The following is a 50550-nucleotide window of genomic DNA, read 5'->3' on the forward strand; positions in this document are numbered from 1 at the left end:
CATCAGGAAGGGTCTCTAGCATGTGGAGGAGCGTCTCACTCGACCCAGGAGTGAGACGCTTGGTCTGCTTTTCATTGTCCATACGGGTGGTACCTCTCCCTTTCACGTACCCCCATCCCTGAGAACGAAGATGCATTCCTGCTCGAATCGAAAGCACTTCTCGTGAAATGATGTGATATCTGTGAGAAACAAGCCAGCTGGACTGGACTTCAGTACCAGGTCTCGCTCGAAGGAACACGAGCATGAGCAACCACGAGAGACGCTCAAGAAGCCTCGCAGAACGCTCAAGCAGCAGAGCATCCTCGAAATGTGAGGAACCATTGCTGAGAATGCTGCGCCTTTAGCTTCTTCTCTTAGAGAAAACCGTTCTTGCGAGCGTCAGTGGTGGCTTTGGGTTGTTGGTCGTCGTTCCGTTCTTTCTCACGGGCCTGGGTATGACGAACAAGGAAGACGCGAGAAACATCCAGGGCGACTCTTACTGTCGAGTTCCAGCCAGGTGCGCGTGATGTCCCCAATGGACAAGATGTCAATAAAAGAAGTTCCATGGGGAGCGGATTTCCCAGGCAATGAATCGTCGCTTCCCACGATTGACGCCGATTTTCTCGCGTTTCGCCTCAAAAGGGGGTCTTGGTCACGTTCGGTGGAACGGCAGTGATAAAAAGCAATGATGTGAGATGGATCGGCTTCTTTTGAGCTTTTCCTCTTTGTCTCCCGAGATCTGTTGAGGTTTTCCACCGAACGCGACCAGGACCCTCAAAAGCTGCCCACATTTCACACTATTTACCAACACGATCTCCATGGTTCTCTCCGCTTTGCCGCCTCGATTACGCCAGCAGTCCCCCGTCGATTGTGATCGTTGTACCGGTAATGTATGATGCCGCAGGGCTAGCGAGAAAGACGATGGCAGCAGCAATCTCGTCGGGCCGGCCATAGCGGCCAAGGGCGATGGTTGGCAGCAGACTGGCTGAGAACGGGCTCTGGGCCGGGTTCATGTCGGTGTCAATGGCACCCGGCTGCACCACATTGACCGTAATCCCTCGGGCTCCCAGATCCCGCGCCCAGCCCCTGGTATACCCCGCGATGGCCGCCTTGGTGGCACTATAGTCCGCCAGGCCCGTGGTTCCCACCCGGGAGGCGAACCAGGAGCCCACCGAGATGATGCGTCCTCCCTCCCCCATGACCCGCGCCGCTGCCCGCACCGCCGTTGCCACGCCTGCCAGGTTGACCGCCATCAAGCGAGCGAAGCGAGCTTCATCTCGCTCGGGATCATGCACTTCCCCCATGACCAGGACCCCGGCGTTATTGACCAGAATATCCAGGTGGCCGAAGCGCTCGACGACCTGTTCAATCAATCCCGTCACCTGCACTGGATCAGCCTGATCTGCTTGAAAAGCCCTGGCGCGCACGCCTTTCTCCTGGAGTTCCTGAGTAATACCCTCTGCTTTCGCCGCCGAGGCAGAATCTCTATAGCTCACGGCAATATCGGCGCCTTCTTCGGCAAGCGCTCGTGCCGTGGCAGCCCCAATCCCCCGCGATCCCCCCGTAACCAGGGCCACCTTTCCCGTCAATGTCTGTGTCATGTGTGATTGCTCCTTTTTTGTAAGTTCACGCACGCTGCTTCGCACGAGCGTGAACCACTCAGGCGATTTTGAAAAGCACTTTGCCCCCGCGTTGCCCATGGGCCAGTGCTTGTTTGTACTCGGAAAGAGCATAGGCTCCGGCGACAGGCACCTGCAGCTTCCTCTCGGCGATCAGCCGAACACCCGTCTTGATGGCTTCCTGAAACTGGGGGGAGTGGTGAACCGCCGGGTGATCAATCCACAAACCTCGAACAGTCAGATCGCGAAAGACGGTATCGACCGGGCTCACAAACGTGGGCTGACCCGTGATCGAGGAATAGACCACCACCGTTCCTCCAGGGGCGACGCTCCCAGCCACCGAGAGCGCCGCCTCTCCACCGACGCCCTCCAATCCCAGAGCGATATTCGCGTGGCCAGTCGCTTCGACGACTCGGGCAGCGACCCCTGCTCCATCCAACAGGACCACATTGCTTCCCGCCGCACGCAGGTCCTCGATCAGTTCGGGCCTTCGCACCAGGCTCACAGTACGCAGACCACGCTCCCTGGCCACGGCAATCACCGCGCGTCCCACGCCCGAATTGCCAGCATTTTGGATGATCCACTCCCCAGAGGAAAGCGAGACGAATTCGCTCAGCAGCAGCGCGGCGGTCGAGGGATTAATACTGGCCATGGCCAACTGTTGTGGATCAGCGTGGAGTGGCAAGGCGAAGAGATCTGTTGCTGGGACAACGAGCCGTTCGCGAAAGGCGGGGCTCGGATGGGGTGCGAGCACTCGATCTCCCAGGTTCAGGTGGTGGACGCCCTCTCCCACCTCCAGGACACGCGCTACTCCTTCGCTGCCCGCGCCGGCAGGTAACGCGGGGAGCACCCCATACCACCCTCTGGCTCGCAACAGATCGACCGGATTCAGCGGGGCGTACTCCATGCCAATCAGCACCTCATGAGCCTTTGGGGGCGCTGGATCAGGCAGGGTGACCAGTTCCATCACCTCGGCTGGTTCACCAAAAGTCGAGAATTGCAGTGCGTACATGCTTGTTCTCCTTGTTCGTCTGGCCGTCCACACACGGGACAGCCCTAGACCCCACGAAGAGGATTCCTCCCTCTCAGGGCCTCTAAATAGGGGTATATGCCCCTTTTGACAAAAGAAAAAACGGAACGATTCACCAGCGCTTGGCTGGATGATTCCCAGTGTTGCTCAGGAAGAAGAATCCGTGAGTGCTCTGATCCGCAGGGCGCACGCACCTGTTTTCAGCTTTGAAACGTGGATACTTCCAGTGAGAGACATGCTCATTGCTTTTCAAATAGGGGCATATGCCCCTATTTGAACAAAAAATTATGCCAACTCCTCCAGTGTTTCGACGTTTTTCAGCTCAGCCAGAAGATTCTGCATGCGTTGCGCCCCAAACCGAGCCATCATCTGCTCTTGCGCCTGAACCCAATAGGGGTGCGTCTCGGTCAGTACCTGCTGTCCCCGTTCAGTCAGCCGTACCACGCGAGTGCGCCGGTCGCTGCCTGGTTCAACGAGGACCAGTCCCTGCTCCTCAAGCGGTTTCAAGGCGCGGGCAAGCGCACTGCGATCCATAGCTAACTGTTCAGCCAGAAGCATCACCGTTTCCGGTTCAGAGAGCGCGATGACCACCAGGACCGTATACTGCGTCATCCGCAATCCGCTGGGCTGTAAGAACGTATCGTAGACCTGGGTGATAACCCGTGCGGCTTTGCGCACGTGCGAGCACGCACAGGCATCAGCGAACGCTCGCAAGGCCGCTCTATCGAGTTGCGGTGTTTCTTCTTCCATAGTTAGGAGTATATGCCCCTAATTGGGAAATGTCAAGCCCTCTCCTGGAAAGGAAACAGGGAAGCTTTAGCTCATCTGCTGCTCTCGCTCCCTCGCCACGAATGGGCATGGTTGCGATACACGAAGAAGCTGCCTCTGGCTTTCTCATGAGGAGAGACGTTTTCAAGAGCATTGCTCCCAAACTCAAAGCAAAGGCTGGAGACCAGGAGGGTCGTGCTCCTGTGGCCAGGGAGAAGCTTTCTCTTCTTTGGCCCCCTCACCCTTGCACAGAGTCAAGGCTGTATTGCCCACGGATTGCGCAACGAGCTAGCGGATAGCTAGCGGATAGCGAACGCCTGTCCCAAAATGGTCTCCTTGAAGGAAAAGAAGTACCCTTTTTCCTTCAAGGAGACCGCCATGACAAGTATCGCCGATTCTTCTGTTCAAATCCACACATCGTCCGAGTTGGCTCCCTGTCCACCTCCCTGGTTTGGAGAAGTCGTGCTGCTGGTCACACATCTCAAGAAGCAAGGAGTGCTCAGCAAACTCTGCGAGCAGGTGCGTTTTGCCCGGCGACGCTTCGGACGGTATGAAGTCATTGACTTTCTTGCGGTGCTCTTCGGCTATGCCATCAGTGGAGAGCGGACTTTGGAGGAGTTCTACGAGAGCCTCCAGCCTTTTGCCGCCCCGTTCATGGCCTTGTTTGACCGGGACCAGTTGCCCTCCCGTTCAGCGCTCTCACGTTTTTTAGCGGCATTGACGGAGGAACCGGTCGAGACCCTGCGCACGCTCTTTCTCGATGATGGCCTCTGAGTATTAATGGATACTGTTGCTAAATTCGTTTGCCAGGCTGAAACGAACAGAATGCCATGCTCAGGTTGAGCACCAAGAAACAATTTAGCAACAGTATATTCTGAAAAACCTAAAAAAGCTCTGGTATTCGCGTTTCATGCGGAGTGGTGCGCCGCGTCAGCGGCGCATGACGTTTCATTAATGGAACGAAAACGGGTTCTGACGCAAAGTTGGTGGTAAGCTCTTCAAAACCAAGGTGGATATTGCGCAGATTTCCCTGATCGGGAAGAGAAACCAGCACAACCTTGTTATTGAGAGTGATATGGATTTTTTATTACCCCCCTGCTCTGGCTTGAAGCTGATCTCCATGGAAATCACTGGCAAGCAACTCGTTGTCCTGGTTACCAGCTCGAATCCAATGACTCGCTGCCCCTTGTGTCAGACGGCTTCACGGCAGGTTCATTGTTATTACACCCGCGTCATCACCGATCTGTGTTGGGCCCGAAAACGCACGCTAAGGAATTTGCCTCTTCCACTAGCTCTGTGATGTATCATTTTCGCGAAGTCTGCGTTTGTTGATGTAGGTGTTGAGCGAGTGATGGTTTGGATAGTTGAGGATTTTGGCGATCTTGCGCACGGAAAGTCCAAGATTCAGCAGTTCCTTGATCCGTGGGAAATCGGCATCAAATTTGCTTTTCTGAATTGTTCCCTTCGGCTTACCAAGAGTGGTTCCCTGGCTCTTCTTGGCGGCCAGGGCTTCCCTGGTCCTCATACTGATCAAGTCACGTTCCAGCTCAGCTAATAGAGAGAAGTAGTAAATGCCCCGAAGAGTGAGCGGCTTTTGCCCAAAAGAGCAAGCTTTTGCCCTCAAGGGTGAGCACAGGTGGTACCCCATCCAGGCATGCGGCTCCTGATCTCGTCTCTTTCATTGATCACTTGTAAATGAGCCTCCTCCTGAATGCGATGAAGCACTACCGTTTGCCTTTTTTGGAAAGCAATGACTCTTGACTTCAAGCACTTTAAGTTTTGTATACTGTTCCTATGAAAAAGAAGACCTTAAAAACGACTGGCAGTGAAACATTCACTATCAATGAGATAGCAATTGCCACTGGTCTGCCAGAATCCACTCTTCGCTATTATGAGAAGGTTGGGCTTATCTCGCCCATTCCACGGGGCGAGATAAGTGGCCATCGCATCTATCCCGCAAGCAGTCTCGTGATTATTGATGGTCTCGCCTGCTTGCGAGCAAGCGGTCTCAGCCTTGAGGAGATGCGTCTGGCATTAGCGTTCTGGTCCCAGGGGGATGAGACAATCTCCGCTCAAAAGTCCCTTTTTCAAAAACATGTCGAGCGCATTGATCACGAACTGGAAATGCTCAACACAAGACGAGCCTATTTGAGTGCGAAGGTAGCTTGTCTTGAGGCCAAAGAGCGTGGTGATCAGGAAGCGGCTCAACGATTTCAAGAGCAATATGAGGCTGTTGCAACCACATTAAAGGAACAACATAGATGAGCAAAACATGGCTGATTACCGGAACTTCAAAAGGATTTGGTCGTGCCTGGGCGGAGGCGGCCCTTTTGCGGGGGGATCGCGTCGCGGCCACTGCAAGAAATCTCAGCGATATTGAGGATTTGGTCGAGCAATATGGTGAGCAGATTTTTCCCATCCAATTAGATGTGACGAGTTCCCAGGACTGTTTTCAAGCTGTGAACGCTGCTTTTGAATACTTCTCTGCCCTCGATGTCATTGTGAACAATGCTGGCTATGGATTAGATGGTGCTGTAGAAGAGATTAGCGAGCAAGAAGCGCGGGCTATTATGGATACCAACTTCTTTGGAGCATTGTGGATAACGCAAGCAGCCCTTCCACATCTCCGGAAACAAGGGCACGGACACATTCTCCAAGTCGCTTCTTTGGGAGGGCAGGTCGGGTTTCCAGGAGCGAGTTTATATTGTGCGAGCAAATGGGCATTGGAAGGCATGTCTGAGGCGCTGAGTAAAGAAGTCAGGCCGTTCGGCATCCATGTCACCATCATTGAACCGGGGGGCTTTGATACAGAATGGTCGAAAGGATCAATGCACCACGCCAGAGAACTCCCTGCCTATCATCAAGAGCGAGAACAGCGACCAGTGACAAGTGAAAGTGTGACTGCGGGTGATCCACGAGCATCCGCCAAAGCTCTTTTCGCTGTTGTAGAGAGCGAGACTCCTCCCCTTCGTCTTCTGCTGGGAACGTTTGCCGCAACGATGATGCCAAAGGTCTATGCAGAGCGATTACAGGAATGGAAAGCATGGGAAGAGATTTCTCTGCAAGCTGAAGGCAAGTAACCTCTTCGGCTCCAAGCTCACAAACCAACAGAGCGCCTGTGGCAACGTCTGTCTGTCAGAGAAGCAAAGTGACGGTGGAGACCCCCATCCGTTGTTTTGTGAGCTTGCGCTGATATCTTTATTCCCTGCTTTCAAGACATCTCTCCGGGAGCGGAAAAGGGTATCGTTTGACGGAAAGCGGCCCATGTACAAACGATCAACGAAGGAGACGAGATCAGGAGCGGCATGCCTGGATGGGGTACCACCTGTGCTCACCTTTGAGGGCAAAAGCTTGCTCTTTTGGGCAAAAGCCGCTCACTCTTCGGGGCATTTACTAGCTCCCACTTGTTGGCAAAAAACGCGACCGCCGCAGTAAATCTTTCGTCGCGCGAACTCCTCAGGAGTTGTCTCCATCTCACTCATCTGTACCTTTTCCTTCGCATCGAAAAACCACGGCTCGGACAACGTATACTGCTCATTAAAGACCTAGGCAGGTTAAGGAATGTGCTTTGTCAGGTGCCGATTCCAGTCACGCCTTGGGAAAACGGCTGGAGCTGGGCTGTTGGAAGCGGTGCGCTTATACCGCTTCGCTTACCATCTGGCGTGGCCTCCAGGGTCACGCCAGCATTGGTTTTGCATGTGTAATTGTCTGTTCTGGTCCTAAGAACTGATCTCTTCTGGCTAGCGACCACGCCCGTAGCCATAGCCACGCCCGTAGCCATAGCCACGCCCGTAGCCATAGCCACGCCCGTAGCCATAGCCACGCCCATAGCCATAGCCACGCCCATAGCCGTAGCCACCCGGGCCGCCCCGTGTAGAGGTTACATGAGTTTGTGCTTTCGTGGGGGTAAGGCTTGTTGCGGAGGCGTTAGCTGTCGTTCCCATGACTAAGGCAACGGCGACGATCGCGCTGAGCATGACCAGACATAGGGTTTTCCGTATGGTAGAAAGTTGCATGTCTTTTTTCTCCTTAGTGCCTGAGCCTCGATTGCTCCTGTCATGTATATCGTTTGACGATGCTACTACAAACGCTACTAAGAAATACTGCAAAAGTGTAGTTTTTGTATACTACTTGTACTACTTATACTCTATCAAGCAAACTCATCGAGATGAATAGACTTTACTAACCAAAATAAAGTCAGTACAGCTTTTAGTACAGCCACACTCACCAACTTACACAAGAGATTACCAACACCCGCAAACAAAATACCAAGATTTTAAGCACTAGGAGGATAACTGGTAGAATCCCACTAACCGGTGGCTGAGCACAACGCTCCCTTGCGTAGCCGAACGAGAGGCCGAAGGCGAGCAGGCTCGGCTACGGAAAGCGGCTCACTTGCCTGTTTTTTTCGCCGCCCTCGTCTCTTCGGCTCAACCCATGGCGGGGGAGCGATTTTGTAGTGCAAAAGTTCGCTCATCGTCCAGATATGGTCCGTGAGCCCCGCCGCCATCGCAGGCGTACAGGCTCTGCCCTCATGCGCCGATTTTTGAGAGTTCGTGATGCGGCCAGCACAAATTGTAGGTCGTGCCCAGCAGGTACATTCCCGTCTCTAAGGGACGCAGACGGCGAGCGCTCTGGCGGCACTTGCGCGTCAAGGCGGCCAGCCGCTGGCGCATCGTGGCATTCAAGCGTTCAATGAACGCCGTGTTGAGCACATTGCCGCCTTTCGACTGCTGGAGGAGCCGCTCCGCTTCCTCTTGCGACCCGTAGGACATCGTGCGCGTGACCTCAACCACCCGTTTCTTCTGCGTTCGCTTGATGACCGTTCCAATGTGCAGCTCCGGCCACACGCACAAGCGAGCTCGCCCTCGTCCTCGTTTGTCTTTGACCTTTTCACGGAAGGCTCGCTTGATACTGCCTGGATAGGCCGCCCAGCCATCGGTCAAGACCAGCAGCGCTTTCAAGGGCTCTGCACAGCGTCGAGCCTGCTGGAGAAGTCGATCAGCAAGGGTTCGATCACGGGTGAGTGAGACGGTCCCAGCCAGCCACAGGCGGGTCTTGACCATCATCGCTAGCCCCATCCATGCCACCATTTTAGAGCCTTTGACCCGAATCTCATCTGCTTGCACATGCTGCAAGTCCAACTGGCCGGTTTCGATGACATCTTGATGTACCAATTGGCAATGGGCTCCGGCTCGGTCTCGCCAACTTGCCACAGTGCGTTCATCCAGACGAAAGGCATGAACAATAGCTTGAATTGGACAGCCGTACGCCAGCAGCGTCACCACGATCACAATGAGCTCGGTTGGCTTGCGCAGCCCCTCCAGCATGGTTCCTCTGCGAGCACTAAACGTCTTGCGACAGCAAGTACAACGGTAACGCTCTCGCTTGCGATCATGAATGACGATGTTACCTGCCCCGATTTGCCCTCTTGCGCAACACGTCGAATTGGGGCAGAATTGTTTCGACGGCTCCATTGAGGGAAATATGATCTTTTGCATATCCATATCTTGTCAATGGAGCCTGATGTTTGCAAGTCCCTCCCACTTTCACCAGTTAATGATATTGTTGGCGAATGAGCAGAAGCTACGCAACAGCTACTTGCTTGACAGAAGCGAGCAGCTCTGCAAAACGAGAGGTTGGCGTGGTTGCCAGCTTCGCTTCTGCAATCCAATGACAAGCCCGAAGCATGTTGATGGAGGTCGCTGTTAGAAACGCCTGGAGATTGAGCTTTTTCATGCCAATGTATCGGGATCTGCGTATCTCACAGGTACGTACACTTTGAGCAACGGTTCCTTCAATGCCTGCTCGCGCTGCATACAACGCCCGGAATTCAGCGGTTTCCTGACGTTTTCGAGCCTGCTGAAGTGCCACATAGCTGGCTTCATCTGGTCGCAAAATGAGCACTTTGGCTGCGGTTGACGAGCACTTCTCATGAAGTGTGCAAACCCGACAAAGGGGAAGGGGAAACCGGATACGCAGACTTGGCTTTCCATGTCGATCAGGGATATGTCCCCAATCTCGGCTTGTCTGCCCAGCCGGACACAGGACCTGTTTGGCCTTCCAATCAATGTGGAAGTGGCTATGATCAAAACGCCCAGCTTCTTTTGAGGCCCAACTGGTATCAGGAAGAACCGGCCCAACCAGATCAACCTGGTGGCGATGCTGACTCGTGGCAAGCAGTTCGGCGTCCACATAGCCTTTATCGACCAGGTGCTGGCTGGGGAGAAGTTGCTTGCCAGCCAAGCGTTCATGAAGATTTTCCATGACGTCTCCATCTGGGAGCGTGGATGCTGTCGTGGTGACTTCGAGCACAAAATGAGGCTGATCAGCGTCACATCCTTCGGTAAAATGCACTTTGTAGCCAACCCATCCTGTCTGCTTCTTCTTGCTGTATCGCGCCTCCACATCATATGGCGATTGGATCAAGAGCGCTGCTGGGGGAAGCTCCTGATCTTTTCTCCAAGGCGTTCCCTGCTCACTCGCGTGATACTGCTGGATCCAAATCCTTCGCAGAATCTCTACGGCTGGGAGTTCTTGTAACCAGGCATGGGTTGTGCTGCCCCAGATGCTCTCCAGGAGCCTTCGGCCGTCAGCTCCAATCTGCTCTGCGAGCTCTTGACGCGCTTTCTCGTCCTTTGGTAAACGAAAGTCGCTAAAGCGTGATCTATATCGTTTTTCCCATTCAGGTTGAACACGCTCAAGAAGCCAATCGGGAGCTACTTCTGCCAGGATATTGAGGACATGGCGCATGGCTTCTCCAACACCTTCAAGACGGTTCACAGCTCGAATAGCTGCCAGAACATGCGTTGAATCCGTGCGTTGTTTGCCTCGTGCTTTGATCCAGCCTCGTTCTCGGAATTGAGATAACATGAGATCAAAAAGACGGCGCTCAGCTTGATTAGCCAGGAGACGACCACGAAATTCACTCAACACGGAAAAATCAAATCCTGGATCCTTGATTTCCAAGCGGAAGCGCGTATTTCCAATCAATGCGCGTTTTCACTGCATCCGCTGCTTGCCGATCCGTTAACCCCTCTGCGTATTGCATCACCATCGCCAAAGCGAGCCGCCAAGGGGATTCCGCTGGTTGTCCTTTTGCTGGAAACAGGTCCAGGAAATCTTCATCCTGAAAAAACGTTCCTAATGCATCTCGCATATGAATACATGTATTTCCCTTGGGCAAAATGGCGCGTGCTATCTGTACGGTTTCTTCTGGGACTGGCGGGATCGCTTGTGGATGTAGTGACATGAGTTCTCTCCTGAATGCTTGTCTTTTTTGTGCTCCTTTAGTATCTCATATTTTGCTCCATATCAATTCGCCAACAATATCTTAATGGAGTCCTACCGGTGGTAAAAGATGCAAGGAAATTTTATATGTCGGAGTATGCTTGTTTTACATCAAAAATATAGGAATACAGCGAAAAGTTAGTGTCGAGATACGGAAAATTAATTCTACGAACAACACACTCGGCTTATGTTAGTTTGGATGGAATATGGCAGAACGGTCCCACAGGTACCTTCGACTACTGGTTGGGTCTGGGCGGTCCCCCCGCAGGGCTAGGAGAGATTGCAGTGGGCAGAAAACGCAATAACTGCTTTGAAGTCTACGCAGTTGACCGAGTTGATGGTTTTGCCTGGCACACCACCCAAGTCAACCAATCTGATTCGAGCAGCGGTTTCGGCGAGTGGTTGACTGGCATGGGCATTCAAGGACTAGGGCAAATAGCAATAGGCTCGAATAGCGATGGTCTGCTTGGGGTCTTTGCAATACAACGGAAATAGTTTATCAAGGTTTCTGACCACTTGCTCTGCGATGCAAGTCTGCGAGGCGGAGCATGACGTGTGCGGTGAGCAGAGCGTCTGTTGCGGCGCTGTGGAGGTGACCGCCCTGTGGGAGCGAGATGCCCAGGCATTGGCAGGCTGTGTGCAGGGATTGAGAGCGGTAGTCAGCGAAGCCACGTGGCTCGCCATGGACGACGGCGTACCAGTTCATGACGCATTGTCCCTGCCAGATTTCCGGGGGACGGAGGGCGAAGGCGCGAGCGGAATGGCGCAGCATGGCATAGTCAAAGTCAGCGTGATACATGACGGTTTTGCGGCCAGCAATGTGGGTGAGGATGTCGGGCCAGATTTCGGGGTAGGTAGGGCACTGTTCCAGATCGGCATCGGTGATGCCGTGGATGGCCGTTGCTTCTGGTGTCACAGGAACGGTAGGTCTGATACGCCAGGAGTGGGGGATGAGATCCGGGCCGCACACGCCAACCTCTATGACCTGGTCTTTCATTCCCAACCCAGTGGTCTCTACATCGAGGGCGCACCATTTGTGTGCCTCGACGATGGTGGCCACCCGCCAGAGAACATGGGAGCGATCAGCCGCAGGCATGCGTCTACGTTCTCTTCCCATTTCTTTCCCTTTCTGCTGGAGTTTCAGGTGTATTGTACCAGAATGTGGTATGTACCGCCAGGCAGAGGAACACGGGGCATCGCGGCAAAAGCGGAAGAGAGAGGAGGAGAGAGCTGGGCGCAATGATGGCGTGACCATCATTTCCATTGTTGGGATGTGAGGAGGAGCGTTGCCGAGGTGAGTGGGATGTTCTTTGGGCTGTGTAGCATGTAGAAGGCGTACGATATCGCATTGATTTGCCTATAGTCGTATCTGAGGAGGTCGGCGCGAGGCTCCTCTTGTTCCTGGGAAGGGTGATCTAGCGGGACGCGTGGGTGTGCTATGTGGGGTGAAAGGGCGTGCGGAGGTGAGTGCTGCCAGCTTTCCCTTTCGTGTGACTGAGAGCTCGATCTGGCCTGTTCTCTCGTCGTGCTTTGGGTGTTTGTGGGGGAGAAGTGCAGGAGTTGCTTGATTGGTCTTGGAAGGATATACACGTATATTGGAGTGGTATATACTCTGGATTATTCCCCACACGTATTTGGGGTGATATCCATAATCCATGGTTTAGTCGAAAGAGCGAGTCGGTTGCGACCGCTCTTTTTGTGTGGGGAGCCAGGCGTCGATGGTGCCCTTCCTCGTGAAATGTTGCCAGGAACACTGGTAACAGGTTATCAGTGAGAGTGACCTGAAGAGGAGGAGCAGCAGCCGTAGGTATGCAAGAGGGTGAGAGCTCCCAAGAGGGAGACCTGTTTGCTGCGCCTGGTGGTTCCCTGCGGCGGCGTATCTTGCCTATAGCCATAGTGGGGAAAAGTGGCAACTGGTTGCCGATGGGAACCCTGCCTATAGTCTCTTGGATAAGAATGGCGCAGGAGGATGGTGTGGAAACCGGGTTTCCAGCGCACGAGAGGGGAGGCGCCAGGAGGAGTGTGTGTGGTGATGTGGGTGGTGAATGGTTGGTCGTAGTGGAGGGTGTGTCTATGTGAGTAAAGGCATGCGATATCGTATAGATTTCTGTGGAATGGGGCAGGTAGTGGTGATGCTGGTGCGGCACTGGTTGCACTGGTAGGAGGGAGATGAGGATCATGGAGATTATTGATGGTGAGGAGCACTATAGCAAAGATGAACTGTTCGCGGAGGTTTGCCGGCGAGGGCTGGCGATCTCCATGCGCAAAAAGATAGAGGTGGTCTCAGCGTCAGCGAGGATCGCCATCAATGCATCCACAGGTAGCGGTTTCTTGATTTCGCGCATGAGTCTGAGGCTGGTGGTCTGCTCCTGGTCATCGGCCGTCGCGTTGAGCCGGTCCAGCAAAAACTGGGCCTCCACCAGGTCCAAATAGTCATGCCTGCGCAGATCTTCCAGGGCCTCCATGCCAAGCGTCTCAAAGCTGGGCGGGACAACCAGTATCTTTTGCGTGTTCTGGATGGGGTTATTTAGATGCGATTGCCCTGCCATCAGCCGTTTCACGTTTGTATCGACACAATGGATGCGATACAATACGTTGTCTGTTATTTTTTCGAGAGAGAAAGAGGAAGAGATTGGGTATGCCAGGCGAGTTTCAAGAGGGGCAAGGGATCGTGTCCTCGATTCAGGAAGAAGTGGCAGAAGTGCGGCGTTCGCTCGGTGACGATCTGCCTGCCAGAGCACTGTTCGAACGCTACAGGCCAGAGCGAGGATGGTTTTTGCGTCCCGATTCCGCCGAAGATATTCATGGCATCGATCACGAAGCACGTGTGCTGATCTGGCAAGAACTGTTGGCACGCCTGCTGATCAAAGATGGCGCAGCGCTTGATCAAGAAGCCTTGCGCTGGGCAGCCGCAACGCACGATACGCAGCGTGTTTCTGACGGCATCGATTTTCCCCATGGGCAGCGAGCAGCCGCCTGGGTTGAGCGACACCTTCTTCATCGCATCCCTGTAGGTTCGCTTGATACCGTCCTGTATCTGAACACCTGGCATGTGCCTTTAGATGATCAGGCACCAGAGATGACGCCCGAACTGGCCGTGTTTAAGGATGCCGACGCCTTGGACCGTGTGCGCATCGACGACTTTAACGCGCGTTATCTGCGCTGCCGTTACTCACATACGCTTTTACAATACCTGGCGCAGGAGCTTTTTGACCGGAGCGAGGCCAAACGCTGGGGCGAGGGATACGCCGCTTTTGATTGCGTGTGTGTGGCGGCAGTGGAAATGGGACTGATTCACCCGGATTGACCCCAGCCTCCATACAAATTGATACGAGTGATGAGGTTAAAAAGTCCATCTAGTACACGGTGGCTTAAATATACTCACGATTGAGAAACAGTGTGAAAAGCCTTCTAGTACACCATCCAAGGACGGACAAACCTCAGAGCGCCTTCATGTCCTGCATCGTGGAGGCAAACTGACACGAAATGGGGCATATGCCCCATGTGCTCCTCTCCTCTTATGGAGTAGATTATCTCTAGACACATCGATGATCCCTGAAGAGAGAATGTTCACTTGTGCAAAACGTTCCTGGAGGACGATGCTATACCTACTTATCCTTCCGCTGTGAAGAAAACCACCGGACGCTGGCTCTGGTTTATAGGAGGGATGACCTTTCTGATTGCATTCCTCTTGTCTTGCTTCATACTGCTGCGTTCCTCATTGGCGCTGGCATTCCTGCTAGGCAAACTGTAGGTAGAGCATGCCTGCTTTGGCTCTAGACCTTGATTCAGCGTTTTATTCATATTAATGAGGAACGCAGCACTAGGCCAGGCCCAGCAGCAGCATCCAAGACAGGACCGAGAACCTCAGGGAAAACACACTCCCACCTGACCCCCACCAACATCTATGTCCTCGCCACCTCCTTCAGACGCAGCACTCCTGAATGACTCCCATCCAGCAACACTAACGGCGACACCTCCTGTTTCACCTCCAGTCGCACACTCCTTACCCGCACCATCCACCCAAAGCGCTCTCCCACCCTCTGATCCTTCTGCTTCAGCAACAACTCCTCCATCCAACGCCACATCCTCACACACCGAGGACAATAACGTTCCCACCATATCAAGCGCAAACACCTCTGCAACCACGCTCCCTGCCGTCTCCTGGCTGTATCGCTGCTGCTGCTCTCCATATCCTTTCACTGCCTCTAACTGGAGATGCCGCACCCACCACCAGCGCTGATCGGAGCGGAAGAGAGGCGGATGCTGAGTCTCGCAAGAGTGGGGTGAGCATGCCTGTCGAGGGCGTCGCAACACTGGAGGAGGAAGCATATCGGCTGCAGCTGGAGGAACGTCGTATCGAGGGATTGCGAACCGAACTTGACCTCCAGCGGCAATCACTGGCCAATGCTCAGGGGATTGCGTGTCAGGTACTTCAGTGGATCTATCCTGATCTTGACGAGGAGCTGGTGCTGGCCATGGCACAGCAGATCCCACTCAAGGGGAAGGAGCAGGAGCAAAGACGTCTGCGGCGAGTGATTGAGGCGAGTGCTCGGTCACGTGATGGCGCAGCGGAGCTTCCTGCCGAGAATATTGTGCCGTTGTTTCGGGGGAGAGGAGCAGGGGGAGCGTGAATGCTCCTGGAGGGATAGACCGGGCGCATTGGCGTGATATATACTCCTGCTATTACCCGCGAACAAGAGGGATGGAATCCATGGTTTCGTCGAAAGAGCGAGTCCTTGCGACCCGCTCTTTTTTTCGCAGGTTGCGACGCCGACGAGAATGCTCCAGGCGTGTTTCGTGGGAAAAGGAAAAGAGCAGGTGGGAGAGCAGCATCAGCTGAGTGTGGTGGGCGGTGTGAGCCAGGCGTAGAGAGAGGGATATCTGCGGTGGTGACCGGCGGCTCTAAGACCTTTGCCTGCGGTGTGCTGCCTGGCGGAAGGCATTGGTCATGGTCTCTAGCTGGGATGGAGGTTCTTGTTGACGTGAGATGACCAGGTCGCGAAGGTCGGCGGCGATCTGCAGTTGTGAGACTGGCGCAGCTGGGGTGACATGGTGTGCATGCACAGAGCATGCGCCTGGCCGAGGAGAAGAAGCGGGTGGATGCCGGCGCTATCCTCATTGTGGGGAGAACTCTCACTGTGCGGATTGCTGCTTGCTTCCCGAAACACGCATGTCGCTCTCCGTTTTCACACAGAGTGTTTCCATATTCTGGTTGCCGCGTGATTGGAGAAGAGGGAGCGCTGGATGATGGGGATGGGCAGGTGTGTATGTGCCTCGCGACCAGCGTGAGGGGAGCAGAATGCTGGCGCGAATACATTTCGGAGAAAATTGGAAGAGTTTGACCTGGAGGAGAGAGGGGGAGATAGGGTAGGCTTCTTTCAAGAAGATCGCGGGAGCCGCGGTCGAGAGTTGAAAGGAGCCTTGTTCATGGAGATGAAGCGAAAACGTGTTGATCGATATGTGTTGGGGCTGCTGCAGGCGGTGGCGGCCTAGTTGGTGGTGATGCTGGTGCGGCACTGGTTGCACTGGTAGGAGGGAGATGAGGATGAAGAGTATTGATGGTGAGGAGTGCTATAGCAGAGAGGAATTGTTCGCGGAGGTTCGCCGGCGAGGGCTGGTGATTTACGACAGTCTCTTTGAGGAGTGGCAGAAGTGTGGTGTGATGGCGGTGAGCCGTCGGAAAGGGCGAGGGAGGAAGAAAGGAGTTGCCGGGTGGTGGTCGCGGCAGCAGGTGGAATTGTTATGTACGCTTTGTCGCATGAAGCGGGAGCAGAAGCTGACGTCAGTGGCGCCGCAATGCAATATTCCCGTTTGGGTTTGGATGTACTGGGGAGAGGGCTATGGGGTGAGTTTGGAGCAGGTGAAGCGTGCGATGCAGGCGTGGGCCGAGCGTCGATATCCTGCTCGCGCGAAGGAGGCCAGGGCGGGAGCACGCCAACTGGTGCGGCTGGTCGCCAATGACGAGTGCTCTGGGACGCAGCGCCGTGTCGAGGAGTATCGGGCGTTTCGTGGGAAGTCGGAGAGGGAAGGCTCTGGGCAGAGAGATGAAGGGGACTTCCATTGAGGAGCGCTCTCATGTGCCTGGCGATCCCCAGTGTGCGAGGTGGTTCCTTTTTCTCCTTCTGCTGCTGCTGGCAGCCAATCAGAGGAAATGTCTGCAAGAGATGGCCTGCTATGCGTTTGCCCCTTTTTCTGCTCGCGAGGGCGTGTGAAGGCCATCTCTGGTCATGATGTAGGGGCCCAGGGATGGCCGTTGCCAGTTGATAGCGTTGCTATATGTATGGTACCTGCGAGCCCACCTCATATCTTGAGGGAGGTCTCACGATCGTGCGTTGCTCACATTGTGGAGAGAGGCTCTTGGATGTCAGGATCGGAAAAGACGTCGAGGAGGCCGCTGAGCATGGAGAGCATGTCATCAATCCACTCGCCATGCCCAGCAGATCGCACGGCGAGCAGGAGCGGAGGGAGGATTGCTCCCCAGTTCAGGAACAATGTCTGCTGCATTTCAGCGGTGACGAGCGCATTACGCCGGGGAAAGCACGCCGCCAACTGGCGCAGGAGTTGGCAGCAGATGAGATAGTCCTCACGTGCTTGCGCCCACTCCTGGGTTGTGGCGTGAAGAAGGGTCTCGCGGTATCGAGGAAGGGTAAAGATCTCACGAAGTGAGAGCAGCCATGGGAGCGGATCCTCGGAGCTTGTCTGAGGATCTGCCTTGGCCTGCGCGATCGTGGAGAGTCTTTGAAGTGTAGCGCGCACGCCTTCAGATACTACCTCATCTGGCTCGTAGTCAGGGACAGCGAGCAGAGAGAAAAGGAACTCGTTGAAATCTGTCCACGCGTCAATGCCTACCTGGCGAATCACCTTGTCAGGCCGCGGGGAAAATCTCCATTTGGGCTCGACGTATTGCTTGAGCACTGTGCTCAGGTGCCAGAGCGCGTCCTCTGGGTCTTGTGCTCCACCGGTAAAACTTTGGAGTGTTGTGTCGATGGCATGGAGCCAGTGGTGCAAGAGAGGTTCAAAGGGAACCTCATAGCTACCAAGCCAGAGCGCGAGAAAGCGCCGGTGGCGCCCATTTCCACGTTCAATCACATCATACAAGAACATGGCGTGCTCGATACTCTCCGGCCCCCAGACGTAGACAGGGCTCTTTGAGCCTGGATGAGAGATGCGCCTGGGCGAAGGAAGCATTTTTTCACTGATGAGTTGTGTGATTCTGCGTTTGGTAAAGTTGGGGCGTCCGGATTGCTCCAGGATGGAGAGGAGCCTCTCTTCTGTGATTTCTGTTTGTGGATCAACGTTCTCTTTTGGCATGGCTTGCCCTCCACTTGCTATAGCGCTCTATGAGCGTGAGAATGGCTACGATTGCACCGGGAAGTGCGCAAGACCCTGGAATTATGAGAATCCACACAAACGCTGTCAGTATGCAATGACAAATACCTTTCCCTGTTCTCAGTTCTGAGAGAACCGGAACAGCAATGTCGCTTGTATCTGTCGATGATCCTCCCGAGCATCGAGTGGTTGTTCTTCTCCTAGGACGAGGTTCTTGCTCGTTTTTCACCCCACTTTTTGGTTAGAACCCAAAACTATGGTGTACATTGTGTCCCTTTTTTCGTCCATCGGTGTTTATATAGCGTCTACGAAGATCGATCTTCATTCCAGGTGGATGATAAAAACACATGTAGATGGAAAACGAATTTATGAAAAAATTTCTAGCGCCTCCAGCGGTCTCCGATGATACTGACATGGAGGTTGTGTGGATAGAGGCGGCTCAGGCGAATCCTTCGGCCTTTGAGCCCCTCTATCTGCGGTATCGGGAACGCATGTATTACTACTTACGTACGCGAGTGCAAAGTGCAGAAGACGCGGCTGATCTGACTCATCAGGTCTTTCTCCAAGCGCTCCAGGCCTTGCCCAGGTATCGGTATCGCGGCGTTCCTTTCTCCGTCTGGCTGTTTCGTATTGCCCATCATACTGCGGTGAATGTTTCCAGTCGCCGTTTTTCCACGGTTCCCTGGGATGCTTTTGCGGAAGCCGTCGTATGCAAACCCGAGCAGGATCCAGAATCCTATGTCCTGCGTCAAGAAACCTTCACGCATGTAAGAAACCTGCTCCAGACCTTACCTGCCCACAAGCGTGAGTTGTTGGCCCTGCGCTTTGCCGCGGATCTGACCGTCCCTGAAATTGCCGCTATTATTGGCAAGCGTCCAGATACCATCAAAAAGCAACTTGCGCGCCTGTTACAATCCCTCAAGGAGGCTTGTCATGAAACCGAGTAATGCACAGTATGCAGACCTTTTTGATAATCATGCCGATGAGCAGCTCATTGAGCAAGCAACACGTTTGCAAGATCTCTATACCGCAGAGGAACTGCCCTCTTCGCTGAGTTGGGGGCGCTTCTCCCTGCAAGCGAGGCACCTCTCAGCCTCTTCTCGGGTGGAACATCGATCCCTTTCTCATTGGTTTCGGCCAGCATTTCCCTCCGGCGTATGGGTTTGGGCGTGATGGGTCTTGTCCTGGTGCTCCTGTTAAGTGCTTTTACGCTGTATTCTACCCATGCCCTCGACGCTCTCATGAGCGACCTCTTTACTGGAAGCTCCTCCACGCAGAAACTCTTAGAGGACAACCAGTTTACCAAGGTCAATCAAACGCAAACGATTGGCGGCTATCGTGTCACGGTAGAGAAAGTCTATGCCGATGCCAATCGGGTCCTTATTGGCGTCATTGCCACCTTGCCTGGGGCACATACTGCGCAAGAGTGGCAAGAACCTGCGCTGATGATGAACGATCACAATGAGCTGACGATCAAAAATGGGGGAAAACTTGCCGCCATCGGTGACGCAAGTGCCTATGATACCAGTGATCCTCATCATGGCAAAGAAGGTCATGTCTTCTCGTTTGATGCAGCAACGATCCAGGGGGCTCCCAAGAGTTTACCATTGGTGCTACGCCTGGGAGTCGATTGCCCATCGAGTGAGTGTCTCCATACCGTGACCTTCTCCTTTACCGTTCCTTTTCATGCGGGTCGTGTGCTTACTCCCCATCAGACGGTACGTGTTCAGGGGATCGCCCTCACGCTTGAGAAGGTCGTGGTGACGCCATCAGAAACCCGCCTCTATATTCGTGGACTGACGCCTCCCACTCCCCCCTCTGCGCCAGGGGCACTTCCAGCACAGTATACCGATTGGTCCTATGCTCTCAAACTGACCGTGGGTGGTCAAACCTACTCTGGCTATCGGTACCCTGGAAGTCCGAACATCTTTTTTTCAAGCCTCTATCCAGGAGCTGATCCCACATTACAAGATGGGGGCGGAGGCGAGGTGCCCATTTTCTTGAATCAGGACCCGAACATCGTAGGCATTTCGCTCTTCCAGCCGCTCTTTGAGAAGCATGGAAGCTGGACGCTGACAGTGACGAAAGAGGTGCAACATTTTCACCTCGAGAAAGATGCACATGGAACATCGAGTTATATAACGGATGGCTCGAAGCCCTCACCAGATCCATCTCTTGCTCCCTGGATGTTCACGTTTACACTGCCTTAGTCGTTCTGATCGCGAGCAGAGGAGCCTCTCTTGGTTTCATCAGAGAGGCAAAAAGGAGGGCAAGCCAATCTTCAGAAAGGAGGAGGCTTGCTTTCCTCCCTTCGTATAGAGGCATCTCTCTGCTGTGAGCAAACACCTACTACGAAGAATACAAGATGGTGTGCTCCACTGCATAGAAGGAGATTTTCGGAGAGGAGCAACGCTCATAAGGAGATCACCGAACGCTTCCTCTGGGAAACGCGAGGCAACCGACTCCTCAGAAGAGTGATAGGGATTGCGCTTGCAACGAGCCTTCCAGGGATATCAGGTACGATGTCACAAGGACGAGCCGCAAGGAGCAGGTTCGTGTGGTAGACCTGGGTGATGGGAATGAACGTGTAGACACTGATACCAACAATAGTTCTGTGGATGTTCCTTGCCAAGGAGGTTATCCATTTGGTGGAGATGCCACCAGTCACAGGATGCATACGTGTGGTCGATTGCGGGTATCAGGTTGCGCCATAACCTCTGTTGCTCAGTGAAAATAGCTTGGCCTCGATGGGTGAGTTTCAGGAAGAGGTCTCACCAGACTTCTCCCTGAAACTCGTTCGTTCGTGCCTAAAATTGGGGGAAAAGAGCCAGTAAGGTTTGAGGCGATTGCTATGGCAAGCTCGAGTACGGCTCAAGGGTGTCTTAGAGGATCCTGGCCTCCCATTGAAGGGTCAAGTTTCCATGCCGAATTTTGTGCGAGTGTTTGACCAACGAGGTTTTTGATTGCCTGCCAGCTTCCAACATAACTTTTTATGTGCTTATTGATGTGTCTGGCGTAGGCATAATAATAGTAAAAGCCAGTAAATCCTTTTTGTTTTGTCTTCAGGAAACGTTTAATTCCAGAATCAGGTCTCATGTTCTTCTTATTATGCATGGTGTGTTTGCGACGCACGATATTTCAAAAATGAGCCAGATCCAGAAAAGTGCAACTTCGGCGGTGCATCAGCTCGTTGCTTTCCCGCGCGTGTCACAGCTCGTTTTGGCAGCCGTGTGGGGCAGTGGCGGTAGCCCCGGTGCCCAGGTTGTCGGAGCGTCCGGCGGCCAGCCGGGACCATTGGGAGATGGGGCGTCCACTTATACGGAAGGAGTTGGGTTCGCTGGTGTTTTCTCCCCATCGTTGCGGCCAGCCAGCAGGCGAGTTCTCCCAGGTCTCCTGCCGACCATACACTGTCATGTCTAACAGTCCAAACGACGGTGCCATCACTTCATTGCCGCGGCCAGTGGTCCAGTAGGTCTCGAAGACCTGGTCACCGTCTCGGAGATAGCTGACCAGGATGCCGAAGTGCCGGCCTGCGATCAGCGGGTCCACGGAGTCCTGCGGCACCGAGTACCAGGGCATGGTCCAGCCCATGAAATCGCGATAGCGCGAGCTCTCCTCGTACGGTCCCTCACAGAACGTGGCGTAGGTGACGTCGCGAGAATGGAGATAGGACAGCTCGCTGATGTGGGTGGTGGAGAAGGTGCAGCCCTCGCACTGGCCTTCGGCAGGTTGACCGAAGTGCCACATGTGAAAGTAGGCGATCAGAAGCGATCGCGCCTCAAAGACCTCCAGCAGCGGGACCGGTCCGTGCACGCCGACAAGCTGGATGGAGGGGTCTACTTCCACCATCGGCAGCCGTCGGCGAGCTGCCGCAATTGCATCCCCGGCACGGGTGTGTGCCTTTTCCCGTACCCGCAGCGTGTTCAGTTCGGCCTGCCAAGTGGCTCGGTCTACCACTGTAGGCCGGGCAGAAGTGTCAAGGTTTCTGGCGAAATTGTGCTGATCAGGTGTCTTCATAGGTATCTCCTTCTTGCTTCTCCCTGCTTCGCATTCAGGATGCCTTCTGATGAGCAGAGATGCAACGACCATTTGTAAGTAGACCTATTCTACCAGCAGAGGAAGAAAAAACCTCTCCAATCTTGCTCAAGTCCTCGGTCTGCTGTCGAACGCCTGACCTGGGAGTGCGGGATACTCTGTGGACAGAAGTGGTGAAGAAGATGCTCAAAATCGACCCAGCCTGTTGAAAAAGTCCAGATAATCTCATCATTTTACCCTTGGGGCACACAATTCGAGCATAAATGGTAGCGATATCGTAGAATATGCTCATCCATTAGAGGCTTTTTTCAACAAGCTGTGGTCGAATTTGAGATAGTGAGCTTATCTTTTTCCTCAAATCGAAAAAGCAGCATGGATGCGCTCCAAGTAGAACTGAAGAAAACCGTCCACATCGACATCAACAGCCGCCAAGACATTGAAGGGAGCGGGCAGTGGTCGACTAGGGTTCTCGAAAGAGGCGACGGTCTCACCGAAGGTAAGCTTCCCTGTCAGTTCAATCTCCACGAATGCTCTTTGCCACGTGAGTAGATTGGGACGTACTACGGAAGCTAAGCAGAGGGGATCATGCATGTGGAAGACTTCTTGCTGGTTCGTCTGACCGTCGCAGTAAAAGTCCACCATGCGCTTGATGCAAGCAGTGATCGCGCTGCCATTCTTCATCAGTTCGTGTGCCTGGCGGCGTTTGAGCAGCGCCCGTTCAGTCACGTCCAGCGGGACCAAGCGAAGCGGCCAGTGAGCATGCAGCACGATCTGAGCGGCATGGGCATCCGCGAAGATATTTAACTCGGCGGCAGGGTTGACGTTGCCCGGCACACGTAATGCGCCCCCCATGATGACCACTTCACGTACCGCCTGCGCCAGCTTCGGCTCCTGGCGCACGGCCAGCGCAATGTTGGTCAATGGTCCCAATGCCACGAGCGTCACTTCGCCGGGAGCGGCCATCACCTTCTCAATAATCATTGTCACAGCATCGTGTTGTACTGGGCGCTGCCGTGGCTCCGGCAAGAAGATATTTCCCAGGCCATCGTCTCCATAGACCCCATTCGCATCAACGCGCCGCTGACCAACAAGCGGATCAGCACATCCACGTGCGACCGGAATATCCGTTCGTTTAAGCAACTCCAATAGCGCGAGCGCGTTGCGTGTCGTCTGCTCTACCGAGACATTCCCGCTTACCGTCGTAATTGCCTCTAGCTTGATCTCCTGCGAGGCCAGAGCCAGGAAGAGCGCCAGAGCATCATCTATCCCCGGATCAGTATCGAGAAGTATACGTACCATCATGTTTCTCCTTGTTCCAGTTATGAAGTATAGTCACGTTTTAACATAAAGATCGACAGAAGTATGCTGAGTACGGCAAAAGCGATTGCGCCAGAAAAGGCCCATTGAAAGCCTGCGACGAGCTCCACCGACGATGGTTGAGGATGTCCTGTCAGGACCGAACTACGCAGGTTCGCAAGCAAGACAAGCAAGGCAAGGCCAAGCGCCGTCCCGATCTGAGAGGCCATACTGACGAGGCTGGAGGCCAAACCTCGCTCGCTCACTGGAAGCTGCGAGGTGCCAATCGCCATGACAGCCACCTGCGCCATTCCCAGGCCAGCGCCCAACAAGACCAATCCAGGCAGTAGCCACAAGATGTCGTTGCCTGAAACAGACATGCGGGTGAACAGAAGCGCCCCCGCCGCAACCATCAGCAGACTGATCGCGGTCACCTTCTTTGCTCCGAGCCACCTGATGATCCTTGCGCAGAGAAATGATCCACAAAGGAGCGCCAGATTGGTTGGTAAGAAGCTGAGTCCTGTGAGGAACGATGAACTCCCTCGCACCTGCTGCATGTACAGAGTGAAGAAAAAGAGCGGCGTATTGGTCGCGGCGGAATACATCAGGGTGACCAGGCTCGCGCCAGCGATCTGAGGGCGCAAGAGAAAGCGCAGTGGGACGAGCGGATGCGCAAGGCGCCGTTCGAGAAAGCAGAAGAGCAGTAGGACAACGAGTGAACAGCCAGCAAGGAGCGCAGGCGAAGAGAGCCAGCGACCGTCTGGATGGGCCATCTGCGTCAAGGCAGCGATGAGCAAAACGATCCCCCCTGTCGAGAGCAGAGCGCCCAGAATATCCACTCGCGCCGAGGAAGAAGGCCGTTCGCGCACATCTGGCAACGCTTTGAGCGCGATGAGGAGCATCACGACAGCGAACGGAACATTCAGAAAAAAGATCCAGGGCCAGCCAAAGGAATCAGCCAGGAGCGTGCCCAGAATCGTTCCCGCCATACCGCCAATTGGACCAGCAGCGCTCCAGATTCCCAGAGCGCGGTGTCGTTGTGCGTCCTGGGGAAACGTATCAATGAGAAGGGCAAGGGCGGCAGGAATGACAATCGCGCAGCTAATCCCCTGTATGATCCGACCCACAATGAGCAAGAGCGATGACGTGGCAAAGCCGGAAGCAAGCAAGCCAGGCACACAGAGCAGCAAACCTAGGAGAAACAGACGCCGACGACCAAACAGGTCCGCAAGACGACCAGCAACCAGTAATCCGCCGCCAAAGGCGAGCGTGTACGCATTGGTGACCCATTGCAAGTTCTCGGAAGAGAAATGCAGGCCATTCTGAATCGCGGGGAGCACAAGTGTCACGCTCTGAAAGAGAAAGACATTGATAAATTGCGCGACACATAACAGCGCCAGGATGAACCAGGAGCGCGCGCTGGCCAGAGGAACAATACGGTCGTTTGCCTGCGGCGTGATGGGCCGATTCGCTATTGTCATCTGATAGACCTCCTTGCTATCGGTAACGCCACCTGCTATAACTATATTGACGGTGGCACAAAGAGAACACGTTCTGCTACCAGCAAAAGTAACATTGCTGGTGGCAATCGAGGAGGACACGATGGATGCACGTCAAAGTCTACGAGAGGCGATGAGACGGATGCCGCCCCTCATCGGAGAGAGGCTGTGTCTGGATTTTATCAATACGAGGGAGCCGCGCGGCGATCCACACCTCTCGGAGCAGCAACGCGCCACCCAGCGCGATTATCTCAACAGCTATACGGATTTTATCGCCTGGAGCGTTTGCGCCTCGATCATGACAGAGGAGAAAGCGTGGCAGGTGCTCAGGCGGGCGTCGGGAGCAGTGGAGACCCTCAAGCAGGTCATCGAGCTACGCGAGAGGCTCTATGAGCTGTTCTGGTGCATCGCCTCTTCTCGGACGGTAGAGGCGCAGGCATTAGAATGGCTTCATCGTTCCTACCTGGAGGTGCTTGCCCATGCCAGCCTCCGTGAGCGGGCAGGGTGTTACGTATGGCAATGGAACGTTGAAGAGGAGCATCTGACCTCGCCCACCTGGTCGATTGTCCAATCAGCGCTCGAACTACTCACAGAAGGCGACCTCACGCGCCTCAAAATCTGTCCGGGGACGCCTGGCGCCTGGATGGCGTGCGGCTGGTTGTTCTATGACGAGAGCAAGAATAGAAGTCGTCACTGGTGTAGCATGACCGATTGTGGCAGCAGGGCCAAAGCGGATCGACAAACCGAGCGCAGGCGGATAAAGCGTCGGCAACAGCAGCCATAATATTCCTCTCTTGTGCGTCAGCGTGCTCTGGATAAGTGGTGCGTATCCTGCTGGTTATTGAGCAGCAGTGGCAGCTCGAGACTCCCGAGTTCCTGCGCGTGTTCATCAGTTGGTTGGGGGAAACGGCGATCATAGTCGCGTAATTTGAAGCGGCACCAGGTTTGAGTTTTGTGATTTGTCATTCATATTGTCCAATTTTGACGGCATATCGTTCAATGGCAAGCCGGACACATTATGGTTCAAAACCGTATAGTGGTCCATCAGCCTGAGAAGCTACATCAAACAGTGGAGCTAATAGCCTGCTCTAACGATGAAGCACCCCAGACGGCAAGCCCCGCCTGCTTTTCGACACTCAGAATGCACTTTGAACGATAATCTGTCCAGTTTGAACCATATCCTGTCCGTGTGATCCCAGCTTGTGAGACCTGAATGGGCCTGTGTGCCACTGATGAACCAGAGGACAGGTTATGGTTCAAAATCTGGACCACTGGATAGGATATCCTTCAAAAGCCGAACAATTACAAGTTTTCGTGATGCCCGCAACTGGCTTCTGAGGCCGGACACTGGACAGGATATGGTTCAACGATTTGGACAATATCAGTGACAAATCACAAGTTTTCTGCCTCAGCTCCTCATTGTTTTGGGCCTCAAAGAAATTGTGAGGTTCACCCAGCTCTGGTCCCAGCCGAGAGAGATTCCCTCCTGCCAACAACCGTTCAACTTGCTCCAGCATCTGGAAGTGCTGGAGCAGGATCTGGCCAGCAAAGGCTGGGTAGCCATCCTGGCTGAGGTAGATAAAATGGATGGATGTCCCCTCGTCAAAAGCTATGCATGCCGGTGTGCTCATGTCTCAAGCTCCTTTTCCTGTTAAGCCGGATGACGTGTTGCTTCGGTGTCCAAGGGGGTGATTGCCCCTCTCAATAATATATTGCTATATCGTATAGATTTGCAAGGATGAGGAGATTTCGAGTGGGAGAGGATACCAGCCGATCCCCTGGATGTTGCTTTCCACTTGCTCCGACTTCTCGCGCTCCTTGTTGACGCGTTTCATGTGCGTTTGTCAGTTATCACGTAAACGGTAAGCAGTGATAAGGATAAAGACAGCATTGAGAATCACCCCAACCACGCAGGCAGCTATCTGCCCATCAACCACCAGGCGCACAGCTCCAGCAGTGGTAGCGATCACTTGCGTGATCAAGATCGCGCCTGCCAGCTCTGCGAGATCATAGGCTGGGCCAGTGTGGTTGGGCCGGACAAGGAACTGGATTTGCATATTTTAGGGGATGTAGCCGTGGAAGATGAAGGAGCCTGGCGCTGGGTCTGCCCAACACCGGGCTCTCTTCTCCTTTTGTCCACGCACACGCTGGCCGAGGAGCATTCGCTTAAGAACTGTTGATCCAGGACCAGGTCTGGCGCTCCTGGTGTTCTGGCGCGCTGGATTCGCAGATAGAGTGATTCCCAGTCCAGGTCCAGACACGCTGGTGACAAACCAAACAGGGGCGATTGGGTGAGGGTAGGTTGCTCCCTCGGGGAGGAAGATGTGTGCTGAAGATTGTGCCTTGCTTGGAGTGGCTGATGGTGTGGCCGATGGGAGAAAGGCCTCCTGTTCCATGATCAAGATACAATCCTTCTTCTTAGAAATTGGCGCGAGGGGATGCCATAACTGTCCAGAAGTGGTGTGCCGGAAGGTGGGTTTGCGCTGGTTTTGGAGCACAAGAAACGCGCGGGCAGGTTGAGGCTTGCTCGCGCGTTTCTTCTTGTGTATGTATGGAAAGCATTCTCTCCTGGCTAGCTGGCGGTCACGCTAAATGGGCGGGCCCACGCGAGTCCGCCATGCGTGCAGTTCGCATCCTGGCACCAGAAAACTTCTACAGTTCCTTGAAAAGTGATGTCATAGGGAGAAAAACTCTCCGAGAAATATCCATACCCATAGGCATTTTCATTGATATACTTGGACATGGCTGTATCTTTCATTTCGCCATTGACATACCAGCGGGTTTGGACATAGCCAGTGTTGCCTTGTGCCCATTTGTAGGACAGATAGACCGTCTGGCCGCTCTGGAACTTCGATTGCAGCGTGACCGGTCGTTGCTGACTATCAATCTCATTTGCCAGTTGCGCGGTAGGAATCACCTGCTGCGCGGCCTCGGAGAAGGTCGCCCCCGAAGGTGATTCGCTTTCGGTATAGGGTGGATATGGGGTAGGAGTGAGTTGCACTGCGTATGCTGTTGCGGTGGCATCGTCTGCTGTTGCGGTGGCATCGTCTGCTGTCGCCGTGGCGTCCTGATTCATAGTTGCCGTTTTGTTGTTCTGGACAGCAATAGAGATTCCGCTAAAGCCACATGTGAGAACGAGCAGCACGGCGAGTATGATAATTGCCGCGATGGCGCCTCCCGATTGTTTCCGCGGCTGCGCCACGACTGGTGCCATGATTGGCTGTCCATATGGAACCTGCGGAGGCGGAGCGTACGGCGGCTGGCCGTATGCGTTTGATGATGGGGGTGGTGTGCCTGCATTTCCATAGGGATTATAGGCGGCACCTCTATTATACGGGTTGCTCGCGGGTGTGGGCGGTGGTGGCGTTAACGAGGCATTCGGAGCAGAAGCCTGTACGGTCGGTGGGAGCGCGTTGTACTGCGGCGACGAGCCTGCGGCAAGCACCGTCGGGGGGACGCTCTTTGTGGTGCGTGCCGCACCACAGCGCACACAGTGGGATTGATCCGGAGGATTAGCGGCCTGGCAATGAGGGCAGATGTTCGTGGATTCTTGTGACACTTTTGATCCCCTCTAAATTGAAAAGCATAAATACGAATACTGCATCGAACAATCAAACGAGCAGATAAGAGTATATCCCTTGCGGGCATCCGCGAAAAATGAACTACTTCATAATTTGAAAAGTGGTCAGTCATCGACTACTGTCAAAACTGGCTCTTCACTATGAGACGAGAAGAGAGGTCAGTGAGCCTCGAAAGAGGAGCCACGTATGAAAAAAGTCCCAAAATGTTACATGCTTTCTTGGTGCCTATGGACAGGCATAGACAGGCATAAGAGAGGAGGCCTTCTCTTAAAAACTGTTGACCCAGGACCAGGTCTCACGCTCCTATCGCCGCTTCGTCAAGCAGTATCCAGATCTACTTGAGTGGTTCCAAGCACCCCTCCCGGAACGGATTGGTCGTCTGCTGGGAGAGGATGCTGAGCAGATCCGTTTTCCTGTCTCCTACTACGCAAGACCGTACTTGATGTTCTTAGGTGTATATGGATACGCGCTTTTTGATTGGGACTGGCTTCTGACCGTGCCTCAGTTAGACATTGGTCCGTTGCTGGCCTACGAGAATCTCGATTTGGGGGTGGGCAAGCTCGTAGAGAGTACCGTTCGGCTCGGATACACGTGGGAGCCTCAACAAATCGAAAGATCTTTCAACTGGTCAGTCTGGCGCATGTTCATGCATAGCCGCGTTCACCATGTCGATGAGATCACCGATGATCATGTGGCGGAACTCTTCCAGACCATTCACTCCCTTGAACAACGAGTGGATGTCACCCTGTTTTTTGGCTCGATCATGCAAAATCAAAAGATCGTCGTCCAGCGACGGCGTTCCCTCTATCGGCTGCACATGGTGCTTTACCATCGCGGACAAGTCGCCACCTATCCCAACATGGCCAGGAAGGTAGAAGCACGCCCAGTGCTCAATCCGATATTGGAGCAGGTTGTCACGCGCTATCTCGCAGAGCGTCGTCAAACAGCCCGGCCCGGGACAGTGAAGAATTTCGAGGTGACGCTTCGCAAGCTCGTGACCTGGCTCTCAGAAGTCCACCCAGAAATTCATGTCTAGGCCCAGGTCACGCGTGACCACATGTTGGAATTTGCGGAGGTGCTGGGTGACATGCACAATCTCAAAACGGAACAGCCGCTCTCGCTAATCTACAAGCAGAAAGTGCTCGGCAGGCTGGTGGTCTTCTTCCAGGACCTTGCTTCCTCTGGATGGGAACAAGTGCCAGAGAGACCGTTGCTCGGACATGGGGATCTGCCTCAACTCCCGATTCGCGTTCCTCGATATATCCCAGAACCAGAACTAGAACGCCTCATGTCAGCCATTCGGTCCCTTGAGTGCCCCTTTCAGCGCGCAGCTCTTCTGATCGCGCGTTGGAGTGGAGCCAGGCGCAACGAAATTCGTGACCTTTCCCTCGACTGTTTGGATACCTATCCCGACGGGACTCCCAGATTGCGCATCCCTATTGGCAAAATAAACAAAGAACGTTTAGTTCCGCTCAATGAGGAGGCTGCTGCGGCTATCAAGGTGCTCCAGCAGCTTCATCGAGGAAGGCGGGGACTCCCCGATGAAAGAATTGGGATTGTCACTCCCTATCTGTTCATGCATCGCGGCGGTCGGTTTTCTGCCAGGTATCTCCTTGATGATGCCCTTGAGAAAGCCTGCGAGCAGGCAGGACTAGTGGCAGCAGACGGGAAACCCACGGTGTGGCCACACCGCTTTCGGCACACACTAGCAACCCAGCTCGCCAGGCGTGGGGCGAGATTTCAAACTATTCAAAAAATACTTGGCCACGAGGGCCCAGAGATGTCGATCGTCTACATCGGTCTTACTGATGAGGAGGTAAGGCAGGATTACCAGGCGGTACTCGGTGCTGGAGCAGTTCTTGCCGGGCCAGGCGCGCACCGAGTCCGCTCTGGTGAATTAATGGAGTCAGAGATTCGTTGGCTGCAGGAAAATTTCTTCAAGACTGAGCTTGAGTTAGGGCGTTGCCTTCGCCTTCCCCAAGAAGGGCCGTGTGAATGCGACCTCTATTTGACCTGCGCCAAATTCGTGACTTCTCCTGAGTATGCCCCTCGTCTGCGCCGTCGCTGTCGAATTGAGCAGGAATTGGCAGAAGATGCTCGCACACACGGGTGGCAGCGAGAAGTGGAGCGTCATCAATGCGCGATTCAGCGTTTGGAGCAGATCCTTGTCGAGTTAGGAGAGGCAGTTGACGGACCAGAGGCGAGTGATTAGAATGGGCAAGAAGGCCGAAAGCGTGGACAGGCCGTTGCTTCGGCCTCCCACGCGCGTGTTTCAAAAGGAGATCCGTTTATGTCTGAGCCAAAAATGAAACCCTCTCTCTCATACAGCCTCAACTTGTTTGCAGACTATCACCAGTTTTATCTACAAGATGAGCAGGCCGAAACGGATACTCCTGATGAGTGGGGAGAACAATTAACGACGCGCATGATTGCCGTCGATCCAGGAATTGTTGGCATTGGCACGGCGCGCAACATGACCGTTCCTGTCCGCGTTGATCTGCTCGCGACTCGACCAGATGATGATTTCGACGTGTGGGATCATGTCGCGGAAGCGAGCCTGGAAGTCCCTTCCGGTCAGATTATGATTGCAGGATGTATGGATTACTTTCCTGATGCCAAACGTCTTCCCGTGTCGCCAGGATGTTATCGTGTCCGTGTCTATTATGGTGGATTGAACACGCTGAGTGAAGATGGGTTGGATGGAGAGGACCACTACCAAGTAGTTCTCTGGCCTGAAAAGTACCGATCTGTCGAGATCTTGAAAAAACAGCCATCCCTTTGATCATTATGTAACAGGCGAGTGTCCACATAACTAGAGAACTTTTCGCGGATGCTGCTCGCCTCTCTCATTTCGGAAAAGCAGGACACCGCAGCCTATCTGCGGGTGCTCGCCATCGCCTTACGCAACTATGGTGCTCCAGAAGCCATTGTCACCGATAGAGGGGGCATTTTCTATTCACTACGTGCAATGGCTATCTATGAAGCTCTGGACATCCGCAAAGACAGAATTGACCCAAGGCAATCCTGGCAAAATTACGTGCGCCGCGTCGGTGGCTATTGGAATTCCTGCGCAATGCAGGAGAGGTCGAGAGCGAAATGACCTCTAGGATAATGACTTACTTGGAAGGGAAACCTGAAGAGGAAAACAGCATGTCATTAAAGTGGAGAAAGGTTGAAGGTATGTAAATCTTGGCTCTGCAAATCCTGTGTGTATGGTGAGTGAATAACGAACCTAAGTTCTTGGTGGTGATATGCCACACCCGTCATAGCATACCTGAAATGACGACACTGGAATACGCATGTGATGTAATTAGTGCGAAACCGCTCTCTCCAGTGAACCGCAAGCAATGAGCTTGGTGTGAATAACACAGAACATGGCACCTAACCACACTCAACGTTCCATAGACGCAAACGTGGGACGGCCTACAGGCGGCGACGCCCAGGGCTGCGGACCCCCCATAGTAGTCAGAGACGGTAACGCCGTTCACAAGGCGAAGGGGCAACCTACGAAAGTAGGCCAGAGCGCTCCCTTGATAAAAGAGCGCAGGGGAGGTATCGTGCAGTTTCACCAAACAGAGGTATGCGTAATGCAGGACGCCAACGTTTACCTGGAACTGGTTCGTGAGCGAGGCAAAAAGGGGTTGCCTCTTGAGCGGGTCTACAGACAACTCTTCAACAGAAATCTTTATCTCAAAGCCTATGGCAAAATCTATCGCAATGCGGGCGTTCTCACCAAAGGCGTCAATGAGGACACCATTGATGGAATGTCGCTGGAGAAAATTGATGCGATCATTGAAGCGCTGCGACATGAACGCTACCGATGGAAACCAGCGCGCCGAACCTACATCCCCAAAAAGGATGGAAAACAACGCCCACTGGGTTTGCCGGTGTGGTCGGATAAACTGCTTGGAGAAGTGGTCAGAATGATCCTCTCCGCTTACTTCGAGCCGACATTTAGCGACCACTCACACGGTTTCCGAGAAGAACGTGGATGCCATACAGCACTGAGAGAGATTTACTACGGATGGAGTGGAACCACCTGGTTCATAGAGGGCGACATTTCAGGTTGCTTTAATAACCTCGACCATGAATTGCTCATCTCAGCGCTGAGTGAACATATCCATGATGGACGGTTCATCAACCTCATCCGACAACTGCTCAAAGCTGGCTACCTGGAGGAGTGGAAATTTCACCGGACACTCAGTGGTGTTCCGCAGGGTTCCGTTGTCAGCCCGGTGCTTTCCAATATCCTACTGGACAAGCTGGACAAGTTTGTAGAAACAGTCCTCATCCCAGAATATACCAGAGGAGAGAAAAGAAAACGGAACAAGACGTACCAACACCTGATGGGACAAACTGAGAAGCATTACCGGAAAGGAGAAAAAGGTCAAGCCGCCATGTACCGCAAACAGGCGCAAAAGCTCCCATCAGTGGATACGCACGATCCCGATTTTCGCCGCCTGAGATACTGTCGCTACGCCGACGATTGGCTCATCGGCTTTATCGGTCCCAAATCAAAAGCGGAAGAAATCAAGCATCAACTCGAAATCTTCCTGCGCGACGAGCTCCACTTGGAACTCTCCAAAGCAAAGACGCTCATCACGCACGCAAGAAGCCAAGCAGCACGCTTCCTGGGGTACGATATTACCACCATCCAGAAAAATGCCAAGCGCATAAAGAACGTCGCACGTGGAACCAAAGGCAGAAGTGTCAATGGACGGATTGGATTACGCGTACCGCCAGAGGTGCTCAAGGAGAAATGTGACCGATACAAAAAGAACCAAAAGGTCATGCATCGACCTGAATTGGAAAACGATAGCGACTTTACGATCATGGGCCTCTATCAACTAGAGTACCGAGGAATTGTCGAATATTACCGCCTGGCCTACAATCTGCACACCCTCGACCTGTTGAGATGGGTCATGGAAGTGTCGCTCACAAAGACGTTAGCACACAAACACAAAACATCAGTGCAGAAAATGTGCGATAAGTACAAGGCCGAATGGGAAGAAAACGGCACGACCCATCGAGGACTTCGCGTGGTCATTCCACGTGAAGGAAAGAAACCCCTGATAGCGACCTGGGGCGGCATCTCACTGCAATGGGATGTCAAAGCAATCCTAAATGATCAACCGCCACACCAAACGATGGGGCGCTCTGAATTGGAGAAGAGGCTTCTGGCCCAGGTATGCGAACAATGCGGCGCAACGAGCCAGACCATCCCCATCGAAGTACACCACATTCGGGCACTCAAGGACCTGGAGAAATATCCAGGCCGTGAGAAACCCAGATGGGTGCAAATCATGGCGGCCAGACGCCGCAAGACGTTGATCCTATGCCGAACGTGTCACCAGGACGTCCAATATGGACGCCCAATGAGACGACAGCAACCAAGCTCATGAAGGGAATACACCAACGATACTGGAAAGCCGGATGCTAGGAAACCAGCACGTCCGGTTTGGGGGAGGGGAGTCGAAAAAGTACCACAGTAATGAGGCAACTCGTCGGCTTCCTATCCTACATTGAGTCTCATTTATACGTTATTTGGAATTTGAGCGAGAGGGAAAATTGCCAAATAATGTGTATTATGTGGACTTGGGACGACCAAGGGAAGCGCCAATTCCACATAATCGGGATAATGAGGAGAATCGCGGATTATTATTTAAACAAAGCAACAAGTTGGGATGAGATCCGATCAGCACATCGCAAATTCGTGCGCGACTACAATATGCAGAGCCACTTTGCACATCGAGAGCGCCGCGATAACCACCATAGCCCTCGGGATGTGCTCCGAGGGGTTCTCGCACGTACTGTTCCTGAGCCGATCTTAGCTCGTATTTTCTTCTCGACACAATTTACCCGCTATCTTGATCGGTCAGGATATATCCGCTTTCGCAACTGGCGCTTTTATGCTGAGTTGGGTCTAGCAAGAAAACCCGTGACTGTTCAGATCTACACTTCTACCTTGAAAGTAGAATATCAGGATCAGGAGCTAGCCTTTTACACCGTAGAGTGGCACGAGGACAACAAACATATTCAAGAAGTCAAGAATCCCCGTCTCATTGAGACTGGTTACCGCTCGCCACAACTCACCCTCTGGACGCTTGGCCCTGATGAGTGGCTGCTCTTCCTGAAGGCTCCTGCGTATTCTGCACGAGAAAAGCAGAAGAAGCAGCCGTTTATTCAACTCCCTCTTCCAGAACTCGGCATGGACCCACCACATGTTGGGATGCTCCAGGGATGACAGAGATACTTTCCGTTTGCATGGAAAAGCCCGCGAGAACTCTCCAGGGGAGGGCGCATGACGGCAGCTAGATACCAAGGACGTGGCGTACACAAAAAGAAGAAGGAGTCTACTCATGTCGCAACACTTTTCTGCATTTCCAGAGCGTTTCCTTGCTGCTTTGCAGGTTGTTGAACGCCTGCAATTCCATGACAGATATCTTGGGGCATTCATTTTCGGCTCGCTTGCGCGTTGGGAAGCTACAGAACGGAGTGATTGTGATGTCCAAGTGATTGTCAATGAAGATAATCCTTGCACCAACATCAATCATCCCGTTATCGAGGGAGTCAAACTGGACCTGACGTTCCTTTCGCTCTCGCAATTGAAGAAGAGAACGCAACAGGAGATGGAAAAGCGTGAACGACTTCCCATCATTGCAGAGGCGTTCATTGTGTTTGATAAAACGAACCAACTCGTCTCTCTTCAGGAGCAAGCAAAACAGGCCCAGCCCTTGAAAACGCGCTCTGAAGAACTGCAATTTCTCCAATTTATGTTCTTTCATGGCAATGACAAAGTGGAGAGGAATCTGGAAACCGATCCGGTCACGGCTCTGCTGGTGATGCATGTTGGTCTCAACGAGTTTCTCCACTATCATTATCAAATCCAGGGACGGTGGTGGGTCAGCAGCAAAAGGCTCCTTGCTGACTTGCGTTGTTGGGATCTTCCTTTAGCGCAGCTCGTAGAGCAGTTCGTGACGACATGTGAGGTTCGACCCAAATTTGCTTATTGGTCAGCCATCATCGACCATATCTTAAAGCCGCTCGGAGGCCGCCAGCCAATTGCAGAAAACAATTGTGACTGTTCGGTGTGTCAGCACGACTTGTCCATGTTATTTTCCCTAGATCAGGAAACGCGCCTCACTTGAGTTGTGTGAGTGAGGCTGGATATGTCGCGAGCCAGGAGCCGAAGTGTCTCCTTGTAGGGAGAGGGGCTCTGTGTTCATTGGCTTACCTCAATTGAACGTGTTGCAAGCTTCTTGGAGTGATTTACCAAGGAGAAAAAACAGTAAGAAGCAGGAAGGGAAAGGAAATGGATTCCTGCTAAGTTATGACTTAGCAGCCATGATACCATTACTCAAGAATAGGCGTCAAGTGCTGAAATGGCTTGTAGAGCGGTTTTATACCCCATAACGGTATTGATGTCAATACTATTATGTCGTATAATAGCGTTGTCGCGAGCCAAGATCAGGTAAACGATGGCTTTTTTGTACAGCAAGGGAGAAATGGATTGCTGTATGAAAGGAAAAGAACCAGGGAGATTTCCCTGGTTCTTTGTTTTCGTGTGCATGATGGGGCAAACTTGGTGTTTTCTTGTTGATAGTGTTGCTCTGGTGAGGAAGAGTAGGAGCGGAGGTGGGTCTGCCCCAGGGAGGTGTATATGGTGTGGTGTGAGGAAAGTGTGCGATATCGTATAGATTTTAGCGCTGTTGAGAGAGAGAAAGTGCCAGATGATGATGCGGATGGTCGAAGGTGACCGTTGTGGAGGGTGTGTCTCTGTGTGTAAAAGCCTGCGATATCGTATGTATGTTCTGAGTTCAAACAGAAATTGATGGTATTTTTCCTCGAATTTTGCCTCTTTCGCGGGGATACAGTATAGGGACGTTTTTCAATCCACACAAAGGAGCATACTATGGCTGATCTTTCCAACCTTGCTCGCCCAGCTGGGACTCCCTTTATGGGGTGGGATCAAGAAAGGCTTTTTTTAGGGCTGTAGCCAAATCCTCTAGATCACTCATCGGAACAACAACACACTCTTCTCCTGCAGCCAAAGAAAGGTCAACTTCCTCCAGATTTTTTGTATCGATATCCTTGGAAGACAGGTACTCTAATTCGCTTTCATCCAAGGAAAAAAAGGCTTCGTCAAAGTCTGCGATTCTGAGATTGACGACATTCCCTTTGAGGAGCTGAAAACTCCATAAATCCGATGTATACCCGTCGAAAGAAGATGTCATAAAGTTCAGAAAAATGTCTTGTGCTGCTTTGGTGAGCTCCCCTGCTACTTCGAAGCTGTCTTTCATTCCCGCATAGGGGGAGATCGTTATCAATGGTAAATCCAAAAACTCTTTTTTCCCTCTATTTAATCCCTCTGCCGTCGTATCATCTTTCTCACCTTGAAAGATAATCGTAAAGTTATCAGACTTTTCCATAAAATAACGAAAGCAGCTTTCCCAGCCTTTGAAGCTTGATATGTTAGAGATTACGAGCTCTTTTTTCATCTATCTTCCTATCAAATTGGATACTCGTTTCTTCTATGTAACGAGCCTACCATACTAGGAGAAACATATCAAGGTCTTTTGGCTCATCAGCCAGGGCTTTCCATTTCTCACAAAGAGGTAAAAAAAGAAGAGTTTTCCTTGTAGAATAGAAAAACCAAATCACTCTCAAGGAAAACGCTGCATGGACTATAGCACATTGCGTCTGACAACACGAGTTGAACATGACCCAGCCAAGGTTCCCATGAACTCGCTGTACCAGACCTTACAAGCCCTTCCAGATAAGAGGCGCAAACAAGGCCCGGCGCTACGTAAGCTGCCATGAAATAGTCCGTAAGCAAATGACAAAAACGAACCTGTTCATTGCGCGGTGAGGTGGGGATCACATAACGGATCTCCACCTCATCCATCGTGACGACCATGCGGTCGACGAGCAATTCTACCAACTGCCTTTTCTGCTCAAAGGTGGCCTGAGAGAGGCCACAACGAATACGCTGACAAAATTCGTTGATTGAGCAAGTGATGCTGGCTAATTCCATGTGCTGCTGGACACTCGCTTCAATCTGGTTCGCTTGCGCCTCCACCGCTGCCAACCGCTGTTCCACGTCCTGCCGCCGCCGTTTGTATTCTCCGAGAGGAAATGCATCGGCAAGGTAGGCCTCAGTCAGCCGTTCCAATTGTCCGCACAGCGTGTTACGCGCTTTGCGGACCTGGGTTCGGCGAGCTTGAAGCTCTTGCGGAAGCCACGTACCTGCTTGGGCTCGCTGTAGTGCCTGTTCAATGACTACTGGGTGTAGTAGTACCTCACAGAGGTCTTGCCCGTCAGTGTCTCGAGGCAGGGCTGATTGATGAGATCCTCGTACATGTAGCGCCCATCTTGCTCGGTGCTGGTGTCCACTTCTTTGCCCGAAAGGCGGGCGAACAGGTTGCCTTAGAGACGATAGCCGTCTCACAAGCAGAGCAACTGACCACCCTTCGTTTCCGCGTGAGAAAGGCATGAACAGACGCAACCGATGGGGGATAAACGCACCTCTCTAGCCAAGGGCACGCTCGCCAGAGAGAGACCAGTTCCAAAACCTGGCATAGCAAAATGGCTCCGTACTTTCCATAGAAAATGGCCCTTGTAGGAAGACCACTATCCTTCTATAATTTTGCCAGGTAAAGCACTTCGGAGCCCCATGCAGGTACGTATCCATTCAGAAGCTCCCCTTTAGCTCAAGACTTCTCGGCGTCTGCGGCATTTCGTTGGGTCATGTGTCGGTCTTGCTGGAGAGATCAGCCTGGAAATGCGCTGGAAGAATGAGGAAGAACAAGGAGACATGGAAGAGATGAAAGCTATTCGCCTCTATGGTCAGCGTGGACCCGATCAATGTGTGTTCGAAGATGCACCGAAACCTCAGCCAGGAGTAGGAGAAGTCCTGATTCGTGTCCATGCGACAAGTGTGATGTGGCAGGAACCGACCTGGTCAGAAACCTGGAAAACACCGGCTGGTATCGAACGTCAACATCCCATACCAGGTCATGATGTTTCTGGTGAGGTCGTTGAAGTAGGATCCGACGTCACCGGTGTGGCTGTAGGAGAGGCTATCTATGCGCTCACCGAATTTTGGCGGGATGGCGCGGCTGCGGAGTACACGATCGCACGCGCGACTGATGTGGCGCCCAAGCCTCGAACCCTTGAGCACATACAGGCAGCCGGAGTTCCTCTGGTTGGACTGACAGCCTGGCAAGCGCTTTTTGAGCACGCAGGGCTGACCAGTGGGCAATCTCTCCTCATTCATGGGGCCGCTGGTGGTGTGGGAAGCATGGCGGTTCAAATGGCAAAGTGGGCTGGTGCCACGGTGATCGCGACAGCCTCCGCACACAATCATGCATTCCTACGCACGTTGGGAGCCGATGAGATTATTGATTATACCACCACGCGTTTCGAGGAGGTGGTGCGTGATGTTGATCTGGTGCTTGATACTATAGGCGGTGAGACAGAAGCTCGCTCCTGGCGGGTTCTAAGGAAGGGCGGACTGCTCCTGAGTGTGTTTAGCCCCCCATCCCAGGAGCAGGCTGCTGCCTTTGACGTGCGTGAGCTCTTTTTTGTCGTCAAGCCCAATCGAGAACAGCTCATAGACATCGGGGACCTGATAGATACAGGCCAGCTCCGACCAATCATCAAGCGGGTCTTCCCGCTCTCAGAGGCATCCCAGGCGTTTGAGCAGGCCCTCCAAGGGCACACGCGCGGAAAAATCATTTTGCGCGTAGAGGACGAGGAAAGGAGGAGATGACTATGATGCTTGTGACAGGCCCAACGAGTGCTGTGGGGAATGCCGTCCTGAAAGAACTCTTGGTACGGAAGATCCCAGTGCGTGCCTTCGTGCGTCAACCATCTGTTGCTGTAAAGCTGGAGGCGCAGGGCGTAGAAACATTTGTAGGAGATATGACAGAGCGAGAAAGCGTCCAGAAAGCGCTTCAGGGAATCGAGCGCGTCTCTCTTATTTCCCCCGTCACTGCGCATCTCTTGGCGACCGAGCAGCTATGGGCTGAGGAAGCCAGAAAAGCTGGTGTACACTACCTCGTCAAACAGGAATACGTGCCACTGTGATGGCCGACATCATCGATCACCACGGTGTAGTGCTTTTCGTCAGCCCAGTCGATGCCTGCGTACCACATGGGCAGGTTCCTCCTCGAGCAACAAACGTTCCTGTCGCCTTTCGGACCCGACAGTTCCTATGAGCAAGCATACCCTTGCTCAAGCCCTCTCGTAAGCCCTCTCGACAGAAGGGCTTGAAAGTCGTTTCACGCAGAAGGGGGTTCCGCGTCTTCTCACATTTCTCAATGCTGTTTCGAGATATCAGAGCAGGTATGCATCTTCGCCACCAGGGATGGGGACACGTGAAAGGGAGATTGACCACACCATGTCAAATACCAAGCCGACCAAGCGTCTCACGCCTGCGTCGAGTGAGACGCTCCTCACGCTTCTTGAGACGCTTCCTGGGGCCTTGTTTGTCGTCGATGATGCCGCAACGATTGTGTATGCCAATGCCAGCGCGCAGACCCTGCTCGGCGCCACACGAGAGGAAGTATGTGGCAAGCCATTGTGGCGCTGCGCTCCACAGCTGGTGAGCACCGCACTCTACCAGGCCGTCCAGAAGACCACCCAGACCCGAGTGCCAAGCGAAGTGGAGTATCTTTCTCCCGTGACCCAGACCTGGCTGCACGTGCAACTCGCTCCGACGGTTGGGGGGCTTCTGCTGCAGTTTCACCAGGGGAGAGCAGCAAGAACAGCAGCCCAACGAGAGGCGCCGGTTCCCCAAGGCGAGCGTCTCTCCATCGATGACCTGAATGGCTTGCATACCAGGATCGGGGTCTTGACCCCCGAGGGGATTGTGTTGGAGATCAATGAGGTCCCGTTAGACGATGCGCACATCCGACGTGAGGAGGTGATTGGCAAACCGCTCGCCGAAGCCCGGTGGTGGTCCTGTTCTCCTCCCAGTCAAGCGCAGCTCCGCGCCGCCATCGCGCGAGCCAGCAGGGGAGAAACCGTGCGTTTCGAGACGGTGGTTCACCCCAGGGAAGGGATGGACCTTCACCTTGAGGCAACGATCATTCCCCGCAGGGACGTGGACCACCACGTCGAGTATCTCGTCTATGTCGGGACCGTCATCACTGAGCGCAAGCGCGCCGAAGCGGAAATCCATGCCCTCATCGATGCCATCCCCCAGCTGGTCTGGATCATGCGACCCGACGGCTATCAGGACTCGTTTAATCAACGAGCGCGCGACTATACCGGCCTGAGTAACGAAGAGGCCCAGGGGGAGGGATGGATGCAGTGTCTGCATCCTGAAGACCGGCAACGTGTCCGCTCAGCGTGGCAGCACGCCGTCCAGACCGGCGGGGGGTATGAAACAGAAATGCGCCTGCGCCAGGGCACGACCGGAGAATATCGCTGGTTCTTAAGCCGCGCCCTGCCGGTGCGCGATGAAGCAGGCCAGATCCTGAAATGGTTTGGGACTGCTACCGACATTGACGAGCAGAAACAGGCTGAACAGAGAATCAAAGCCAGTGAGCAGAACTGGCGAGTGCTGGCTGAAACACTGCCGCAACTGGTGTGGACAACGCAGCCCGATGGCCGTGTTGACTACTGTAATCAGCGCTACTGTGACCTGACGCAGGCCGATTTCGAGCAGATACGGGACTATGGATGGCGTCAATTCCTGCATCCCGAAGATGCCGAGCACACGCTTGCGCTTCGGCAGCAATCCCTTGCCACCGGTGAACTCTTTGAGAACGAATGTCGTATCAGAGATGGGCGAACTGGAGCGTATCGCTGGTTTTTAGCCCGCGCGCTGCCGATGCGCGATGCAACCGGTCAGATCCTCAAATGGTTTGGCACCTGCACCGACATTGAGGAGCAGAAACGGGCGGAGCAGCAGCTCAAAGAAAGCCGGGAAAGCTTGCGTGTGCTGACCGAAACGGTGCCGCAACTGGTGTGGGTGAGACGACCCGACGGCCTGCTTGAGTATGTGAACCAGCGCTACCGTGACTACACCGGGTTGATGCTTGAGCAGATACAAAGCGACCCATGGGCGTATCTCCAGTTCTTCCATCCTGATGATAGTGAAAGCCACCGAGCGCACTTGCAGCATGCCCTGGACACGGGAGCCATGTATGAGCACGAACAGCGTCTCAGAAATGGCCAGAGCGGGGAGTATCGCTGGTTCTTAGCCCGCGCCATGCCGGTGCGTGATGACGCAGGCCAGATCATCAAATGGTTTGGCACCTGTACCGATATTGAGGAGCAGAAACGAACGGAGGAAGCTTTACGCCAGAGCCAGGAGCGCGCAAACATCCTGATGAACTCCAGCATTATCGGGATCAATATCATCGAAGGGGAGCAGATTGTGGACGCCAACGACACCTATCTGCGCATGACCGGCTATACCCGCGAAGACCTGCGTGCCGGGCGCATGAACTGGATGCACATGACGCCCCCAGACTACCTGGCTCGTACCTTAGAGGCCCATCAGGAACTTGCCACGCAGCAGTCTATGACGCCTTATGAGAAAGAGTACGTGTGTCAAGGTGGCAGCCGTCTTCCTGTGCTTGTGGGGGCAGTCGTCTTACAGCATCACCCGTTCCAAGCAATCGCCTTTGTGCTGGATAATTCGGCCCGCAAGGAACTGGAACAACGCAAAGATGATTTTATCAGCATGGCCAGCCATGAACTCAGGAATCCGCTTGCCGCCTTAAAGATGCAGACCCAACTGGTGCGAAAACGATTGGAAAAGCACTCCCAGCACGAGGCTGCCACAGCGCTTACCAGGGTGGAGGGACCTGTCAAGCAGCTTGAACGCCTGGTTGAAGAGTTACTGGATGTCTCCAAGATCCAGGCAGGTCGGTTGGAGTACGTCCGGGAGACGGTTGATCTTGACGCGTTGCTTCACGAGGTGGCCGAGACCATGCAGCAGCTACATACGACGCATACCATGGTGGTGCGAGGTGCCGCCCCCCGCTCACTGGTCGGGGACAAAGACCGGCTCGGACAGATCTTCACCAACCTGCTCAGCAATGCCATCAAGTATTCTCCCGGCGCGGAGACGGTCGAGATGGACCTGAGTACCTCCGAAGAGACGGTCACGGTCCGTGTCCGTGATCATGGCCTGGGTATCCCACGAGAGCAGCGCGACAAGATTTTTGAGCGCTTCTATCGGGCCACTGGTCCCAGGCAGAAAGCGATCCCCGGCCTGGGCATGGGACTCTACATTGTGCAGGAGATCGTCAAACGCCATGGGGGAACCATTACCGTGGACAGTGAGGTCGGAAAAGGATCGACCTTTACGGTGACCCTTCCCAGGAAGAGGGATGCATGAGCGATACGAACAGGGAGCATCCGCCCCAGGACGACATTGGTCTTGAGATGGTACGTCGCGACTGGACGACCTACCATGACCAGATCCGGTGGATCTTGGAGAACATGCTGATCTGATGGTCCATCGGCTTCGCGGCGGTGTTCGTGCGGGAGGAGTGTGCTGCAGCCAGGAGGGAACAGATCGGTTTACTGGCCCTCGTGTCCAGGAAGGAACAGCGCGAAGAGCCACATAGTCGACTCTTCGCGCGTTTTCTTGTTTTTCGCGACTGGAAGCCGTGTTTAGTGGGGGCGCTGGCCGTAGGCGGCGTAGAAGACGGAGGCTGGGTGTAGTTCCTCCCATTCTTGATGCTGGAGGAGGATGTTTTTCTCGTATGCTTCGGGTGAGATGCCTAGCTGTGAGGTGATGAGTGGCTTCATAGCCTGATAGGCTGAATTGATGTTGGCGGCCATCATGGAGCCTACGCGCCCACCCCATTGGCCCATGGGAACAGTGACGCTGCGCGTGACAACGTTTTGTAGGCCCGCATTCTTGAGATACGTACCAAGGTGAGGCACCTGAGAGGAATCGATGCCACGGCGTTTGCTCACCTCGATGATCCACTGGCCCATGCGTTGGGTGGCCGGACCCGCGTTGCGTGCCTGGATCTCGGACTCCACAAGTTCAATCCAGCCGCCGGGACGCGCCACACGCACCAGTTCAAGGAGTTCACTTGGCCATGCGTGCGCTGGAATGGCCAGGAAAAGTAGGCGCTGATGCACAAAATCAAAGCTGCGATCGCGGAAAGGAAGCCCTTTTAAGACATCGGCCTCGACGAAGCGATAGTTTGGTTGCTTAAAACTCTTCTCCGTTGTCTGTTCTACCAGGTCACAGCCTATTACAAAGGCTTGAGGAAAGGCCTGAGCGAGCTCATCGGCCCAGCGTCCTGTGCCAGCGCCGACATCGAGGATATCTTTTGGTTGCGTAATGGGTGAGAGATAATTGCTCTGAAAGGCTTGGCGCAAGAGAAAATGTTGAAAGTCGAGGCGACTAATCTCCTGCGTATCTTTAGGCAAGACATAGGGGGCGTCCGTTAAGACCTGGCGCTCTCCCAGTGCCTCAAGGGGTGATGAGGAAAAAATAGTATCTTCCTTTTGCTGCTGGCTTTGTTTGCCAAATATCCTGCTTAAGAAGTTCATTGGACACTCTTTTCTCTAGAAAATGGATGGGTAAAAGTGTTCTCTCCTTAGGGACTTCTCGCCACTACGTAGCTCGCGGGGTCAAGTGTGGTGGAAATAGACCATAGGCCTATTCCCACCACACGACCCGGACCCAGACGAGGGTGATGTGCAAGACCTTTCCCCACCACACTTGACCTGGACGGAATAAGGTGATGTGCAAGGCCTTTCCCTTATTGCACAAATGGGACAGTATAGGATGATGTGCTTGTATAATGTGCCTGCTTTATTTTGGGGGCATAAAAGCAATTTTGTCAATAGAGGCGTAGCCGCGTACCAGGGCTGTTGCAACGTCGACAACCCCACTCAAGCAGCGCTAGTGGACACCGCTTGGTAGAACTGATAGCTAAAGGTCCGTTGCGCATGAGCCAGATTGGTTTCACCTTGACGAGCCATCAAGCCAAGAGCGGTATTGTTGAGTAACGCGAGCTCAAGAGGAGCCATGGCCCATCCGCAGTTGAGAATGATCTTCTTGCAAGGTCCGGTCTCGTCGAGAGTGCAAACCATTCTCCAATGCTCCAATGTTCTCGAGCCAACTCCAGAAGACGTTTGGGGGGCATCGGAGGTGGGCAATCTCTTGCTCGATCTGCCCCTTGGCATTGATGTGTTGGCGCCAGGGGAGGAAGTGCCCATCATTGTGTGTCTTCAAGATGCTCTAGCGACGGCTGCTGCTGGAGCATTTGTTTTCCTTTTCCCTCTCTCGTTTTGACGGTCGACAGCTTGGATGGTGGGAGCGTACGCCTATGCTGCTAGTGCGGGTGCCTGGCCGAGACTCCGCTGCCCCATAGTTGCTGGAGAACGTGCGTTTGGAACCTGGCGAGGCAACCCTGGCGAGGGAGATCGTCCCTGTCCCATTGTCGGGCGCTCCAGAGCCACAGGTGCAGCGAATGCCAATCCACTGCCAGGCTAGAGGGTCCTTTCGACAGACCAGGCAGAAGTGATTGGTGGTGGGTAGAGTGCATTCTCAGGAAGAGAGATACTCTCGTGCGGAACGGGCGCAAGGTCAGAGAAAGGAAGGCGCTGTTTGTGTCCTTGTTTTCCCTTTAGAGAGGAGGCGAGAGTGGAGGAGGGTAATTCCCGCTGCTCCTAGCACTACTGAGCCAGGCCAGATTTGCCAGAGAAAGGCACCAATTCCAAAGAAACAACAACGCTCCTGTGGTAATATAGACATATGACTTCACACGCTCATGGCATTGCTCCAGTGAGAAACGGTTTCTACGAGCGTGCCATAGAATGTGAATCCAGGAGCAGCTCCTATGAGACTGTACGTTGGGGGACTTCCCTACCAAACGAATGAACAAGATCTGATCAACCTCTTTAAAGCCATTGGAACGGTCGCTTCTGCGACAGTGGTCACGGATCGAGAGACAGGGAGAAGCAAGGGCTTCGGGTTTGTCGATATGAGCAATACTGAAGAGGGACAGCGTGCCATCGAACAACTGAATGGCACCCTCTTAGGCGAGAGAACCATTACCGTGAACGAAGCGCGCGAGCGTCAGAGTGGTGGAGGCTCTCAGAGGCGTTCATATGATCGCCGTGAGCGCTACTAACGCCAGAAACAGAGCAGGCAGAGAGGAATCATCCCACTTCTTGAAGGGATGAGATTGCAGAAAGAAACCTCCTGAGAGAAACTGAAAAGAAGAACGTCAGCCTTCTCACCAGGAGGTTTTCCTCTGTGGCCAGAGTATTGCCTTTCTCCTACAGAAGAGCAAACAGGGCAGCCGTTTTCTGCGAAAGTATCCCGGCACCTCTAGTTCATGGCTCACGCGGGGTCAGAAGGCTTGGGTGTCTGACCTCGATACACAGCCAGGTGGAGGCATATCGCTGGCTGCCAACATCTGTTGCGGTTGGAACTTCTCCTTGCGGGCACGTTGTGTTGAGTCGGGTGTGAGAGAAGGCTATAGCTACAATCATTCGAGATGGTTTTGGTGAGTCCCTGATATGCTGCTTGTCGCGCGAGGACGTTGCCCTGTTTCGCGTTGAGGGGCTGGGAGGTCCTGTCTCTGCTGGCGCGCCGGAGGAGTTTGCCCACGTAGCACGCCTCACTGTATGTGCATGAAGGTGATCGCTAGCGCGAGGAGGGAGAGAGAGCATCTCTTGGAGCCCACATTCACATGTAGAATACATGTGATATCGCATAGATTTATGCGTGATCTATCTGAGGGTGGAAGCGCGAGGTCTCCTTTTTGCAGAAGAGGTGATGAGGGACGACATAGGTGTGTGTGGAGGAACGCCTGTGATATGGCACAGAATTGCATATAGTCATAGTGAGAGAGAGAGGGGGAGTGGGTCAGGGGTGGAGGTGTGCTGGCGCGATCGTGAGACGTGCGCGATAGGCGTCGGTGGAAGGTGTGTGCTGGAGGTGTGTGATGGGTGCTGGTGTGATAGACGAGTGTATGGGAGTGCAATATACCGTCAGTTTGTGGGGCCTGGATGCTTTCTTTGAGATTGTGCACGAAGCGAGCAAGGGAAGAACCATCCCGAGTGAGCAATTTCTCCTGTCTGTTTTCTAGAGAGTGTAGCTACGGGAGCGCGTCTCTGAGATGGGCAAGTATGATCTTGTTAGAAGAGGGAGAGAACGCTTCCTAAGCGGGATTGAGCGGGAGCGGAGAAGATACGACTTATGGCAAAGTGGTATCTTCTCCGTTTGTGTGTTTCGGTGGAGAGGGATGTGGTGAGGGAGAGGGATGCCCTCATCGGCGTAAATGCGCAAGGCTTTTATACTGAAATGGGTGATCTGGGCAAAACGCCCGATGGGAATAAGGTTAGTCATCGCTCCTCCTCCAAGTCTCCTTCATTGTTATAGTCTGCCCTTAGGGAAGAGGCAACTGGGTAAGGGCCTGGCAGTCTCCGCAGACGTTCTGCATCGCTCATATACGCTGGGATAGACAATGGCATTGAGGTAAATGCCGCGCTGCTGGACTGGGGAGTGAAGAAAGGCCTCGTGTGAGATGCCTGGCAAGCGGAGAATGGCGACGCATTCGGCGCTCGTCTCGAATCCTTCCTCACCAATCCAGCTGTGGAGCCGGTTAAAGCAAAATGGGAAACAGAGGTTGCAATCCGACTAGAACAAACTTGACAATGCACTGCCTAGAGGACCAGCGTGATCTGGTATGTGTTGAGCCATTCGTTGATCTGGATGAGGCGTTCAGGCAGGGATACGAGTCTTATCCCTGGTACCCCGGCGTCCGTACTTTCCACCAACGCCCGCACGACCTGTGCGTCAAGAAGGGGGCGAATTGGCGCGTTCGGATCGTGCAGAATATTCAGGGCCCATTCGCGAGTTGCTTTCTCATAGAGAGGATTTTGCGCATTTGGATAGGCGCTCTTTTTGCGCTTGATCACATCTTCAGGCAACACAGCTGCAAAGGCACGACGCAAGATACCCTTTTCGATGTCATCGGCCATTTTCATCTCCCAGGGAATATTCCAAACATATTCAACCAGTCGATAATCGCAGAAAGGGACACGTGCTTCAAAGCCTGTCGCCATACTCATACGATCCTTGCGCTCCAGCAAAAAAGGTAGAAAGCGGGTCTGATTCAGATAAAACATTTCGCGTCTGCGGGCGGCCAGTGGGTCTTCTCCCTCCAGCCTGGGAACCTCGTCTATGGCCGCGCGATATTGTTGATCGATATGCTCAGCCGGCTGCACTTTCTGCACAAGGTCAGCCGACAACCACGCCAGAGGATTCTTTTCAGGCCCCAGGAGGGCAGGCATCCAGGGGAAGGATTGTGTACTGAGAGCGACTTCGCTGCGAAACCAGGGATAGCCCCCGAAGACCTCATCGGCCGCTTCGCCAGAAAGCGCTACAGTCGCATCTTGCTTCATCGCTTGAAACAGCAAAAAGAGAGAACTCGTCATCTGGCCTGCTGTTGGAAAATCATGGGCGCGCAGGGGCACCAGCAGGCTCTCCACCAGCGCTGAATTCTCGACTGTAATGGTATGATGATGCGTCCCGACATACTCGGACACTCTTTTCACCCAGGGCGCGTCTAGTGAGGGATGCAAGGGCGTGCTCTGGAAATGGTGCGCGCTATTCACAAAATCAATCGAATACGTGTGCAACTCTCTGCCCTCGTGCTGCAATTCTTTAGGGTATTGTCAACTTGGTAACGTAGCTGAGCAATGTGCTAAAATAGCTTCATGCCAACAAACACTCCAACGCCCAATTATAAAGGGTTTCGTTTCCCTTCTGAGATTATCAGTCACGCTGTGTGGCTGTATTTCCGCTTCTCGCTCGGTTTTCGCGATGTCGAAGAGCTTCTGGCCCAGCGGGGGATTGTCGTGACCTATGAAACGGTTCGGCAGTGGTGCCTGAAGTTTGGGCAGACCTACGCCAATGAATTGCGGCGGCGGCATCCGCGTTGTGGTGACAAGTGGCACTTGGATGAAGTCTTCCTCACGATCCGTGGCGAGAGATACTATCTGTGGCGAGCGGTCGATCAGGACGGCAACGTGCTTGATATCCTGGTCCAGAGCCGGCGCAACAAGCATGCTGCCAAGCGATTTTTCCGCAAGCTCCTCAAGGGATTGCAATATGTGCCACGAGTGATCATCACGGATAAACTGAAGAGCTATGCTGCGGCCAAACGCGAGATCCTGCCTGGTGTGGAGCATCGACAACACAAAGGATTGAATAATCGGGCCGAAAATTCGCACCAACCCACACGTTTGCGTGAAAAGAAGATGCGACGGTTCAAATCAGCCAAACAGGCGCAACGCTTTCTCTCTACTTTTGGCCCTATCTCTGGTCATTTCCAACCACGAAGACACCGCTTGCATGCTGGGGAATACCGTGCCATTTTACAGGATCGCTTTCTGGTATGGAACGAGGTAACCAGGGGAAAGCAAGCGGCATAATTCCTATTCGCCCCAGTCGCGTCTTGCTCTCCAGCTTTTTTTCCTCCTTCTAACTCAACAATTATACTTCGCTCCGACGAATAAGTTGACAATATCGTTGCAGGTGCTGTTTCACAATACAGGAACGAGCTATGCGCCAATGCGGTAGAGAAACGAGGACAATCGGCACCCACACCAGCAGGGTATTGCACCTCACGGTCATCGTGGAGTGTGGTGCCTTCGAAACGCACGTTTCCAGTTTCCTCTGTATCCCCATGCCTCAAGGCAGGGGTCTTACGCTCGGTCTCATACTTCTTCTCGCCGTACCATCTCCATGCCTCTTTTTCTGCGTCCAGTTCTTGCGCAAGAAGAGCACGTTCCTTCGTTCCTACTTGACAGTAACGAAGGAACATTTTATACTGAGGAAAGAAGAAGAAGATGCCTTCATGGCGAAGAAGGAGAGAGGCAGATGGCGGCGATCTTGGGATGGGTCCAGCGGCGCTGGAACGAGGTCTTGGAACCAGTCGTGAGTCGTGCGACGGTGGAGCAGGAGGTGCAGTTGCGTGAGGTGTGGGAGCGCGAACTGGACTGGTGGAAGACGCAGCGAGGGTTAGCTGGTGACTCGCTGCGCAAACCGATCACGCAGGTGCGGCATTTGATTCGCCTGTTGCCGGTGACGGAGGACAATAGTTGGGAGAACCCCCGGACGAATGAACGAGAGCATATTGGGCTGCGAGTGTTTAACCTGTCGGAGGGGGAATGGGTGCAGATGAATGCGCGCACCCAGGGGGTGACGCAGGAACGGTTGAAGCAGCAGGTCTTGCTCAAAGACCCTGACGCTCTGGTGGAGCGAGCCCTCTCCCTGTTGTTTTCGCCAGAGTGGGCGGACCTGGTCGTTGGGATCGCGGTGTGTACTGGTCGTCGCCTGGCCGAGATCCTGAAAACCGGTGAATTCCGTGTGAAGGAACCCTACACGGTGTGGTTTGAGGGGCAGGTGAAGGGGCGCGGGCGCGAGCCGGAACGCTATGAAATCCCCACGCTGGTGCGAGCCTTTCTCGTGGTCGAGGCGGTTCAGCGGCTGCGTGGCCTGGTGGACTGTTCGGGCCTGGAGATTGAGCAGGTCAGTCAGAAGTATGGCAAGGCGGTCAACGAGGCGGTGGAACGCCGCTATGGTGATCTGGAGGAACTGGTGCGTGCCACGCGCGAGAAAGTGAGTGTGCACAATTTTCGGGGAATGTATGCCCGTATCGCCTGCTTCTGGTATGCGCCCCCGCCGGTGGCTGATATCACCTATATGGCACAGATTCAGGGCCATCGCTTTGTGCTGGAGCCGCAAGTGGAAGATGGGATGCCAGAGGAAGAGGTCGAGAAGATCCGGCTTCACTATGCCAGTCATGCCAATTACGCTGATTATAAGATTGCTGACAAAGATGGCAACATTGACGGACGGCAGGGCGTGCGTTTAGGGCAGCCTGGCGTCACGGTCCTCGATGAGTTCCGTAAGGAGTATGAAGCGTGGGTTGAGAAACACCATCCAGAGCAGCTTCACCCCACGGTTGTGCTGAAGAAAGGCCGAAAGAAAGCGGCCAAGGAGAACAAAACGGGGTATTCCACCTTCAAGCCGACCATCCAGACGCGAGCCTGGGGTGATGATCTACGGGAAGAGATCGCTCGTCATGTCCAGCGTGAGGTCAAGGATGATGAACTCT

The 50550-nt window shown here is 53.7% G+C and carries 51 protein-coding genes and 1 pseudogene (1 of these 52 cut by a window edge); 25 read left to right on the forward strand and 27 right to left on the reverse strand.

Annotated features, from left to right (window positions below; genetic code table 11):
- From JMJ16_RS15360 to JMJ16_RS15380, 5 genes are all read right to left on the reverse strand, one after another.
- Window positions 1–82, reverse strand: the 5' portion of a protein-coding gene (locus JMJ16_RS15360; protein ID WP_201382579.1) for a PAS domain S-box protein. The gene continues 3584 nt to the left of window position 1, outside the view; 82 of the gene's 3666 nt are visible here — the first part of the coding sequence; its start codon is at window positions 80–82; the stop codon falls past the left edge of the window.
- A gap of 271 nt (window positions 83–353) precedes the next feature.
- The gene (locus tag JMJ16_RS15365) at window positions 354–530 is read right to left on the reverse strand and encodes a hypothetical protein (protein WP_201382581.1); all 177 of its coding nucleotides are present in this window, start codon (window positions 528–530) and stop codon (window positions 354–356) included.
- A 294-nt stretch (window positions 531–824) separates the two neighbouring features.
- Entirely contained in the window at window positions 825–1580 is a 756-nt protein-coding gene (locus JMJ16_RS15370; protein WP_236601517.1) for an SDR family NAD(P)-dependent oxidoreductase, read from the reverse strand.
- A gap of 58 nt (window positions 1581–1638) precedes the next feature.
- The gene (locus JMJ16_RS15375) at window positions 1639–2610 is read right to left on the reverse strand and encodes a zinc-dependent alcohol dehydrogenase family protein (protein ID WP_201382585.1); all 972 of its coding nucleotides are present in this window, start codon (window positions 2608–2610) and stop codon (window positions 1639–1641) included.
- 303 nt (window positions 2611–2913) lie between these two features.
- Complete coding sequence (locus JMJ16_RS15380; protein WP_201382586.1) at window positions 2914–3378, reverse strand: MarR family winged helix-turn-helix transcriptional regulator; 465 nt, start codon at window positions 3376–3378, stop codon at window positions 2914–2916.
- A gap of 396 nt (window positions 3379–3774) precedes the next feature.
- On the opposite strand from JMJ16_RS15380, the gene JMJ16_RS15385 reads away from it, so the two are divergent.
- The gene (locus JMJ16_RS15385) at window positions 3775–4170 is read left to right on the forward strand and encodes a hypothetical protein (protein ID WP_236601518.1); all 396 of its coding nucleotides are present in this window, start codon (window positions 3775–3777) and stop codon (window positions 4168–4170) included.
- 514 nt (window positions 4171–4684) lie between these two features.
- On the opposite strand, the gene JMJ16_RS15390 is transcribed toward JMJ16_RS15385, so the two are convergent.
- Window positions 4685–4930: a hypothetical protein gene (locus tag JMJ16_RS15390; protein WP_305068090.1), complete on the reverse strand. Its 246-nt coding sequence runs from the start codon at window positions 4928–4930 to the stop codon at window positions 4685–4687.
- A 260-nt stretch (window positions 4931–5190) separates the two neighbouring features.
- Here JMJ16_RS15390 and JMJ16_RS15395 point away from each other — a divergent pair, with 260 nt between their 5' ends.
- Together JMJ16_RS15395 and JMJ16_RS15400 are read left to right on the forward strand one after the other, a co-directional pair.
- Window positions 5191–5661 (forward strand): MerR family transcriptional regulator, encoded by a 471-nt coding sequence (locus JMJ16_RS15395; RefSeq protein WP_201382587.1) that lies wholly within the window; start codon window positions 5191–5193, stop codon window positions 5659–5661.
- Window positions 5658–6476 (forward strand): SDR family NAD(P)-dependent oxidoreductase, encoded by an 819-nt coding sequence (locus JMJ16_RS15400; protein ID WP_201382588.1) that lies wholly within the window; start codon window positions 5658–5660, stop codon window positions 6474–6476. The genes JMJ16_RS15395 and JMJ16_RS15400 overlap by 4 nt, the downstream gene beginning before the upstream one ends.
- 660 nt (window positions 6477–7136) lie before the next feature.
- Here the strand turns inward: JMJ16_RS15400 and JMJ16_RS15405 are convergent.
- The 3 genes and pseudogenes from JMJ16_RS15405 to JMJ16_RS15415 form a co-directional block, all read right to left on the reverse strand.
- Entirely contained in the window at window positions 7137–7412 is a 276-nt protein-coding gene (locus JMJ16_RS15405) for a hypothetical protein (RefSeq protein ID WP_201382589.1), read from the reverse strand.
- 516 nt (window positions 7413–7928) lie between these two features.
- Complete coding sequence (locus JMJ16_RS15410) at window positions 7929–8897, reverse strand: hypothetical protein (protein ID WP_236601519.1); 969 nt, start codon at window positions 8895–8897, stop codon at window positions 7929–7931.
- A gap of 85 nt (window positions 8898–8982) precedes the next feature.
- A pseudogene (locus JMJ16_RS15415) lies at window positions 8983–10648 on the reverse strand (IS1182 family transposase).
- A 233-nt stretch (window positions 10649–10881) separates the two neighbouring features.
- Between JMJ16_RS15415 and JMJ16_RS15420 the strand changes: the two are divergent.
- Window positions 10882–11181 carry a hypothetical protein gene (locus JMJ16_RS15420; protein ID WP_201382590.1) on the forward strand — a complete coding sequence of 100 codons (300 nt, stop codon included), beginning with the start codon at window positions 10882–10884 and terminating at the stop codon, window positions 11179–11181.
- Between the two features lie 4 nt (window positions 11182–11185).
- Here the strand turns inward: JMJ16_RS15420 and JMJ16_RS15425 are convergent, their stop codons facing one another.
- Together JMJ16_RS15425 and JMJ16_RS15430 are read right to left on the reverse strand one after the other, a co-directional pair.
- Complete coding sequence (locus JMJ16_RS15425; RefSeq protein WP_201382591.1) at window positions 11186–11782, reverse strand: 3'-5' exonuclease; 597 nt, start codon at window positions 11780–11782, stop codon at window positions 11186–11188.
- 1108 nt (window positions 11783–12890) lie between these two features.
- A complete protein-coding gene (locus JMJ16_RS15430; protein WP_201382592.1) occupies window positions 12891–13235 on the reverse strand; it encodes a hypothetical protein in 345 nt (114 codons plus the stop codon).
- Window positions 13236–13324: 89 nt separating this feature from the next.
- Between JMJ16_RS15430 and JMJ16_RS15435 the strand changes: the two genes are divergently transcribed.
- Together JMJ16_RS15435 and JMJ16_RS15440 are read left to right on the forward strand one after the other, a co-directional pair.
- Window positions 13325–13993: a hypothetical protein gene (locus tag JMJ16_RS15435; protein WP_201382593.1), complete on the forward strand. Its 669-nt coding sequence runs from the start codon at window positions 13325–13327 to the stop codon at window positions 13991–13993.
- 985 nt (window positions 13994–14978) lie between these two features.
- Window positions 14979–15320: a hypothetical protein gene (locus tag JMJ16_RS15440; RefSeq protein ID WP_201382595.1), complete on the forward strand. Its 342-nt coding sequence runs from the start codon at window positions 14979–14981 to the stop codon at window positions 15318–15320.
- 271 nt (window positions 15321–15591) lie between these two features.
- Here JMJ16_RS15440 and JMJ16_RS15445 read toward each other — a convergent pair whose 3' ends face one another.
- The gene (locus JMJ16_RS15445) at window positions 15592–15753 is read right to left on the reverse strand and encodes a hypothetical protein (protein ID WP_201382597.1); all 162 of its coding nucleotides are present in this window, start codon (window positions 15751–15753) and stop codon (window positions 15592–15594) included.
- Window positions 15754–15822: 69 nt separating this feature from the next.
- Window positions 15823–16206, reverse strand: coding sequence for a hypothetical protein (locus JMJ16_RS15450; RefSeq protein ID WP_201382598.1), 384 nt, complete (start codon window positions 16204–16206; stop codon window positions 15823–15825).
- 28 nt (window positions 16207–16234) lie between these two features.
- On the opposite strand from JMJ16_RS15450, the gene JMJ16_RS15455 reads away from it, so the two are divergent.
- Window positions 16235–16753 (forward strand): hypothetical protein, encoded by a 519-nt coding sequence (locus JMJ16_RS15455; RefSeq protein WP_201382600.1) that lies wholly within the window; start codon window positions 16235–16237, stop codon window positions 16751–16753.
- Between the two features lie 272 nt (window positions 16754–17025).
- On the opposite strand, the gene JMJ16_RS15460 is transcribed toward JMJ16_RS15455, so the two are convergent.
- Window positions 17026–18000 (reverse strand): hypothetical protein, encoded by a 975-nt coding sequence (locus JMJ16_RS15460; protein WP_201382602.1) that lies wholly within the window; start codon window positions 17998–18000, stop codon window positions 17026–17028.
- Window positions 18001–18386: 386 nt separating this feature from the next.
- Here JMJ16_RS15460 and JMJ16_RS15465 point away from each other — a divergent pair, with 386 nt between their 5' ends.
- From JMJ16_RS15465 to JMJ16_RS15475, 3 genes are read left to right on the forward strand one after another with little or no spacing between them, the layout of a single operon-like run.
- Window positions 18387–18965 carry an RNA polymerase sigma factor gene (locus tag JMJ16_RS15465; RefSeq protein WP_201382604.1) on the forward strand — a complete coding sequence of 193 codons (579 nt, stop codon included), beginning with the start codon at window positions 18387–18389 and terminating at the stop codon, window positions 18963–18965.
- Window positions 18952–19191 (forward strand): hypothetical protein, encoded by a 240-nt coding sequence (locus JMJ16_RS15470; RefSeq protein ID WP_201382606.1) that lies wholly within the window; start codon window positions 18952–18954, stop codon window positions 19189–19191. Before JMJ16_RS15465 ends, JMJ16_RS15470 begins: the two co-directional genes overlap by 14 nt.
- Entirely contained in the window at window positions 19191–20228 is a 1038-nt protein-coding gene (locus JMJ16_RS15475) for a DUF4179 domain-containing protein (protein WP_236601582.1), read from the forward strand. The genes JMJ16_RS15470 and JMJ16_RS15475 overlap by 1 nt, the downstream gene beginning before the upstream one ends.
- A 997-nt stretch (window positions 20229–21225) precedes the next feature.
- On the opposite strand, the gene JMJ16_RS15480 is transcribed toward JMJ16_RS15475, so the two are convergent.
- The 3 genes from JMJ16_RS15480 to JMJ16_RS15490 form a co-directional block, all read right to left on the reverse strand.
- Window positions 21226–22035 carry a DUF899 family protein gene (locus JMJ16_RS15480; protein ID WP_201382609.1) on the reverse strand — a complete coding sequence of 270 codons (810 nt, stop codon included), beginning with the start codon at window positions 22033–22035 and terminating at the stop codon, window positions 21226–21228.
- 372 nt (window positions 22036–22407) lie between these two features.
- Window positions 22408–23355 carry a nucleoside hydrolase gene (locus JMJ16_RS15485; protein ID WP_201382611.1) on the reverse strand — a complete coding sequence of 316 codons (948 nt, stop codon included), beginning with the start codon at window positions 23353–23355 and terminating at the stop codon, window positions 22408–22410.
- Between the two features lie 17 nt (window positions 23356–23372).
- The gene (locus tag JMJ16_RS15490; protein WP_201382613.1) at window positions 23373–24830 is read right to left on the reverse strand and encodes an MFS transporter; all 1458 of its coding nucleotides are present in this window, start codon (window positions 24828–24830) and stop codon (window positions 23373–23375) included.
- A gap of 121 nt (window positions 24831–24951) precedes the next feature.
- Here JMJ16_RS15490 and JMJ16_RS15495 point away from each other — a divergent pair, with 121 nt between their 5' ends.
- On the forward strand, window positions 24952–25632 hold the full coding sequence (locus tag JMJ16_RS15495; protein WP_201382615.1) for a CGNR zinc finger domain-containing protein: 681 nt from the start codon (window positions 24952–24954) through the stop codon (window positions 25630–25632).
- Between the two features lie 17 nt (window positions 25633–25649).
- Here JMJ16_RS15495 and JMJ16_RS15500 read toward each other — a convergent pair whose 3' ends face one another.
- The 5 genes from JMJ16_RS15500 to JMJ16_RS15520 all read right to left on the reverse strand — a co-directional run bounded on the left by JMJ16_RS15500 (window position 25650) and on the right by JMJ16_RS15520 (window position 28407).
- Window positions 25650–25814, reverse strand: a complete 165-nt coding sequence (locus JMJ16_RS15500; protein WP_201382617.1) for a hypothetical protein — start codon at window positions 25812–25814, stop codon at window positions 25650–25652.
- Window positions 25815–26104: 290 nt separating this feature from the next.
- A complete protein-coding gene (locus JMJ16_RS15505; protein WP_201382619.1) occupies window positions 26105–26479 on the reverse strand; it encodes a hypothetical protein in 375 nt (124 codons plus the stop codon).
- A 213-nt stretch (window positions 26480–26692) separates the two neighbouring features.
- A complete protein-coding gene (locus JMJ16_RS15510; protein ID WP_201382621.1) occupies window positions 26693–26905 on the reverse strand; it encodes a hypothetical protein in 213 nt (70 codons plus the stop codon).
- A 3-nt stretch (window positions 26906–26908) separates the two neighbouring features.
- The gene (locus JMJ16_RS15515; RefSeq protein ID WP_201382623.1) at window positions 26909–27250 is read right to left on the reverse strand and encodes a hypothetical protein; all 342 of its coding nucleotides are present in this window, start codon (window positions 27248–27250) and stop codon (window positions 26909–26911) included.
- Window positions 27251–27420: 170 nt separating this feature from the next.
- Entirely contained in the window at window positions 27421–28407 is a 987-nt protein-coding gene (locus JMJ16_RS15520) for a hypothetical protein (protein WP_201382625.1), read from the reverse strand.
- 299 nt (window positions 28408–28706) lie between these two features.
- Here JMJ16_RS15520 and JMJ16_RS15525 point away from each other — a divergent pair, with 299 nt between their 5' ends.
- The 7 genes from JMJ16_RS15525 to JMJ16_RS15555 all read left to right on the forward strand — a co-directional run bounded on the left by JMJ16_RS15525 (window position 28707) and on the right by JMJ16_RS15555 (window position 35577).
- The gene (locus JMJ16_RS15525; protein ID WP_201382627.1) at window positions 28707–29465 is read left to right on the forward strand and encodes a hypothetical protein; all 759 of its coding nucleotides are present in this window, start codon (window positions 28707–28709) and stop codon (window positions 29463–29465) included.
- Window positions 29466–29516: 51 nt separating this feature from the next.
- Window positions 29517–30641 (forward strand): tyrosine-type recombinase/integrase, encoded by a 1125-nt coding sequence (locus tag JMJ16_RS15530; RefSeq protein ID WP_201382629.1) that lies wholly within the window; start codon window positions 29517–29519, stop codon window positions 30639–30641.
- Window positions 30642–30719: 78 nt separating this feature from the next.
- On the forward strand, window positions 30720–31211 hold the full coding sequence (locus JMJ16_RS15535) for a hypothetical protein (protein WP_201382631.1): 492 nt from the start codon (window positions 30720–30722) through the stop codon (window positions 31209–31211).
- 48 nt (window positions 31212–31259) lie between these two features.
- Complete coding sequence (locus JMJ16_RS15540; RefSeq protein ID WP_201382633.1) at window positions 31260–31529, forward strand: hypothetical protein; 270 nt, start codon at window positions 31260–31262, stop codon at window positions 31527–31529.
- 487 nt (window positions 31530–32016) lie between these two features.
- Window positions 32017–33831: a reverse transcriptase/maturase family protein gene (locus JMJ16_RS15545; protein ID WP_201382848.1), complete on the forward strand. Its 1815-nt coding sequence runs from the start codon at window positions 32017–32019 to the stop codon at window positions 33829–33831.
- 236 nt (window positions 33832–34067) lie between these two features.
- Window positions 34068–34673 (forward strand): hypothetical protein, encoded by a 606-nt coding sequence (locus JMJ16_RS15550; RefSeq protein WP_201382635.1) that lies wholly within the window; start codon window positions 34068–34070, stop codon window positions 34671–34673.
- Between the two features lie 115 nt (window positions 34674–34788).
- A complete protein-coding gene (locus JMJ16_RS15555) occupies window positions 34789–35577 on the forward strand; it encodes a nucleotidyltransferase domain-containing protein (protein ID WP_201382637.1) in 789 nt (262 codons plus the stop codon).
- A gap of 807 nt (window positions 35578–36384) precedes the next feature.
- Here JMJ16_RS15555 and JMJ16_RS15560 read toward each other — a convergent pair.
- Entirely contained in the window at window positions 36385–36927 is a 543-nt protein-coding gene (locus JMJ16_RS15560) for a hypothetical protein (RefSeq protein WP_201382639.1), read from the reverse strand.
- 107 nt (window positions 36928–37034) lie between these two features.
- Window positions 37035–37601, reverse strand: coding sequence for a hypothetical protein (locus JMJ16_RS54360; protein ID WP_236601520.1), 567 nt, complete (start codon window positions 37599–37601; stop codon window positions 37035–37037).
- Between the two features lie 197 nt (window positions 37602–37798).
- Here JMJ16_RS54360 and JMJ16_RS57110 point away from each other — a divergent pair, with 197 nt between their 5' ends.
- The 4 genes from JMJ16_RS57110 (at window position 37799) to JMJ16_RS15585 (ending at window position 42785) form a co-directional block, all read left to right on the forward strand.
- Entirely contained in the window at window positions 37799–37924 is a 126-nt protein-coding gene (locus JMJ16_RS57110; RefSeq protein WP_374229009.1) for a hypothetical protein, read from the forward strand.
- A gap of 328 nt (window positions 37925–38252) precedes the next feature.
- Window positions 38253–39200: an NADP-dependent oxidoreductase gene (locus tag JMJ16_RS15575; RefSeq protein WP_201382641.1), complete on the forward strand. Its 948-nt coding sequence runs from the start codon at window positions 38253–38255 to the stop codon at window positions 39198–39200.
- A gap of 2 nt (window positions 39201–39202) precedes the next feature.
- Window positions 39203–39517: an SDR family oxidoreductase gene (locus JMJ16_RS15580; RefSeq protein WP_201382643.1), complete on the forward strand. Its 315-nt coding sequence runs from the start codon at window positions 39203–39205 to the stop codon at window positions 39515–39517.
- A gap of 313 nt (window positions 39518–39830) precedes the next feature.
- Window positions 39831–42785 (forward strand): PAS domain-containing sensor histidine kinase, encoded by a 2955-nt coding sequence (locus JMJ16_RS15585; protein ID WP_201382645.1) that lies wholly within the window; start codon window positions 39831–39833, stop codon window positions 42783–42785.
- Window positions 42786–43063: 278 nt separating this feature from the next.
- On the opposite strand, the gene JMJ16_RS15590 is transcribed toward JMJ16_RS15585, so the two are convergent.
- Together JMJ16_RS15590 and JMJ16_RS15595 are read right to left on the reverse strand one after the other, a co-directional pair.
- Complete coding sequence (locus JMJ16_RS15590) at window positions 43064–43960, reverse strand: class I SAM-dependent methyltransferase (RefSeq protein WP_201382647.1); 897 nt, start codon at window positions 43958–43960, stop codon at window positions 43064–43066.
- A gap of 345 nt (window positions 43961–44305) precedes the next feature.
- Window positions 44306–44506, reverse strand: a complete 201-nt coding sequence (locus tag JMJ16_RS15595) for a hypothetical protein (RefSeq protein WP_201382649.1) — start codon at window positions 44504–44506, stop codon at window positions 44306–44308.
- A gap of 749 nt (window positions 44507–45255) precedes the next feature.
- Between JMJ16_RS15595 and JMJ16_RS15600 the strand changes: the two genes are divergently transcribed.
- A complete protein-coding gene (locus JMJ16_RS15600; protein ID WP_201382651.1) occupies window positions 45256–45549 on the forward strand; it encodes an RNA-binding protein in 294 nt (97 codons plus the stop codon).
- Window positions 45550–47089: 1540 nt separating this feature from the next.
- Here the strand turns inward: JMJ16_RS15600 and JMJ16_RS15605 are convergent.
- Window positions 47090–48067: an asparagine synthetase B gene (locus JMJ16_RS15605; protein ID WP_236601521.1), complete on the reverse strand. Its 978-nt coding sequence runs from the start codon at window positions 48065–48067 to the stop codon at window positions 47090–47092.
- Window positions 48068–48145: 78 nt separating this feature from the next.
- Here JMJ16_RS15605 and JMJ16_RS15610 point away from each other — a divergent pair, with 78 nt between their 5' ends.
- Both JMJ16_RS15610 and JMJ16_RS15615 read left to right on the forward strand, forming a co-directional pair.
- On the forward strand, window positions 48146–48862 hold the full coding sequence (locus tag JMJ16_RS15610) for an IS6 family transposase (RefSeq protein WP_201382653.1): 717 nt from the start codon (window positions 48146–48148) through the stop codon (window positions 48860–48862).
- Window positions 48863–49310: 448 nt separating this feature from the next.
- Window positions 49311–50550, forward strand: a 1240-nt coding sequence (locus JMJ16_RS15615; protein ID WP_201382655.1) for a protelomerase family protein, incomplete at its 3' end; no start/stop codon positions are given.

Source organism: Ktedonobacter sp. SOSP1-52, from assembly GCF_016587395.1.

Excerpts from the sequence above, each read along its gene's own strand:
- JMJ16_RS15455 (WP_201382600.1), top strand. The coding sequence starts at position 16,235 with ATGAAGAGTATTGATGGTGAGGAGTGCTATAGCAGAGAGGAATTGTTC.
- JMJ16_RS15540 (WP_201382633.1), top strand. The coding sequence starts at position 31,260 with ATGCTGCTCGCCTCTCTCATTTCGGAAAAGCAGGACACCGCAGCCTAT.
- JMJ16_RS15505 (WP_201382619.1), bottom strand. The coding sequence starts at position 26,479 with ATGAGCACACCGGCATGCATAGCTTTTGACGAGGGGACATCCATCCAT.
- JMJ16_RS15545 (WP_201382848.1), top strand. The coding sequence starts at position 32,017 with ATGCAGGACGCCAACGTTTACCTGGAACTGGTTCGTGAGCGAGGCAAA.
- JMJ16_RS15380 (WP_201382586.1), bottom strand. The coding sequence starts at position 3,378 with ATGGAAGAAGAAACACCGCAACTCGATAGAGCGGCCTTGCGAGCGTTC.
- JMJ16_RS15530 (WP_201382629.1), top strand. The coding sequence starts at position 29,517 with ATGCACAATCTCAAAACGGAACAGCCGCTCTCGCTAATCTACAAGCAG.
- JMJ16_RS15410 (WP_236601519.1), bottom strand. The coding sequence starts at position 8,897 with ATGCAAAAGATCATATTTCCCTCAATGGAGCCGTCGAAACAATTCTGC.
- JMJ16_RS15500 (WP_201382617.1), bottom strand. The coding sequence starts at position 25,814 with ATGACAAATCACAAAACTCAAACCTGGTGCCGCTTCAAATTACGCGAC.
- JMJ16_RS15575 (WP_201382641.1), top strand. The coding sequence starts at position 38,253 with ATGAAAGCTATTCGCCTCTATGGTCAGCGTGGACCCGATCAATGTGTG.
- JMJ16_RS15440 (WP_201382595.1), top strand. The coding sequence starts at position 14,979 with ATGCCTGTCGAGGGCGTCGCAACACTGGAGGAGGAAGCATATCGGCTG.
- JMJ16_RS15600 (WP_201382651.1), top strand. The coding sequence starts at position 45,256 with ATGAGACTGTACGTTGGGGGACTTCCCTACCAAACGAATGAACAAGAT.
- JMJ16_RS15385 (WP_236601518.1), top strand. The coding sequence starts at position 3,775 with ATGACAAGTATCGCCGATTCTTCTGTTCAAATCCACACATCGTCCGAG.
- JMJ16_RS15595 (WP_201382649.1), bottom strand. The coding sequence starts at position 44,506 with ATGGTTTGCACTCTCGACGAGACCGGACCTTGCAAGAAGATCATTCTC.
- JMJ16_RS15590 (WP_201382647.1), bottom strand. The coding sequence starts at position 43,960 with ATGAACTTCTTAAGCAGGATATTTGGCAAACAAAGCCAGCAGCAAAAG.
- JMJ16_RS15475 (WP_236601582.1), top strand. The coding sequence starts at position 19,191 with ATGGGTCTTGTCCTGGTGCTCCTGTTAAGTGCTTTTACGCTGTATTCT.
- JMJ16_RS15425 (WP_201382591.1), bottom strand. The coding sequence starts at position 11,782 with ATGCCTGCGGCTGATCGCTCCCATGTTCTCTGGCGGGTGGCCACCATC.
- JMJ16_RS15610 (WP_201382653.1), top strand. The coding sequence starts at position 48,146 with ATGCCAACAAACACTCCAACGCCCAATTATAAAGGGTTTCGTTTCCCT.
- JMJ16_RS15495 (WP_201382615.1), top strand. The coding sequence starts at position 24,952 with ATGGATGCACGTCAAAGTCTACGAGAGGCGATGAGACGGATGCCGCCC.
- JMJ16_RS15370 (WP_236601517.1), bottom strand. The coding sequence starts at position 1,580 with ATGACACAGACATTGACGGGAAAGGTGGCCCTGGTTACGGGGGGATCG.
- JMJ16_RS15400 (WP_201382588.1), top strand. The coding sequence starts at position 5,658 with ATGAGCAAAACATGGCTGATTACCGGAACTTCAAAAGGATTTGGTCGT.
- JMJ16_RS15480 (WP_201382609.1), bottom strand. The coding sequence starts at position 22,035 with ATGAAGACACCTGATCAGCACAATTTCGCCAGAAACCTTGACACTTCT.
- JMJ16_RS15465 (WP_201382604.1), top strand. The coding sequence starts at position 18,387 with ATGAAAAAATTTCTAGCGCCTCCAGCGGTCTCCGATGATACTGACATG.
- JMJ16_RS15435 (WP_201382593.1), top strand. The coding sequence starts at position 13,325 with ATGCCAGGCGAGTTTCAAGAGGGGCAAGGGATCGTGTCCTCGATTCAG.
- JMJ16_RS15470 (WP_201382606.1), top strand. The coding sequence starts at position 18,952 with ATGAAACCGAGTAATGCACAGTATGCAGACCTTTTTGATAATCATGCC.
- JMJ16_RS15550 (WP_201382635.1), top strand. The coding sequence starts at position 34,068 with ATGAGGAGAATCGCGGATTATTATTTAAACAAAGCAACAAGTTGGGAT.
- JMJ16_RS15585 (WP_201382645.1), top strand. The coding sequence starts at position 39,831 with ATGTCAAATACCAAGCCGACCAAGCGTCTCACGCCTGCGTCGAGTGAG.
- JMJ16_RS15375 (WP_201382585.1), bottom strand. The coding sequence starts at position 2,610 with ATGTACGCACTGCAATTCTCGACTTTTGGTGAACCAGCCGAGGTGATG.
- JMJ16_RS15460 (WP_201382602.1), bottom strand. The coding sequence starts at position 18,000 with ATGCCAAAAGAGAACGTTGATCCACAAACAGAAATCACAGAAGAGAGG.
- JMJ16_RS15405 (WP_201382589.1), bottom strand. The coding sequence starts at position 7,412 with ATGCAACTTTCTACCATACGGAAAACCCTATGTCTGGTCATGCTCAGC.
- JMJ16_RS15580 (WP_201382643.1), top strand. The coding sequence starts at position 39,203 with ATGATGCTTGTGACAGGCCCAACGAGTGCTGTGGGGAATGCCGTCCTG.
- JMJ16_RS15535 (WP_201382631.1), top strand. The coding sequence starts at position 30,720 with ATGTCTGAGCCAAAAATGAAACCCTCTCTCTCATACAGCCTCAACTTG.
- JMJ16_RS15560 (WP_201382639.1), bottom strand. The coding sequence starts at position 36,927 with ATGAAAAAAGAGCTCGTAATCTCTAACATATCAAGCTTCAAAGGCTGG.
- JMJ16_RS15395 (WP_201382587.1), top strand. The coding sequence starts at position 5,191 with ATGAAAAAGAAGACCTTAAAAACGACTGGCAGTGAAACATTCACTATC.
- JMJ16_RS15485 (WP_201382611.1), bottom strand. The coding sequence starts at position 23,355 with ATGATGGTACGTATACTTCTCGATACTGATCCGGGGATAGATGATGCT.
- JMJ16_RS15510 (WP_201382621.1), bottom strand. The coding sequence starts at position 26,905 with ATGCAAATCCAGTTCCTTGTCCGGCCCAACCACACTGGCCCAGCCTAT.
- JMJ16_RS15430 (WP_201382592.1), bottom strand. The coding sequence starts at position 13,235 with ATGGCAGGGCAATCGCATCTAAATAACCCCATCCAGAACACGCAAAAG.
- JMJ16_RS15555 (WP_201382637.1), top strand. The coding sequence starts at position 34,789 with ATGTCGCAACACTTTTCTGCATTTCCAGAGCGTTTCCTTGCTGCTTTG.
- JMJ16_RS15490 (WP_201382613.1), bottom strand. The coding sequence starts at position 24,830 with ATGACAATAGCGAATCGGCCCATCACGCCGCAGGCAAACGACCGTATT.